Below are 57671 nucleotides of genomic sequence, written 5' to 3'. Positions count from 1 at the left end.
CGGCGTGACCGCGAAGAAGTGCCCGATCCCGGCGCTGCTGGCCGTGGCCGGCCTGCAGAACCACCTGGTGCGCGCCAGCACCCGCACGCGCGTCACGCTCATCGTCGAGACCGGCGAGGCCCGCGAGGTGCACCACTTCGCGACGCTGATCGGCTACGGCGCGAGCGCCGTCAACCCGTGGCTGGCGCTCGACTCGCTCGCGGAACTCCGCGCGCTCGGCCTGGCCGACGCCGGCACGCCCGACGAGTACCTGCGCGAGAAGTACCTCAAGGCCGTCGAGAAGGGCGTGGTCAAGGTGATGTCCAAGATGGGCATCAGCACGGTGGCCAGCTACCGCGGCGCGCAGATCTTCGAGGCCGTCGGCCTGGCCCGGGAGCTGGTCGATCGCTACTTCACCAACACGCCTTCGCGCATCGGCGGCGTCGGCATGAAGGAGATCGCGCGCGAGGCGCTGCTCAACCACGAGCGCGCGTACCGGCCGCAGACCCAGGTCGAGCGCGAGCTCGAGTCGGGCGGCCAGTACCAGTGGCGCCGCGACGGCGAGCTGCACCTGTTCAACCCGGAGACGGTGTTCAAGCTGCAGCACGCGACCCGCACGAAGCGGTACGACATCTTCAAGCAGTACACGCGGGCGGTCGACGACCAGAGTCGCGACCAGGCGACGCTGCGCGGCCTGTTCACGCTGCGCACCGGCGTGCGCCCGGCCGTGCCGCTCGAGGAGGTCGAGCCCGTCGAGTCGATCGTCAGGCGCTTTGCCAGCGGCGCGATGAGCTTCGGCTCGATCAGCGCCGAAGCGCACGAGACCCTGGCGATTGCGATGAACCGCCTCGGCGGCCGCAGCAACAGCGGCGAAGGCGGCGAGGATCCGCATCGCTTCACGCCCGATGCCAACGGCGACAGCCGCCGCAGCGCGATCAAGCAGGTGGCCTCGGGCCGCTTCGGCGTCACCAGCCACTACCTGGTCAACGCCGACGAACTGCAGATCAAGATGGCGCAGGGCGCCAAGCCCGGCGAGGGTGGTCAGCTGCCCGGCAACAAGGTCTACCCGTGGATCGCGAAGGTGCGGCACTCGACGCCGGGCGTGGGCCTCATCAGCCCGCCGCCGCACCACGACATCTACTCGATCGAGGACCTGGCGCAGCTGATCTACGACCTGCGCAACGCCAACCCGCGCGCCCGCATCAGCGTGAAGCTGGTGTCGGAAGTCGGCGTCGGCACCGTCGCGGCGGGCGTCGCCAAGGCCAAGAGCGATCTGGTGCTGATCAGCGGCCACGATGGCGGCACCGGCGCCAGCCCGCTCACGTCCCTGAAGCACGCCGGCGTGCCGTGGGAACTCGGCCTGGCCGAGACGCAGCAGACGCTGGTCGCCAACCGGCTGCGCGACCGCGTCACCGTGCAGGTCGACGGCCAGATGAAGACCGGCCGCGACGTGGTGATCGGGGCGCTGCTCGGCGCCGAGGAGTTCGGCTTCGCCACCGCGCCGCTGGTCGTGATGGGCTGCGTGATGATGCGCGTGTGCCACCTCGACACGTGCCCGGTCGGCATCGCCACCCAGAATCCGACGCTCCGCGCCAAGTTCACGGGCCAGGCCGAGCACGTCGTGAACTTCTTCCATTTCGTCGCCGAGGAAGTGCGCGAGCTGATGGCGCAGCTCGGTTTCCGGACCATCGAGGAGATGGTCGGCCGCGCCGACCTGCTCGACATCCAGCCGGCGGTCGACCACTGGAAGGCCAAGGGCCTCGACCTGTCGCGCATCCTCGACACGACGCACGTGTTCGGGGCCGAGGGCGCCACGCCCCCGGCGCTGCATCGCACCGTCACGCAGCAGGTGGACCTCTCGTCGGTGCTCGACGCGGAGCTGATTCGCCTGGCCGCGCCGGCGCTCGAGCACCGCGACAAGGTCACCCTCGACCTGCCGATCCGCAACGTCGACCGCTCGGTCGGCACGATGCTCGGCAGCGAGGTGAGCCGTCGTTTCGGCGCGCAGGGCCTGGCCCACGACACCATCGACATCGTCTTCCGCGGCTCGGCCGGCCAGAGCTTCGGCGCGTTCCTCCCGGCGGGCATCACGCTGCGCCTCGAGGGCGACGCCAACGACTACGTCGGCAAGGGGCTGTCGGGTGGCCGCGTCATCGTGCGGCCGCCCCACGATGCGCCGTTCGCCGCGGAGAAGAACGTGATCGCCGGCAACGTCGCCCTGTACGGCGCCACGAGCGGGGAGGCGTTCCTCCGTGGCGTGGTCGGCGAGCGCTTCGCGGTCCGGAACAGCGGCGCGACGGCGGTCGTCGAGGGCGTCGGCGACCACGGGTGCGAGTACATGACCGGCGGCCGCGTGCTCGTGCTCGGCCGCACCGGTCGCAACTTCGCGGCAGGCATGAGCGGCGGCGTCGCCTACGTCCTCGACGAGGACGGCGACTTCGCGCAGCGCTGCAACCGCGAGATGGTCCTGCTCGAGGGCATCGACGCCGAGGACGAGCACTTCCTGCGCGAACTGCTGGAGCGACACAAGGCGACCACCGGATCGACGGTCGCCGCGCGCCTGCTCGAGCACTGGCCCGACACGGTGGCGCGCCTGGTGCGCGTGATGCCGACCGAGTACAAGAAGGCGCTCGAGGCGCAACGCGCCGAGTTGCAGGGGGTGGCGGTGTAATGGGCAAGCCGACGGGGTTCCTCGAACTCACGCGCGAGACGCCGACGCGGCGTCCGGTCGACCAGCGGGTCAAGGACTGGGAAGAGGTGTACGAGCCCTTCCCGGTGGCGTCGCTGCGCGCGCAGGCCAGCCGCTGCATGGACTGCGGCATCCCGTTCTGCCACCAGGGCTGCCCGCTCGGCAACCTGATCCCGGACTGGAACGACCTGATCTACCGCGACCGGTGGAAGGAGGCGGCCGCGCGCCTGCACGCCACCAACAACTTCCCCGAGTTCACCGGACGCCTGTGCCCCGCGCCCTGCGAGGCGGCCTGCGTGCTCGGCATCAACGACCTGCCCGTCACCATCAAGCAGGTCGAGGTGTCGATCATCGACCACGCCTTCGAGCAGGGCTGGGTCGTGCCCGAGCCGGCGCCGGTTCGCACCGGCAAGAAGGTGGCGGTGGTCGGCTCCGGTCCCGCCGGCCTGGCCGCCGCGCAGCAACTCGCGCGACAAGGGCATGACGTCGTGCTGTTCGAGCGCGCCGACCGCATCGGCGGCCTGCTCCGCTACGGCATCCCCGATTTCAAGATGCACCGTCGCCTGCTCGATCGGCGGCTGGAGCAGATGCAGGCCGAGGGCGTGGAGTTCCGCACCAGCGCCGACGTCGGCGGCGACATCTCGGGCGAGCAACTGCGCAAGGACTTCGATGCAGTGTGCCTGGCGGTCGGGGCGACCCAACCGCGCGCGCTCACCGTGCCCGGCGCCGACCTGAAGGGCGTCGCCATGGCGATGACCTACCTCGAGCGCCAGAACCGCATCATCGCCGGCGACGACGTCGCAGCGGATCCGTTCCTCGACGCCGCGGGCAAGCGCGTGATCATCCTCGGTGGCGGCGACACCGGCGCCGACTGCCTCGGCACGGCGCATCGGCAGGGCGCCGCGAGCGTCAAGCAGTTCGAGATCGCGGCCCGGCCACCCGACAGCCGCAGCCCCGCCGACCCCTGGCCCCAGTGGCCCAACATCTACCGCGTGTCGGCCGCGCACGAGGAGGGTGGCGAGCGCGACTACGCCATCATGACCACGAAGCTCGAGGGCGAGAACGGCGTGCTGAAGCGCCTGCACGCGGTCCGCGTCGAGATGGTGAAGAAGGACAACGGGCAGATCGCCTTCGAGCCGATTGCCGGCACCGAGTTCACCGAGGACGTCGACCTGGTCTTCCTCGCGATGGGGTTCACCGGCCCGGAGCCGTTGCCCGTCTTCCAGCAACTCGGCGTCGAGTGCGACGCCGCCGGCCGCGTCAAGGCCGATCCGGTCACGCGCCAGACCACCGTGCCCGGCGTATTCGTCGCCGGCGACGCACGCCGCGGCGCGTCACTCATCGTGTGGGCGATTGCCGAGGGACGGCAGGCGGCGGAGCAGATCGGCAAGTACCTCGAGAACCGCTAGAGTTTCAGAATCGCAGGAATTTCAGAATTGCCGGCACCTTCGTTGCTGCCTCGAAGGTTGGCTGTGCCGACGCAATTCTGAAATCCTGAAATCCTGAAATTCCCTGATTGCGCCTGCCCGTCGTTGCGCTACTCGACGGTCACCTCGCCGCGGTTGACGATGCGCAACAGCGCGTCCACCACGGCGGGGTCGAACTGGCGCCCCTTCTGCCGGTTCAGTTCCTCGAGCACTTCCGACAGCGGCCACGACTTCTTGTACGTGCGGGCGTGTGTCAGCGCGTCGAACACGTCGGCGACGGCGACGATGCGGCTGACGAGCGGGATCGCGTCGCCCTGCAGCCCCTGCAGGTACCCCGAGCCGTCCCACTGCTCGTGGTGCGTGCGCGCGATCTCCTCGGCCATCTGCAGCAGCGGATGCGTGCTGCCCGACAGCAGGCGGGCGCCGATCGTCGTGTGCGTCTTGACGACGCCGAACTCGTCGTCGCTGAGCCCGCCGCCCTTGAGCAGGATGCTGTCGGGCACCGCGATCTTGCCGAGGTCGTGCAGCGGCGCGGCGAGGCGGAGCAGTGCCACCTCCTGTTCCTCCATGCCCAGTTCCCGCGCGAGTGCGGCCGACAGCCGGCCGACCCGCTCGGTGTGCTGCATCGTGTCGTCGTCGCGGAAGTCGGCGGCGCGCGACAGGCGGTTGAGGATTTCGAGCTGCGCTTGCTCGAGTTCCTCCGTGCGCTCCTGCACACGCGCCTCGAGCACCTCGTTCTGCGCCTGCAGCGCGAGATAGAGGTAGCGCGCCTCGAGCAGGTTGCGGATGCGCAGCACGATCTCGGTCGCGTCGAACGGCTTGTTGACGAAGTCCTTGGCGCCCATCGAGAGGGCGCGCTTCTTCAGGTGCGTGTCGGCGTCGGCCGTGATGAACACGATCGGCAGGTAGCCATCCGCGGGGAGCAGCGGCGCCAGTTCATCGAGGACGCCGAACCCGTCGAGGCCGGGCATGTGCAGGTCGAGCAGGACCAGGTCGGGCTTGTGTTCCGCGAAGAGCGGCCGGGCGTGCTCCGGCTGCGTCGTCGTGACGACGCGCGAGAACCCGGCGCGGCGGAGGAGCCGGTCGATGATGTTGACGTTCTGGACCTGGTCGTCGACCGCGAGGATGCAGGCCTCGGGCCACGAGAAGTCGGCCATGCGCGAGTCCGATCCTGACCGGTCCCGGCGGCGCTGTCAAAGGCCGCGCGACGAGTCGTCGCGGCGCGCCGCCGCCACCCGCTGGTACAGGTACGACGCGGCCACCAGCAGCGCGCCGACGCCGAGCACGCTGAGCATCTGGTAGACCCTGTCGAGTTCGGCGATGTCCTTGGTCATCACCTTGACCAGCGTGAGGCCGAACAGCGCGATGGCCAGGTAGCGGGCCGGGGCGTAGGCGCGCCAGAATCCGGCGGCCACCAGGCCCACGGCGTAGAGCGCCCACGACACCGAGAGGGCCACCTGCTCGGCCAGTTCGGCGCGTGCCACGTCGGCCGGGCGATCGTCGGTGCTCGCCGCCAGCGCCCGCTGGCCGAACACCAGCACGATCTCGGACGAGATCCAGCCGATCGCCAGCACGTTGGCCCCCACCACGAGGGCGTGGCGCGCCATCGGGCCGCCGAAGTGGTCGGGGGCGTCCTTGGCGCGGGCCGCCAGCCAGGCCATCGCGGCGATCACGACGATGGCGGCGAGCGTGCGCGTGTTGACGATGGGCCAGGTGCCGACGGGCATCGGCGCGACGAGCGCCTCGGCGAGGCGCATCGCGGCCATCACGAAGAGCACCAGTGCGCCTCGATCGAGCCAGGGGCTCCGTGACTGCAGGGCGGCGTAGCCCAGCGCCGCGCCCTCGAGCGCCCAGCCGATGGCGACGACCGGCCCCTCGAACCACTCGCTGATCGCCACGGCGGCCAGCGTGCCCGCCAGGGCGACGAATTGCCAGGACAGCACGGGGATGCGCGACCGCACCACCGCCCAGAGACCGAGGTTCCATGCAGCCAGCACGGTCAGCATCGGGGCGTTCCACCACGCGGCGTGTTCGGCGAAGAACGCGTACAGCGCCAGCGGCAGGAACACGCCCGTGGCGTGGGTGTGCACCAGTTCGGCGACGGGCACCGGCGCTTGCGGGTCATCGTCGCTGAGGTCGCGCCACTGGCCCGCCAGGTGCAGCAGGTACAGGGCGCACGCGGTCACGACACCGCCCGTGTGAAAGCGCGGCGTGACCAGCTCCCCCATCCAGTCGATGAACGGCAGCGCCACCAGCACGAGCAGGACCGTGCGCGCCCAGCGCCATCCGGCGTGGTAGCTCGCCGACAGGCCGGCCACCGTCACCAGCAGCAGGTAGACGAGGAACTGCCCGTGCGCCCGGCCGATCAGCCAGAGGGCGGCCACGTGATACAGCACCGGCGCGGCCAGCAGGATCCACGACACCGGCACGGCGAGGGCGGTCCGGGTCCGCTGCGTCCGCAGCACGGCGATGATTGCCGAGACGAGGACGAGGTGTATCGTGAGGAGCAGCAGGGTGCGCAGGCCTGCCGCGGGGGCGTAGTGCTGCGCTGCCCAGGCGACCGACATCGCCGCGGCGAGCGCGGGGCCCAGCAGCGCGACGCCCGCCCAGGCGTGCCGCCACACCATCAACAGGACACCGGCCAGCAGCAGCGCGTTGTACAGGAACAGCACGACCTGCCGGTCCTGCCCGCCGCCGACGAGCGCTGGCGTCAGGAAGCCGCCCAGCACCGCGAGCGCGCCGAGCATCTCGACCCGGTGCCGGTCGGCGAGCACGACGCCGAGGGCCGTGACGAGCACCATGGCGCCGAACGCCGTGCCCGGTGACACGAGCTCGTAGACGTGCAGGGCTGCATAGATCGCGACGTACAGCACCACGAGGCCGCCGCCACTCAGCGCGTGCCCGAAGAACGCCAGCCCGTTGCGCACGAAGCGCTGGCCGACCGCCACGAGAGCCGCGCCGGCGCCCAGTCCGATCAGCACGCGCAACGGCTCGCTGACCCACCCGTTGTCGAACGCGAACTTGATGAAGTAACTGACCCCCAGGATCAGCGCGCCGATGCCGGCGTACAGCAGCCAGCGGGCGCCGATGCGCTCCTCGAGCCCTTCGGGTGTGGTCGCGGCTGGAGCGATCGTGCTGCCGGGCAGCGCGTGTGCACCCGGGTGCTCGCCTGGCGCCGTACCGCCGTCCGGGGGCGCCGACGTGTCGTGCACACCGCCGGGGAGAGCCGCGGCCTCCTGCCCGGGCATCGGCGAGAGTCCAGCCATCCCGGCAGCGGTCGCCGACTCTCGTGCCGCGGTCGACTCGCGTGGATCCGGGATCACCGCGCCACGCTCGTCGAGCATGGTGCCCGGCGGCAACGGGACCGGCAACGGGACCGGCGGCGGGACCGACAGGCCGTCGGTGGTCGGCGGCGGTGGCGCGGCCATGTCGCGCACCTGCGATGCCCAGGCCGCGCGGGCTGCCTCGTCGGCCTCGTGAGGCGCGGGGGGCGGGCCGGCTGCGCGCAGCGCCTCGACCTCGGCGCGCAGCGCGGCCACCTCGCGGCCGAGCGCTTCGGCGCGTCGCGTCGCCTGCGAGGCTCGCAGGAAGGACAGGACCGGCAGCACGAACGCGACTGCGAGCGACGCACCGAGGAAGACGAGCCCGATCAGGATGTCCACGATGTGCCCGCGAGTATAATCTGGAGGTTACGCGCGCCCGTCGACTCGCCCACGAGCCTGCCCCTTTCACCTGATCGGCGGGACCGGCCGAGGGCAGCCCGGAGGCGCCCTTCAGGAGATTTCCCGTTCATGGCCATCCGTGTCCTGCACGTGGGGCTTGGTCCCATCGGAGTCGGTGTCGTCCGCCAGTGCGCCTCGCGCAAGGGCTTCAAGATCGTCGGCGCGGTCGATCTCGACCCGGCCAAGATCGGCAAGGATCTCGGCGAGGTCGCCGACCTCGGGCGCAGCCTCAAGGTGAAGGTCGAGGGCCGCCTCGGCGCCGCGATCAAGGCCGGCAAGCCCGACGTCGTGGTGCTGTGCACCAGTTCGTCGCTCGCCAAGGTGACCGATCAGGTCGCCGACGTGCTCGCGTACAAGCTGCCGATCGTGTCGACGACCGAGGAACTCGCCTACCCGTGGTTCTCCAACAAGCGCCTCGCCAAGAAGATCGACGCGATGGCGCGCAAGGCGAAGGTGGCCGTCCTCGGGACCGGCGTCAACCCGGGCTTCACGATGGACGCCTTGCCCATCACCCTCACTGGCGTGTGCGAGCGCGTCGACACCATCCGCGTCGAGCGCATCCAGGACGCCTCCATCCGGCGCCTGCCGTTCCAGCAGAAGATCGGCGCGGGGCTCACGCCCGAGCAGTTCGCCGAGAAGGTCCAGGGCGGGTCGGTCCGTCACGTCGGCCTGACCGAGTCGGTGGCGATGATCGCCGACGCCATGGGCTGGAAGCTCGACAGCATCACCGACGTCATCGGCCCCAAGATCGCGCAGAAGCCCACCCGCAGCCAGTTCCTCGAGGTCAAGAAGGGGCAGGTCGCCGGCATCGTGCAGACCGGCACCGGCTACGACAAGGACGGGCAGGCGCTGATCACCCTCCACATGGAGGCCTACCTCGGCGCGCCCGAATCCTACGACGCCGTCATCGTCAAGGGCGTGCCCGACCTGCACATGAAGATCGCGGGGGGCGTCCACGGCGACATCGCCACCGCTTCCATCACCGTGAACTCCATCCCCAAGGTGCTGACCGCGCCGGCCGGCCTGCAGACGATGCGCAGCATGGTCATCCCGTCGTACTTCGGCGGCAAGGTGCGCTAGGCGCCGGCGATCACGACGCTGTCGTCCACCGCGAGGCGCACCAGGAAGGCGCCGAGCAGGAGCAGCGGCGTCGGGTCGGCGAGCGTGGCCCCCGACGGAGCGACGTCGATCGTGATGTCGCTCTGCAACGGGCCCGCGATGGCGAACGTCAGCAGCCGTACCCGATCACCCAGTCGCTCGAAGCCCCAGCAGTCGGCGCCGGCCCCGAACGTACGCCAGGCGACGACCTCGCCACCGGGCACCTCGAGTTCCCCGTCCAGCGACCAGGGCTGGCGCAACAACAACGGTGGCTGCCGGCCATCGGCGGGCAGCACGTGCACGCCCTGGTGCAGCACGCCGCGACGCTGCAGGTGCCACACGCCGCGGCTCGTCAGGCCGCTGGCGCGGCCGTAGCCACTGAATCCCAGCGATCCCACGCAGGTGTCCTGATCGAACAGCCACGCCGTGCGCCGGTGGGCGGGAGTCCAGCGCAGCCGTGCGGGCAAGGGCGCAGGAAGGGCATGCAGCTCCGGGGTCATCACCCCGTGAGGACGAGATCGTCACGGCAGTTGTTCGATCGCGCCGGAAACCTCGCCGGACGTGTCGCGCCCGGGTTGGCGCCCTCCTTGCTACTGTGAGGAGGGCAGGAGAGTCCGATGAGCCGACGTTTCGCAGGGCTGCAAGGTCTGGCGCTCGCCGCGGGCGTTGCCGCGATCACGGTCGCGTGCGCCACCAATCCCGCGACGGGCAAGAAGGAGTTCAACCTCATGAGCGAGGCCCAGGAGGTCGCGCTCGGCAAGGAATCCGATCCCCAGATCCGGCAGGAAATGGGGGTCGTCAACGATCCGGAGTTGCAGCGTTACGTCGACGGCATCGGCCGCCGGCTCGCCAGCGCCACCGAGCGGCCCCAGCTCCCGTGGTCCTTCGCCATCGTCGATGCCCCGGCCGTGAACGCGTTCGCGGTGCCTGGTGGCTTCGTCTACGTCACCCGAGGCATCCTCGGGCACCTCAACAGCGAAGCGGAACTGGCCGGGGTGCTCGGTCACGAGATCGCCCACGTGACCGCACGACATTCGGCCGCGCAGTACAGCAAGCAGACAGCCGGTTCGCTCGGCCTCCTGCTCGGCCAGATCTTCGTCCCCGAGCTTCGCCCCTTCGGACAGGCGGCCGAGGCCGGCCTCGGCCTCCTCTTCCTGAAGTTCGGGCGTGACGACGAGCTGCAGGCCGATGAGTTGGGCGCGGGCTACGCCACCGCGCAGGGGTGGGATCCGCGCGGCGTCGCCAGCATGCTCGAAACGCTCGGCAGGCTGGACGAGGGAAGTGACCGCAAGGGCGTGCCCAACTGGATGTCCACACACCCGATGCCTGCCGATCGCGTCGCTCGGCTCGACGCACGCGTCGCGGCGCTGCGCGCCCAGGCGGGCGGCCGGGAGCTGGCCGTCAATCGCGCGGCATACCTCGATCGCATCGACGGGCTGATGTTCGGTGACAACCCGCGGGAAGGGGTGCTGCGAGGCAACGCCTTCCTCCATCCCGACCTCGGCTTCCGCATGACGTTCCCCGAGGGCTGGCAGGTCCAGAACACCCCGCAGCAGGTCGTGGCGCAGCCACAGGGTGGCGGCGGCTACGTGTTCCTGCAACTGGTCCAGCAGCCGCAGGGCGCGTCGCTGCGTGACGTCGCGGCAGCCGACCTCGGGCAGACCGGGTTGCAGTACCTCGAGGGCGGCGAGACGCGCGTGAACGGCTTGCCGGCCTTCATCGCGACGTTCCGTGGGCAACTGCAGGACCAGGGCGAGGTGGTGCTGCGCGCGGCGTGGATCGCGCACGCGCAGAAGGTGTTCCGCGTGGCCGGCCTCGCCTCGGCGGCCAACGCGCAGGCCATCGCGCGCGCCGTGGACGGGACGGTCCGGTCGTTCGAGCCACTCAGCCGCGGGGAGGCCGAGCGCATCCGGCCGAACGTCATCACCCTCCAGACCGCGCAGGCCGGCGACACCTGGGAGCGACTCGCATCGGGACCGGGTCGGGGCCTCGTGCCGGCCCGCACGCTGGCCGTGATCAACGGGTACACGCTGCAGGAACCGCCACGCGCCGGCGAACGGATCAAGATCGTCGTCGAACAGCGGTGACGAGGTACGGCGTTCGGCGTGCGATCGGTCGTACGCCGCAGTCCTGAACCTACCCGATCCCCGGCAGCCGGATCTTCTGGGTCTGGAAGAGCGTGTGCGGCCCCTGACGCGCGACGACGGCGAGGAGCGTGACGTCGTCGTCGAACTGGCCCTGCGTCCACGCGGCGATGGAAGACAACACGTCGTCGCGCAGGTTGCCGGCATTGGCATGGGGGCGCTCGACGATCTCCAGCAGGCGAGGGACGCCGAATTCCTCGCCCTCCGGGCTGCGACCCTCGGTGACGCCGTCGGTGAAGAGGAGGAGGCGCGCGTCGGTGTCGAGCTGCACGGTGGCGTCGCGATAGGGGTGCGTGCGCAGCAGGCCGAGGCCGGGGTCGCCGAGTGCGAGTTCGTGCACGTGGCCGCCGGAGACGAGCATCGGCGGATTGTGCCCCGCGTTGGCGTAGCGGAGTTCGCCGGTCGAGAGCCGCAGGACCCCGAAGAAGAACGTCACGAACCGGCCCTTGCGCAGGTTGCTGGCCAGCGTCTCGTTGACGCGGGTGCACAGGTCGGCCGGCGTCACGTCCGGCCCGGCCAGCGCCTTCACCGTCGCCTGCAGGTTGGCCATCACCAGCGACGCGGCCAGTCCCTTGCCGGACACGTCGGCCACGCAGATCGCCACCGCATCGGTCGAGAGCCACCACGCATCGTAGTAGTCGCCGCCCACGGTGAGTGCCGGGTGCCAGGCGCCGGCGATCGAGAACGCCTCCGGCTGCGGCAACTGCTGCGGCAGAAGCGCACGCTGGTTGTCGAAGGCTTCCTTCAGCGACGCGTCGTGGAGGCGCGCGTCGATGTCGGCCAGCGCCATCGCGGTCTGTGCCGCTAGCGACGACAACAGTTCCATGTCGCGGTCGTGCCAGGCATCGTCGGATCGCTTGCGGCCCAGGCCGAGCACGATGGGCACCTCGGTGCCGTGGCGCACCGGCAGCAGCACTTCGACGCCGAGGCGAGCCCAGGCGCGCGCCTCTTCCACCACCATCGTGATCTCGCCGAGGACGGTCGGGCCCTCGAGGTCCTGGGCCCGCTGGCCGACCCACGGCAGGGCGGAGTAGGCCTCGCGGGCGGTCGGGTCGGGCGAATGCGCGGCCACGAACTCGCCCTGGTCCTCGCGCCGCCTGAACACGTACGACGGGCCATGCGGGATGGCTTCCTGCAGGGCGAGGACCAGGCGCCGCTCCAGGTCCTCGCGCCGCGCGACGGTGCGCAGGGCCTGGCCGTGGCGCGCCAGCACGCCCACCGGGTCAGGCGTCCGCCGGTAGAAGTGCTTGTCGACGCGTCGCTGCACCCGTCGGCGCAGCGGCTCGACCAGCGACACCGCGATCAGCGTCACGACGATCGTCGTCACCCGATTGGTGTCGGCGGCTTCCGCGACGACGGTGGCCAGCAGCAGCACCACGGCGAAGGTCCCCACGAAGACGCTGGCACTCGTGAGGAGGTAGAAGAACGTCAGGCGGATGATGAACCGGATGTCCATCAGCCCGTAGCGCAGCACGGCCGCCGCGAAGGCGAGCGGAATCACCGAGTAGGCCACCCACGTGGAGATCTCGAAGACCGAGAAGAGCCACGGCGGGGGCGCGCTGCCGGTGGAGAACGACAGGGCGATGGACAGCAGCGACAGCGCCACCGCGATGCCGAGCGCCAGCGCGATGCTGAGCAGGGGCCACCGGATCTGCTGGCGCAGGTCCTCGCTGCTCATCGTCCAGGAGCGCCACATCGTGACACCGCACGCCAGGGGGTAGGCGATGCCGACGAAGATGCTGAAGAGGCCGAGCGTGCCGCCGAGCAGCAGGCCGGCCGTCAGGCCCGCCGCCTCGCGGGAGCGCAGGCCGAGCACGAGCAAGCCGACCAGCAGGGTGGCCATCACGGCCAGGGCGAACGTCGCGCCCAGCCAGTGCGCCTCGTCGGTCAGCAGGGTGCGGATCGACTGCCGGCGCAGTCGCGTCCACCAGAGGCGCAGGGCCAGGCCCCCGGCCAGGGCCGCCACGACGAACCCCGCCGGCATGCGCGCCGGCGCCGGCAGCCAGCGCAGCATCAGCAGCACGACGACCGGCGCGGCGAGGCAGCCGACCAGCGACGGCACCAGGTAGGTCCAGCGAAGCGCCCGCCCCAGGGTGATCGGCGACAGGCGCGGCTGCGGGAACAGCGTCAGGAAATGCAGCAGCGTCGGGTTGATCGCCAGCGCGCACACGTAGGTGATGGCCAGCGAGGTCACGTTGAACCGCGCGAAGGCGTCGGGCAGCGGCAGCACCGTCTCGGGCACCTGGCTCAGGCCCGGCACCGAGAAGTTCAGCATCGACAGGCCGAACGAGCAGCCGAACAGCATGAAGAGCAGCGCGCGAGGGTCGTGGGGCCGCCACTTGAAGACCAGCGACGGGATGCCCAGGAACAGCGTGAAGACCAGCAACAGCCGCACGCCGACGCCGAGCCACTGGCGTCCCCCGGCGAGCACCGGCGCGGCGGTGACGTGGCGTGTCAGTCGGCGCCCCTCCCTGACGATGGTGAAGGCGACGACATCGCCCGGGCGCAAGGCATCGTGGCGGGCCGCCAGGCCGCGCGTATCGGTGGCTGCCAGGCCGTCGATGCGCTCGACCTGGTCGCCGGCGCGGATGTCGGCGGCCGCGGCCGGCCCCCGCGACCGCACGTTGCGCACCACGACCGGGGCGCCCGGATCGACGGGTCGCCAGGGCACCGTCCCGGCGCGGCTCATCTGCAGTCCGAGGGTCGGCAACTCGCGAGTCCGAACCAGGGCGACCACGACCCAGAGGCACACGGCGACCAGGGCGATCAGCACGAGCGTGGCCAGGAGACGACGATGCCGCAGCATCGCCGCGGTCACTGCGTCGTGGGTCACCTCCGCCGGCGCCTGGACCTGAGCGGTCATCTGCTGAGGATTGTACGGGAGAGGCGGGGAAGCGTCGGGAATGCCCGTCGGCGTCGGGACGGGGCGGCCGACCGCACGAGGCGGCGCGCGCCGGCGGCGCGAGGCTGACGCGTTAGTTCATCGTGACCCATCTGCCCGGTCCAGGGTACCGGTCATGGGTCGCCGTGGCCCACTCGCCTCGTCGCAGTGACGGTTTGTATACTGACGCCGACATGCCGCCACCCCGCCGCCGCCCTGCCCGCGCGAGTGCCTCGTCGCCCCGCCTGCGCACGGCCTGGCGCGTGCTCGCGGGGGCGGTCGCCGTCGGCGTGGTGGCCGTGGGCTTTCTCGTCGTGACGGTCCCCGATGTGCGCCCGCTCCTCGGCGCGCCCCCCGTCGACACCGCGTTCATGCGCGCCCGCCAGCGCCAGGCTCACGCCGAGGGCCGTCCGCTCCGCCAGGACTACCGGTTCGTGCCCTACGCGCGCATCGCGCAGACGCTCAAGCGCGCCGTGCTGGTCACCGAGGACAGCGGGTTCTGGGAGCACGAAGGCATCGAGCTCGAGGCGATGAAGGAGTCGCTCGAGGCCAGCATCGCCAAGGGCGCCATCGTGCGTGGCGGCTCGACCATCACGCAGCAGCTGGCCAAGAACCTCTTCCTCTCGGAGTCGAAGGACCCGCTGCGCAAGCTGCGCGAGATCATGATCGCGCACCGCCTCGAGCGGGTGCTCGGCAAGACGCGTATCCTCGAGCTGTACCTCAACGTCGTCGAGTGGGGCGACGACACGTGGGGCGCCGAAGCGGCGAGCCGCCACTACTTCAGGAAGCCTGCCTCGAGCCTGGGCGCCAGTGAAGCGGCACTCCTGGCCGGCGCGCTGATCAATCCCAACATCTACAACCCCGGCCATCCGCCGCGACGGCTGCTGCGTCGGCAGGCGATGATCCTGCGCCGCATGCAGATGCGCGACGCGCCGGTCCCGCCCCCGGTGCAGGAAGTGGTCGCCACTGCGCCGCCTGCCGAGGAGGCGCCGGCGGAGACCACTCCCGCACAGCCCGCGTCAGAGCCTCAGGAAGCTCCCGCGACCGAGGCGCCGGCACCCGAGACGCCGTCCTTACCTTCGTCAGAAGAGCTGCCGCCGCGTCCAGCGACACCTGTCCCTCGTGCTTGACCGCGTGGCGGTTGCGGGTGTCTCATGTTGCGGCTCCCCTTACCGATTCGCTGACAGGGATGTTCCACTTCACCGACGCGCTCTCCGGGCTCATTGCCGACATCGCCCAGCGCGTACCTGCGCTCGCGCACGTACGTCCGGAGCGCACGCTCGTGTTCGCGCGCCGCGGCCGCACCGGCGCCGACGGTCCCAACGCGACCTGCCATTGCCTCACCCTGCCGACGAGCGAGCCGGGTTACTACTTCTGGGCCGACGCCATCACCGGCTCGATCACGCGACGGTCGCCCTGGTTCGTGACGCGCTCCCCCGAGGTGATCGTCAACGGCACCCCCATCGAGTACATGATCTCCGTCGGGCTGCCGAGATTTGCCGATCAGGTCGGCCGCCGCAAGCTCGAACGTTACGTGGGCCTGCCGCCGTGGGTCGTCCGCCTCGACACTGTGGTGCACGAGCTCTATCACATCGCGCCTGACGCCTCCGGGCTGCGACAGCTCGCGCGCGCCGACGGCACGCTCGACCAGCGCACGCACCCGCCGCGGTTCTTCGACGACGTGCGTGACCTCGTGCTCGCCTACCTCGAGACCGCGCCATCACCCGACGTGCTCGAGGTGGTCCGCCACGACTTCGCGACGCTGCAGGCTCGACACGGGAGCGTGGTGGGGACGACGTTCCGCGATGGCACCTACCCGCAGCGATACGTCCACGTGCTCGACGCCCAGCCGGCCGAGCCCGATGTGCTCGTCGAACCGCTGAAGGAGGCGCCCGGCCGGGCCCGCTTCACCGAGGCGGATCTCGTGGTGCGCGACTTCAGCCGCGCGAGGGCGACCACGCCGGTGCGCGCCGCATAGCCGCAATTTGAAATTCGAAATGTGAAATGACCGGCGACGCGGCCTCCGGCCGCTGCCGCGCGACACGCCTCGAAGGGCGGCGGCGTAGCCGCGCCCGCGAGAATTTCCAATTTCCAATCTGGAATTTCAGGTCTCGTCCAGCGCCACGTTCCAGTACAGGTAGTCGCGCCAGCTGTCCGGGGTGTGCCGCAACCCGATGGTGAGCCGCACGGCTGGCGCCTTGGACGGCCGCCGCGGCGCGCGGATCAGCGTCATGCCCGCCTGTTCGGGCGTGCGTCCGCCCTTGCGCCTGTTGCACTGCACACAGGCGGCGACGATGTTGTCCCAGGTCTTGCGTCCACCCTGGGCCACGGGGATGACGTGGTCGAACGTGAGGTCGGCGGCCGAGAAGCGCACGCCGCAGTACTGGCAGGTGCAGGCGTCGCGGGCATAGATGTTCGCGCGCGAGAAGGGCACATCGTCGATGGCCCGCCTGATGCGAATCCGCCGCAGCAGGCGGATGACCGAGGGAAGACGGAAGCTCAGCGAGACGGAGCGCACTTCCCGGTCGTAGCTGGCCACCACCTCCACCTTGCCCTGGCACCAGAGCGTGAGGGCTTTCTGCCAGTCGACGACCTTGAGGGGCTCCCACGTCGCGTTGAGCAGCAGTGTCTGCTCCATAAGCGCCGTAACCCACCCCGGGGGGCCTCCTCGAGCCACCCCTTCCACGTGCCCACGAACTGAAGGTAGTCTGTGCGAGCCCGATCGGGACTGTCAAGCTGCCCGAACGGAGGTAACGTGCACGTGACTAAAGAGTTAGGCGAGACGGGCCGATGAGCTCGTCGATGACCAGTGCCCCGCGGCCCGCCGCCGCCCTCCGTCTCCTCCTGCTGCTGGCGTTGGCGCCGCTCCTGTGGAGCACGGGCTGCGCCTCCCATGGCATGGCGGGCATCCCGGTGGTCGCCCGGCCTGAGCCGACGATGAATGGCGACCAGTTGGTCTCGCAGGCCCGGGCCTACACGGGCGTCGCGTATCGACCAGGCGGCGCGACACCCGACCAGGGCTTCGACTGCAGCGGCTTCGTCCAGTACCTCTACGCACAGGCCGGAATCGAACTGCCGCGGACCGCCGACGAGCAGTTTGCCGCCGGCCGCGACATCGACGGCGACCTGCGTCCCGGTGACCTCGTCTTCTTCCGCACCAGCGGCAGGCGCGTCTCCCACGTCGGCATCGCCACCGGAGACGGCGCGTTCATCCACGCGCCCAACGCGCGCAGCCGCGTCCGCATCGACAGGCTCGACCAGAAGTACTGGGCCTCGCGCTTTGCCGGCGCCCGACGCATCGTCGGCTGACGCTCACGCGCCCCCGCCGGTTCGGTCAGTCCCGACTCCCGACTCCCGACTCCCGACTCCCGACTCCCGACTCCCGACTCCCGACTGGTACGATCGGTCGATGCCCCGCGCCGACATCCATCGCATCGAACCCAGGGCCGTGACGCCGGGCGGGCGGCTCGTCGTCAGCGGCAGCGGCTTCGACGTGCGGCCCGGTCGCGTTCCCGAGGTGACGCTCGGGGGCCAGGCCGCCCGCGTGCTGCGCGCCTCGTCGCGCAGCGTCGCGATCGAAGTGCCTGCCGACACCCCGGGCGGCGAGCAACCCCTCGCGATCGAGGGGCTCGAGGGCAGCACCCCACTCGTCTCGGTGGGGCGGGCGATCACGACCGGCGTCCACCAGGTGGACAGCCCGGCGATCGACGCGGAAGGCCGCGTCTATGCGACGCTGAGCGGCCAGCGCGGCCAGCAAACGCCCGTGTCGGTGTACCGCATCGGGGCCGATGGGGTGCGGGAGGCGTTCGTCTCCGGGCTCGGCAATGCCACCTCGCTCGCCTTCGGGCCCGACGGCCACCTCTACGTCTCGAGCCGGTTCGAGGGCACGGTGTCGCGCATCGCGGCTGACGGCGAGCCGACGAAGTTTGCCGAGAACCTGGGCGTCGCGTTCGGCCTGGCGTTCACGGCCGACGGCGACCTGCTCGTGGGGGATCGATCCGGCACGGTCCACGTCGTGACGCCCGACGGTCGTCATCGGCCGCTGGCCGCCATCCCGCCGAGCGTTGCCGCCTTCCACCTGGCGGTCGATCCCGGTGGCGACGTGATCGTCGCGGCGCCGACGCTGAATTCCTGCGACGCCCTCTATCGGATCACGCCCGATGGCGTCGTCACGCGCTGGCTCGAGGGCTTCGGACGACCCCAGGGCCTGGCCTTCGACCGTCACGGCGTGCTGCACGTCGTCGACGCGCTCGCCGGCGACAGCGGCATCCATCGCATCACCCCCGACGGGGCTCGCTCACTGGTCGTCAGCGGCGCGGGCCTGATCGGCGTGGCCTTCGATCCGACCGACGGCTCGATGGTCGCCTGCTCCGACGACACGATCTATCGCATCTAGTCGGGAATCGGGAATCGGGAATCGGGAGTCGGGAGGCGGGAGGCGGGAATCGGGAGGCGGGAGGCGGGATCGCCGCACCCGAACGCTCACCACAGTTCCCCCTTCCGCTGCTCGGTGCGTGCGACGTTGCTCGCGTAGGTGATGGGTGACGCGTGCCCGGAGGGCGGGAACCCCGGCTGCTGGTACACCGGGTACGCCGTGGTCCGCAGGTGGGCCAGCATGTGATGACCGACGCGCGAGGCGCGCTCGTGCCGCAGCGCGTCGACGTCCACCGGCGCCACGACGATCCGCTCACCCGGCCCCGGCGAGGCTTCCGCGAGGAGCCGCCCGTCGAAGTCGACCACCTGGCTGCCGCCCGGCCAGGAATACGGCGGGTAGTGACGGAGGCTCGCGCCCTGGTTGGCGGCCACCACGTACGCCATGTTCTCGATGGCGCGCGTCCGATTGACCAGCGTCCACCAGTTCATCGGCTCGGTGGCGCCCCACGGATCCATGTAGGCCGACACGCGGATCAGCACCTCGGCGCCGTTGGCCGCCAGCTGGCGTATGGCCTCAGGGAACAGCCAGTCGTAACAGATCGCGCACCCGAGCCTGCCGATCGGCGTGTCGACGACGGGGAACAACTCCTCGTCGTAGCCCGGCAGGTCGTGCGGGCTCGCGTGCACCTCGAACGGGATCCAGGGGTTCACCTTGCGGTAGCGCGACAGGATGCCGTCGGGCCCGATGAGGCAGGTCGTGTTGAACACCACGCCCGGCCACTTCGGGTCCACCTCCAGCATCGAGCCGCTCTGGATGAAGACGTCGTGGCGCCGCGCCCGCTGCTGGAGCCGTTCGGTGTGCTCGTTCGGGATCTCGACGGCGAGGTGCTCGATCAGGGCCTCGAGCCCGGGGTAGGCCGGCGCGCAATGCGCGAACTCCGGGAACACCACCAGCCGCACCGGCAGGAACGGCTGGCTGCCGACCACCGCCGCATCGATCATCTCGACGATGCGGTCGGTGTTGTGGGCCATCTCCGCGCGGGTGCGCGGGCAGGGCAGGTCGGTCTGGCAGGCGGCGACCGCGTACCGCAAGCGCGACGCGCTCACCGCGGCACGCCCGCCAGGCGCGGCACCTGCCGGCCGACGACGCGCGTGTTGTAGTGCGTGAACCAGGCCGGCTCGTCGAGCGGCGAGGCCGGCGCCGGGTAACGCGTCATCGAGTGCGACGGCAGCGGCCAGGCCTGATCGGGGCTCTGCGAGTTGATGTCCATCTCCTTGCTGAACCCGTCGCCGTGCAGGAGGTACGTCCGCGTCCAGCCCGCCCGCTCCGCCGGGAACGCCGCGGCCTCGAAGGCCAGCGCGATCTCGTCTCCGGGACGCGACACCACGAAGCGGTCGTCCACGGCATCGAGCAGCGCCCGCACGTCGCCCTCACGCGTATAGCGCCCGGGCATCTGCTTCCATGGCGAGTGCGGCGTCACCTTCCCGTAATCGAACGTCAACGGCTCGCGCGTCGTCGTCGGCTCGGAGAAGCCGCGCCAGCGGAGGTCGGCCAGCGACGCCCCGGCGCGCGTGATCACGGGCTGCGCGTCGGGCACCCGCGTCGCCACCTCCACCTGATCCCAGTACACCCGCATCGTCGTCGCGATGCGCACCTCGCGACTCGACGACAGGAACCGGTCGGTCAGGTCGACGACGATCGTCTGCGGCCGGCCGACGGGAACGCCGATCTCCTCGACCACCGTGCGCCAGGCGCCAGAGGCGTCCTTCACCTGCAACGACGGCGGGTGCAGCGCGTGCCCGGCCTGGTGCGCGGCGACGTTGTCGCTCGAGAACGCGTAGTCGGTCCAGCCGGTGAGGAGCAACACGGCGCCACGCGCCGGCGTGTTCGCCCCGAGGTCGATCGTCATCGCGTGCGGCTTCGCATAGCCGCGGACGGGCAGCAGCGGCAGGCCGTCCACGAAGGTGTGGTCGACTTTCCCGGCCGCGCCGGTCGCGTCGCGGCCAGCGGCGTCGGTCACGCCGGCGGGAGCCCGCCGGTCGCGGACCACGGCGTACCGCAGCCCCGGCGCAGGCGCCGAGACCATGCCCTCGAGCGGGAAGACGTCGGTGCCTTCGGGGTGGTCGACGGCGAGCAGCGAAAGGTGGTCGATGAAGAGCGTCTCCTCGAGCTCGTTGGTCACGCGCAGTTCGTACCGCCCGTCGCGGGCCTTGAGCTGGTCGCCCCGGATGCGGACGAACTCCTCCGGGTCAGGCGTGTTGAACACGCCCGGCGAGAGCTGGTAGCCCATCTCCCCGCCGCCGAGGAAGTCGGTCACGAACTCGAAGCGATCTCCCGTCCACGTGTAGAGGTACGGGCACGAGGAGGGCTTGCGGTCGAGCTCTATCACCTCGAGCCGGCCCGCCTTCTGCACGTCGGCCGCCAGGGCCTCGGCCTGCACGATGCCAGCCGGCCAGAGCACGCGCACGACGTCGGGCGAGGGCCGCGTGCCGAGCCCGAAGAGCAGGTCGGCCGGCGCGGCTGCCGGCGATGCCGCAGACGCCTCGAGCTTCTGCCACAGGCTGCCGGCCCGCATCTCGATCTTCGAGCCGAGGCCACTCCTGTTGCTCACCTGTCCCTGCAGCGTGACGCGGAAGCCGGGCGCCGCGCCCACGGCCACGAGCAACGTCGCTGCGCCGTGGCGCCACTGCAGAATGTCGAGCGAGCCGGACAGGTCGGCGTCCAGCAGGGCCAGGCCCGCAGCCGCGGCGTCGGCCGTGCCGGTCCTCGTGAGTCCGGTGCGCGTGGACACGTCCTCGAAGGCGCCGCCGCTGGCCTGCCGGACCACGTGGACCCCGTCGGGCAGCAGGGCGACGACGTCGAGGAGGCCGTCGTTGTCGGCGTCGGCCATCTGCGCCGCCGAGGCGCCGGTCGGCAGTGCCGGCAGCGGTCGTGCCGTGAAGCGGTTGTTCGAGGCGCCGACGGCGATGACGCTCGCGCCGGTCTTCGCGCTCAGCGCGATGTCGGGGAAGCCGTCCTTGGTCGCATCGCCGACCGCCATCGCCGCCGCCGGTGGCAGGGCGTCCAGGCCCACCGTCGCCGACACCTCGCGGAAGGTCGCGTCGCGCATGTTGCGCCACAGGCGGAGCCGGCCGTCCTCGCCGAGCACCAGTACGTCGATGTCGCGGCGCAGGTCCACGTCGGTGGGCACGATGGCCGTCGCGACCAGCGGCGCCTGCCCGGGCAGGGCGCTGGCGCTCATGTCCACGAAGGTGCCGTCGCCGTTGTTGCGCCAGGCCGCGAGCGGGGCCGCCGCGCCGTCGCGTGTCGCGCCGCCCAGCACCACGTCGGCGTCGCCATCGTGATCGAGGTCGACGAGCGCCGCCGTGCGCACATCGAGCGTCGTGGCCATCGTCGAGGCCCGGGTCACGTCCTCGAACCCGAATGAGGCGCCGCCCTGGCCGGCCACCTGCCGCCACAGGGCCACGCCGCCTCGCCCGTGGATCAGCACGTCGGCCTTGCCGTCGTTGTCGACGTCGGCAACCACGGCCCCTCGCGCGCCAAGTCCAGGTGTCGCCAGGGTCCCGGTCGAGACGCGGGTCGGTGTCGGGGCGGCGGCAGCCGCGTAGGCCTCGAACCCGTCCTCGTGCACGGCGATCAGGTCGGTGCGACCATCGCGATCGATGTCGGCGGCGGTGATGGCCACCGGCGGGCGAGGGCCCAGGGCCAGCGGACGCGCCGCGTAGGTCAGCGTCGGCGGCGGAGCGGCCAGGTCCGCCTCCGCGCCGGTGGAGAGGATGGCTTCGGCGTACCGGCCCTGTTCCAGGTAGGCGTTCGAGTAGGTCGTGCCGTAGCCCGTCTCGCGCAGGGCCTGGAACCGCCTGGTGGTCTCGGCACCGAGTTCACGCTGGCCGGCGCGCGTCTGGGCGACGGCGAGGTTGTAGAGCGCCGAGACGTTGTAGGGCTCGAGCTCCACGGCGCGCGTGAACACCGGCACCGCGTCGGCGTAGGCCCGCTTCTGCAGCAACAGCTGCCCGACGTTGACCAGCGACGCCACGTCGTCGGGGTCGGCCTCGAGCACGCGCCGGAAGGCCGCGAGCGCCTCGTCCTCGCGGTTCTCCTGCCGCGCGATCAGCCCGAGGACGAAGTCGGCGTGCGGAGGCGCCCCGGCAGACGCCGCCGCGGCGGTGGCGACTTTCAGCGCGGCCGGCAGGTCCGGCTCGTACAGCCGCGCGATCGCGAGGTTGACGCGCGCCGCGACGAGCGTCGGGTCGATGCCGAGCGCCGCCTCGAACTGCGTGGCCGCCTTCGCGTGGTTGAACTGCTCGAGGTACGCCACGCCGAGGTTGTTGGCCTGCCAGGCCTTCTCGCGGACGTCGCGGGCCGGGGGCGTCGGCGCCTGCGCCGTGAGGACCACGCCCAGGGTGACCAGACCGGCGAGAACCGTGAATGTGCGTGTCATGGAATTGGTGGCCGTCGGCCCTGGTTCGTTGCCGTCGGGCTTGCCCGACGGGTCAGTGATGTTTCGCGATGCCGATCCGTAGGCGTCGGCCGTATCCGACGGTCAGAGATGCCGCACCAGACGAGAGCGCCGGACAAGTCCGGCGCCTACGGGCGGGTGAACGGCACCTTCTGCGTGACGCCCTTCGCCTCGGTGACGACGAGCGTCTGGCCGGCGTCCTGCGGGCCGAGGCGATCGACCTGGCCGCTCGGCCAGCGAATCTCGACCTGCTCCACCTTTGACGCCGCGCCGAGCCCGAAGGTGAGCGGCAACTCGCTCTGCGACAGGTAGCTCGACCCGGACTTGACCATCGCGAGCCGCGTCGCCCCGCCCACCGTGACGCGTACCTGCGCGCCGATGGCCGACCGGTTCGAGCGCGTGCCGACCAGCGCCAGCCGCAACGCACGGCCGCCCTTCGAGTCGTTGCGCAGCACCCGCGCCGGCCCGTTGTTGACGGTGATGACGAGATCCTGGTCGCCGTCGTTGTCCATGTCGAGGTGCGCGGCGCCGCGTGCCACGGTGGGCACGGCGAGCGCCGTGCCGGCGGCGACGTTGGAGAAGCGTCCCTTGCCGGCATTGCGGTACAGGTGCGACGCCTGCGCGTAGGTGACCTTCGGCTGCACGCGATTGATGTCGTCGGCGACGTGCCCGTTGGCGGTGAAGATGTCCACCCAGCCGTCGTTGTCGGCGTCGAAGAAGAAGCACGCAAAGGTCAGCGACAGCAGCGATTCGCGCCCGAGGCTCGAGGTCGGCGCGTCGTCGATGAACAGGCCGTTGCCCTCGTTGCGGTAGAGCGACAGCATCTCGTTGGAGAAGTTGCCGATCAGCAGGCCCGGGCGCCCCGAGCCGTCGAAGTCCGCCGCGTCGACGCCCATGCCGGCGCGCGCCACCCCCGCCTCGTTGAAGGCGACGCCGGCCGTCACCGCCTCGTCCACGAAGGTGCCCTTGCCGGTGTTCCGGTAGAGGCGATTCGGTTGCGTGTCGTTGGCGATGAACACGTCGAGCCAGCCGTCGGCGTTGTAGTCGATGAGGCCCACGCCGAGACCCTTGCTCGTCGGGTCGAAGAGGCCGGACTTCCGGGTCACGTCCTCGAACGTCCCGTTGCCGTTGTTGCGGAACAGGAACGGCGTCTCGCCCTTGTAGCTCTCGGGCGTGCAGTACGACTTGGTCTTGCCGTCGAGCGTGCAGTGGATGTCCTTGTCGATCTGCCACTGCACGTAGTTGGCGACGATGAGGTCGAGGCGCCCGTCCTTGTCGTAGTCGAACCAGGCGGCGCTGGTCGAGAACCCCGCCCGCCCGACGCCGGCGCTGGCCGTGACGTCCTCGAACCGGCCGCCCCCGGTGTTGCGATACAGCCGGCTGCCGCCGAGCGCGGTGACCAGCAGGTCCACGTCGCCGTCGTTGTCGTAGTCGGCGGCGGCGCCACCCATCCCGTACATCTCGGCGGCCAGGCCGGAGGCGCGGGTGACGTCGACGAAGCGGCCGCCGGTGTTGCGGTACAGCGCCGGCATCGACCTGAGCGGTGGCCTCCCTGGCCATGCCTTGCCGTTGGCCAAGTACAGGTCCTGGCGCCCGTCGCCGTCGGCGTCGAAGACCACCACGCCTGCCCCCATCGTCTCGGGCAGGTACTTCTTGCCGAAGGCGCCGCTCGCGTGGCGGAACGTGACGCCGACCGGCGCGGTGACGTCCGAGAAGGCGATGGCGCCGGCTGGCGCGGCGGCGGCCGATCTCGGCGCTTGCGCGCGCAGGCCGGTGACGAGGCCGGCGACCACGAGGGCCGCCAGCGGAAGGGTCAGAAAAGGCGAACGCATCATTGCGGGGATGTCTCGGCAGTCTTCAGTCCACCTTCGCGCGTTGCGCTTCGGCGGACAGGTCGGCGGTCGGACGCTCCGGGCGTCGGCGGGGGCGACGACCGCCGGGCAAGCCCGGCGGCTACATCCCTGGAATCAGAGGCTGCTACACCGGCGCCAGGGGCAGGCGTCGGGCTTGCCGGACGCGCCACCGCGACGCCCGTTGCCGCCGTCGCGCGGCTCGTAGGCGTCGGGCTTGCCCGACGCGCAGCCTCGAGCGCCTTCGCCGCGCCGCCGCGCGGCGTGTAGTACTTCGGGTACGGCGCGGCATCGCCGTGCTCGTGCACGCTCTGCCGCTCGTTGTTGTCGTAGGCGTTGATCTGCCGGTAGGGGCCGGTGATCGCCTGCGCGGCCTCGTCGGCCTTGTAGCGCTCGTACAGCTTCCGCTCGCGCGCCGCGAGGTCCGGCTTGCCCATGCCCTGATAGCACAGCATCAGGTTGTAGTGTGCCTGCAGATCCTCGGTGTCGACGTCGAGCGCTGCCTTGAACTCCGCGACGGCGGCCTCGTACTGCCGTTTCAGGAAGTACACGCGCCCGAGCTGGTTGCGCACCACGCGGTCGCGCGGATACTGGCGCGCCGCTTCCTTGAAGTACGCGATGGCCTCGTCGTAGCGGCCCTGCTGCCTGGCCGCCTGTCCGAGGAAGAAGTGGGTCTTGGCCAGCGTCGGGTTCAGCTTCAGCGCCTGCGTGAGCATCTCGGATGCGCCGTCGACGTTGCCCTCGTTGAGGCGGGCGCGCGCCACGTTCACCCAGCCGTCGGCGTAACCCGGCTCGGCCTGCGTCACCTTGAGGAACGCCGCCTCGGCGCCCTTGAGGTCGCCCTGCAGCAGCAGGCCGATGCCGTAGTCGTTCCACCGCTCGCGCACCGCCCTGGTGACGACCGGTGTGTCGGTGGTGGCGTCCTTCGCGCCCACGACCTTCAGCGTCGTCGTCGCCTCGGCCATCACGGTGATGGGGAGGTCGGGGATCGACTTGAGTCCCCCCGACACGTTCGAGGTGTCGCCGTTCAGCAGCCAGCCGCGGTTGTCGTAGTCGCGCGTGGTGAGCGAGGCCGGCTCGTGCGGATCGCGCACGCCCGCGTACGCCCACTGCGTCGTCCAGAACGCGAACTTGCGGTAGTTCACCCGGGCCTTGAGCGTGATCGAGTCGCCGGCGTCGGCCGGCACGTCGAGGCGGTAGTGGATCGTGTCGGCCGCGCCCGGAGGCACGAGGCGCACGTACGCGACCGAGCGCGCCGCCCAGGCGTTGCGCTTGTTGATCGGGTTGCCGGCCGCGTCGAGCATCAGGCTACGGTAGATGTGCGCGCCGGGCTCCACCGGCCCCTTGCCCCCGTCGGCCACCTTGCCGCTGTGCATGATCGTGCGGCCCTTGCTGTCGACCGCCTCGAGCTCGACCCACACCTCGTGGCCGTCGACGGTGCCGCCAGGGAAGAAGTGCCCGACCTTGCGCGTGCGGACCACGACCTCGAGGCGCACCGACTCGCCGCGACGCAGCGCCGGCTGCGCCTTGTCGAGCGGTGCGACGACGGTCATCGGCGCGGTGGTGACGGTGGTGGTGGAGCCGAAATGCATCGACTCCTCGCCGACGGCGAAGGTGCTGCTGAGGCGCGGCTCGCTGCCGGCCACCTGGCGCTCCTCGGTGGCCTGTCCGCCGGGCGTGCGCACCAGGCCGAAGATGTCGATGGTGACCTGGCCGTCCTTCAGGAACGACTGCACGGCCTTCATCTGGTTGGCGTGGCCGTTCACGAAAGGCAGGGCGGTGTTGGCGGCCGCGAACCGGTGGCTCTTGTGCTGGCCGGACTTCGCCGCCGGATCGGTCGAGGCCACCTTCGGCATGTGGCAGTCGCCGCAGCCCTGCGACTTGGCCGGGTAGTAGAAGGCGCGCGCGCCCATGCCGGACACGCCCGAGGCCTGCCAGTTGTCGTAGTCGTTGAAGCCGCGGATCCAGCGGTAGCCGTTCACCGGGACGTCGAGGTGCACCTTGTGGCAGGTGCTGCAGTACTCGGGCGTCTGGTCGGTCATGAACGGCTTGAGGAACGTCTCCCGGTGGGGCTGAGGATCGAGCTCCAGCAGCTTGTCGTGCGCCCAGCGGAGCAGCGGGTTGCTGCTCACGGCCAGGTCGTGCAGCGGCGGGTACTCGATGAGGAAGTGGCCGTTGCCCATCGAGCCGCCGACGTGCGTGATGGCGTGGCACGACGTGCAGCTCAGGCCGTTCTGCGCCTCCGGCGTGTTGATCTGCTGCTTGATCGGCGTGTCGAAGCGTCCGTTGAAGAACACCGCGTGGTCATGGCAGCCGGCGCACCACTTGGACGGGCCGGTGCCGACCGTGTCCTGCATGTACTCGATCGACTTGCGGTACCACTGGTTGTTGAACGACGCGAAGTGGTGCGCCGACTCGTTCCACTCGTCGTAGATCTGCTTGTGGCAGCGGGCGCACTCCTTGCTGGTCATGAAGAAGTTCGACGGGATGATGCCGTCGCGCGTCGTGTTGGCCGGCGAGGGGAAGAACGGGCTGCGGGGGCCAGGCCCCTCCTCCTGCATCGAGGTGGGCACCACGGCCGGATTCTGGATGCGATAGGAGGCGCGCCGGACGGCGCCGTACCGGCTGACCCAGGCGATCGAGCCGACCATCGCCAGCAGGGTGATGGCCACCGCGGCGCGCATCAGGGTGGCCGAGCGGGCCGGCGTGGCGCCCGGCAGGGTGGGCGCGCCGACGCGCCCGGCGCGCGCCAGCAGCCAGAAGAGCACCGGCAGGACGCCGAGCACGGACGCGGCGACGTGCGTGTAGAGCAGGCCCCGGTACGGCCGCGTGGCACCCGTCCAGGCCAGCGCCAGCCCGGTGAGCAGCGCTACCACCAGCGGACCGGCCGCCACGCCCCATCCCTCGGGCACCGCCCGGTGCCTGGCCACGTGGCGCAGGGCGGTGGCGCCGAGGACCGCGCCGCCGATCACGTGGGCCGCCACCTGGGCGTAGTAGAAGGCCGAGGCCGTCGCAAACGCGCCCAGATAGGCGCTGTTGAGAAGGAGGAGGAAGAAGCCGGCGAGCCACCACGCTCGCCACCCAGACGGTATCTGTGCGGTCATCAGGAACCTGGATTGGCCGGAAACGCCGGAACCGCCAGAGTAGCGGCCCTGGCGTTGCGGTCGGGTCACCTGAAAGCACTAGCTGGGCGGTTTTAACGCCTGACGTCTGACGTCAAACGCTAAACGTCAAACGTCAAACGTCAAACGTTAACCACGCCCTTCCCCTCCACCACCTTCTGGTACGCATCGACCTTCACGTTGGTGAGGCGGTCGACGCGGGTGCTCGGGGCGGGCCAGGCGATCTCGACCCAGTCCACCTGGGTGGCGGGCCCGAGGCCGAGGATCTCGCGAGGGTCGTGCGCCGACAGGTAGCTGCCGCCGCCGGTCTTGAACCGTCGGGTGACCTTGCCGCCGACCGACCAGCTGATGCGCGCGCCGATCGCATCGCGGTTGCAGGTCACGCCCTGCAGCGACAGGCCCACCCAGTGATTCCCCTGGCCGGCCCGGTTCTGCAGCAGGAGCGGAGCGGCGCCGTTGTTGTTGATGAGGACGTCGAGGCGACCGTCGTTGTCGAGGTCGCCGACCGCGAGCCCGCGGGCCGGATACTGCGCCGCGAAGGCGTCGCCGGCCTGCTTGCTGACGTCCTTCAGCTTGCCACCCTCGTTGTGGAAGAGCAGCAGCGGCTCCTTGTAGGTCACCTGCGTGGAGTAGTGCTCGATCATGTCGTCCGGGTGGCCGTTGGCGAGCATCAGGTCGAGGTGGCCGTCGTTGTCGTAGTCGAAGAACTTCAGGCCCCAGCCGCTGAGCAGGCGGGTGGACTGGGCGATGCCGTTGGCGTGCGCCACGTCCTGGAACGACTCGTTCCCGCGGTTCTTGTAGAGCGAGAACATCTCCTGGTCGACGTTGGCGACGAACAGGTCTTCCCAGCCGTCCTGGTCGAAGTCGGCCGCGTCCACGCCCATGCCCGACCGCGGCTGGCCGTTGGCCGAGAAGCCGACCTCGGAGGCCAGGCCGATCTCCTCCCACGCGCCCTTGCCGCGGTTCATGAACAGGAAGTTCTGCACCGTATCGTTGGCCACGAACAGGTCGAGCTGCCCGTCCTTGTTGATGTCGGTGGCCACCACGCCGAGGCCCTTGCCGAGCGCGCGGGCGATGTCGGTGCCCCTGGTCACGTCGGTGAACGTGCCGTCGCCGTTGTTGTGGAACAGGAACGAGGCCGACGGCTTGAACACGCGCGGGATGCAGTAGTAGCGCCGCCCGAGCTTGTTGTCGCCGCAGAACACGTTGGTCTTCAGTGAGAACTCGACGAAGCTGCACACGAACAGGTCGAGGCGGCCGTCGTTGTCGTAGTCGAACCACACCGCGCTGGTCGTCCAGCCAGGCACCCGCAGCCCGGCCTTCTCGGTCACGTCGGTGAACGTGCCGTTGCCGTTGTTGCGGTACAGCGTGCAGTTGCCGTAGGCGGTCACGAACAGGTCAGGAAACCCGTCGTTGTCGTAGTCACCCACGGCCACGCCCATGCCGAAGGTGCCGCCGGGCACGCCGGCCTGCTCGGTGACGTCGGTGAACGTGCCGTCGCGGTTGTTCTTGTAGAGGGCGTTGCGCAGCGGCGTCTTCGGCGTGAAGAAGTCGGCCGGGCCGCTGTTGACGAGATAGAGGTCCATCCACCCGTCGCCATCGAAGTCGAAGATGGCGCAGCCCGAGCCGCAGGTCTCGGGCAGGTAGCGGAACTCGGACATCGCGTTGTCGTGCACCCAACTGATGCCGCTGCGTGACGGGGGCACGACCTCGAACAGCGCGCCCTGCTGCGTTCGCGTCGTCGCCGGCCAGGCGGCGGCCAGGCCGGCAGCGCCGGCGGCCCGCAGGAAGGCGCGGCGCGACGAGGATCGCGGGAGCCACGGGTGGGACATATCCCGCGGTTGTACCACGCGTCGCTGGCCCTGTGTCGCGCCGGGACGGGGCGGAGTCACGGATCGGGATCCAATGCGATGGACACGGCACCACGGGCGCCGCCGCGCGCCGCCTCGGGGCGCATTCGGCCGGAGTCTCCACTCGCCACTGGCACATCGGCAGTGGTCAGTCCAAATCTCTTCGATTGTCTCGGAATGGGCCGAATGTTTGCCACAGGCCCGCTTGTGAAGGTCGGCCGCACAGGCAGGTGGTCGTGCCAATCCTCCGGCCAGGCCGCCAGCAAGCCCGGTTCTCGCGGGCTGTCGGGCGTTCGACTCTAACTCCATTCATTTGAATGACTTCTGGTGCTTGACAACCACCCGCCTGATCCAGATACTCCCCTCACTCGAAAGTACTAGTTGTTGATCCATGCGCGGACGAGAAGCCCACTTTTCGCCGCGCGACGATCCCATCAACGAGACGAGATGTCCATGTTCGGAGTGTTCAGCAGGATGAGGTGGGTGGCGGCCGCAACGCTGGCGCTGGCGATGCCGGTGTTGGCGCATGCGCAAGGCGGTTCGACCACGGCGACGGTCCGTGGCACCGTCAGCGACACGCAGGGAGGCGTGTTGCCCGGCGCCACGGTCACGGTCATCGACGAAGGCACCAAGGCGACGCGCAACACGGTCACCGACGATCGTGGCGGTTACCTGTTCAGCGGCTTGTTCCCGGGCACCTACACCGTCAAGGTGGAGTTGCAGGGCTTCAAGACGTACGAGCAGACCAAACTGGTGCTGTCGCCGGCCGACACCCGCGGCGTCGACGTCGCGCTCGAGGTCGGCCAGCTGAACGAGGTCGTCTCGGTGACCTCGTCGCCCGAAATCATCCAGACCGAGACGGGCGCCCGTGAGGGCGTGCTCCGGGCCGAGCAGATCGACAAGCTGTCGATCATCGGCCGCAGCTCGCTCGAGCTGCTCCGCATCCTCCCTGGCGTCGTCGCCCCCGACCAGAGCACGATGCAGAGCGTCGGCTTCGGCTCGGGTGGCAACAACACGCAGGCCTACACGGTCAACGGCGTCCGCAGCTCGAACAACACCGTCAGCCTCGACGGTTCGGCGCTGATCGACATCGGCTCCAACAGCGGCGTGATCGTCACCCTGAACAACGACATGGTTCAGGAAGTGAAGGTCCAGAGCTCCAACTACGCTGCCGAGTACGGCTCGAGCGGCATGAGCGTGAGCGCCGTCACCAAGTCGGGCACGTCCCGCTTCCGCGGCACCCTGTACGACTACATCCGCGACTCGAAGTTCAGCGCCAACGACCGGTCCAACTCGATCGCGGGCACCGAGAAGCCGAAGGACACGTACCAGTACCCCGGCGGCAACGTCGGCGGCCCGATCATCATCCCGGGCTGGGACTACGCGAAGAACCGCGACAAGTTCTTCTTCTTCGTGGGCTACGAGTACCAGAAGCAGAACGTCGACTCCGGCTCGCGGTTCACCACCGTGCCGACCGAGCGCATGAAGCGCGGCGACTTCAGCGAGCTGTATGCCAACACTGGGTCGAACCTCAACATGCCGACCGTCGTGAACATCCCGGGTGGCTTCCCGGGGGCGGGTGAGCCGGCGCCCAACAACAACATCGCGCCCTACATCCACCCGCTCGGCCAGTACCTGGTGAACAACTACCCGAATCCGAACTACTCGGATCCGAACAACCGGTTCAACTACGTGTACTCGGCCCTCGAGCCGCAGAACCGCAACGACCTCAAGATGCGGTTCGACTGGAACATCAACAACAACACCAAGGCCTACGTCCGGTTCGCCCGCGAGTCCGAGCTGAACGACCAGCCGCGCGGCGGCTGGTGGGGCCCGTCGCAGGTCGCCCTGCCGACGCCCAACGTCGCCGACAGCGCCGGCCGCAGCTATTCGTTCAACCTCGTCAACGTCCTCGGCCCGACGACGACCGCCGAGACGCTGGTGAGCTACAGCCGCCTGACGCTCGACAACTACTACCGTGACCCGTCGCGCGTGCGGAAGGACCAGGTGGGGATCAACTTCGAGGGCATGTTCCCGGGGGCGAGCCCCTACCTGCCCCTGCAGACCATCCACAGCTGGGGCGGCAGCCAGGTGGGTGACCTCTGGTCGCCGGTCAACGACGTGTTCGCCTACAACGACGCGCTGCAGATCAGCCACAAGCTGACGAAGATCGTCGGCACCCACGGCCTGAAGTTCGGCGGCAGCGCCACCAAGCTGACCAAGGAACAGAACTTCCAGAACGAGGAGAACGTGCAGCTGATCTACGCCAACTGGGCGAGCGGCAGCACCGGCAACACCGTGGCCGACATGATGATCGGCAAGTTCGCGCAGGCCGAGCAGGGCACGCAGATCCCGGTGGGCAACTTCCGCGCCTGGAACTTCGACGTGTTCGCGCAGGACAGCTGGAAGGTCAAGCCGAACCTGACCCTCGAGTACGGCCTCCGTATGGCGTACATGCCGAACAACATCGAGGTGAACGGCCTCGGCGGCGTGTTCGACCCGGCGTTCTACAACGCCAACGCGGGCACCTTCCTCGACCCCGGCACGTACCAGCAGCTGAACGGCTACCGGTACGCGGCGACGGGCCAGGTGGAGAAGAACCTGGTCGGCAACCGCGCCCCCTACTGGATGCCGCGCGTCAACGTCGCCTGGAACATCGACGGCGACGGCAACAACGTCATCCGCGGCGGCTACGGCATGTTCGTCAACCGCCCGATGGGCAACGTCGAATACGACACCACGCTGCGCATCGCGCCCAACGCGTACCGCACCGGCGTGTCGCCCGGCGACGTGGGCACCGACTTCGCCGGCGGCCAGGGCCTCAACTACGACACGCTGCGCCTGGTGAACGGCTTCGCCCGCGCCGGTGGCGGCGCCATCGGCGTCAACACGCCGAGTGTGGACCCTGACGAGCGCGTGTGGCCGACGACGCACAGCTACTCGATTTCCTATGCCCGGCGCATTCCCTGGGGGCAGGTCATCGAGGCGGCCTACGTGGGCACCAAGGGACGTGACCTCGTGAGCCGCACCGACGGCAACGCGATCCCGCTCGGCGGCATGTCCAGCGGCGGCGTCATCGGCAACGCCGACATGCGCAACCCGCTGCACCGCTCGGCCGCGGCCGTCTCTGTGGTCAACTCGTTCCGCCCGTTCCAGGCCTACTCGGGCGTCACGATCTTCGACTACAACGGCATCACCGACTACAACTCGCTGCAGGTCACCCTCAGCCGCCAGACGAGCAGCAAGTTCTCGTACTTCGGCACCTACACGTTCGCCCGGTCCACCGGGTCGCTCGGCGGCGAGTACTCGACCCTCGACCCGATCGATCCGTCGCGGTCGCAGGGCGTCCTCGAGAGCGACCGCACGCACATCTTCAACTTCTCGTGGAACGCCGTGCTGCCCGATCCCATCCAGGACGGCCCGGCCATCCTCAAGGGCATCCTGAACGGCTGGCAGCTGTCGGGCATCTCCACCGTCGCCAGCGGCATCCCGATCCGCCTCCGCCTCACCGGTGCCATCAACACCGACGGCATGGAGCAGTACTTCTTCGGCACGCCGTCGTTCGTCGGTGACCGCACGGGCGCCTTCGCGCCGGTGTACGTCTCCGACCCGCGCACGGGCAACAGCAGCCTCGGCGACAAGCTCTTCGACATCAACGCCATCCGGCTGCCGAACCCGGCCGCAGGCGAGGTGGGGGACATCAACCCGCCGTACAACCTGCGCTACCCGACGCGCATGAACCACGACCTGACGATCTTCAAGGACTTCCGGTTGCCGAACGAGAACCGCATCCAGTTCCGCGTCGGGTTCTTCAACCTGTTCAACATGGCCTATGCCGGCGTCCGGTCGGACCTCACCAACGACATCGACCTGATGCTCGAGACGCAGTGCAACGTGACGGTCAATGGCGTGCCCAACGGCGCGGGCGGCACGGTCGACAACGTGTGCGACCCCACCGGCGGGTTCCGCTTCACCGACAACACGATCCGCAACTTCGGCAAGATCAACCTGCTGCGCGGCCGCCGCGTGGTGGAGTTCGCGCTGAAGTACTACTTCTAGGGAGCGACCGCTCACAAGAGGGGCCGGGGTGGCATGCCATCCCGGCCCTTTTTCGTTCGGTCGCCGTCGGGAATGCCGCGATGCTGCGATGCCGGAATGTCGGAGGCCGGACCTCACGTCCAGCACCGCCGCTCGCCACGGCACGTGGCCTTCGACTCCCGACTCCCGACTCCCGACTCCCGACTCCCGACTCCCGACTCCCGATTCCCGGTCTAGAATCGATCCACCGTGATCCACCGAAACACATCGCGCGCGCGTGGGCTGTCGCTGGCGCTCGTGCTGCTGGTCGCCGGCGCGCCCGTGGGGGCGCAGACGCGCCCGGCCGGCCCCCAGAGGCCCACGGCCGAGTCGTTGTTCCAGCAGGCGCTCGAACTGCATCAGGCCGGCGACATCCTCGGCGCCATCGCCGCCTACCAGGCGTCGCTGAACCTAAACCCCGACAACCCTGGCGCGCACTCCAACCTCGGGGCCGCCTACGTGCGGCTCGGGCGCTACGACGAGGCGATCAAGGAGTACCGGACGGCCGTCGAGGCCGACCCGAAGAACGTCGCGTTCCAGCTCAATCTGGGGCTCGCCTACTACAAGTCGGCGCAGGTGCCGTCGGCCGCCGAGGCGTTCGCCGAGGTGCTGCGCCTCGACAAGGCCCACCTGAATGCGCGCCTGCTGCTCGGCGACTGTTACCTGCAGATGGGCCGGTTCCAGCAGGCCATCGACGTGCTGGCGCTGTACGAGTCGGACTACGGCGACAACCTCGCCTACGCCTACATCCTCGGCAGCGCGCTGATCGAGACCGACAGGCTCGACGAGGGGCAGCGCCACATCGACCGCATCTTCAGCAAGGGCGAGTCGGCCGAAGCGCACCTGCTGATGGCCACCGCGCACCTCAGGCGCTCGGACAACCCGGCGGCGCTGGCCGAACTCCAGAAGGCGGCGGCGCTCAATCCGAAGCTGCCACTGGTGCACAGCCTGATGGGGCGGGCGCTGCTGCGGACGGGCGACCAGGAGGCCGCGGCCAAGGCGTTCGCCAGCGAACTGGCCAACAACCCGAACGACTTCCAGGCCAACCTCGAGATCGGCGACCTCCGCAAGCGCGAACAGAAGTTCGACGAGGCCGAGCCCTACATCCGCCGCGCCCTCCGCATGCGGCCTCAGGACCCGACCGCCCGCTTCTCGCTGGCCGGTCTGCACGTCTCGCGCGGCGAGACCGAGCAGGCCCGCGGCGTGCTCGAGGGCATCGTCAAGGACTCGCCGTCGTTCACCGAGGCCTACGTGCTGCTCGCGACGGTGTACTACCGCCTGCAGCGACGGGAGGACGGTGACCGCATGCGCGCGGTGATCGAGCGCCTCAACGCCGAGGCCCAGGCCAAGCAGCCGGGCGCCAAGGCTGCCGAGGCGGCCAAGGCCGCCGCCGGGAGCGCGCCGCCCACCCCGGAGCGCCGGCCGTGACCCTCCTTGCCGGGGGCCGCGTCGCCTCGCTCGCGGCGTGCCTCCTCGTCGCGTCCCTGGACGCGTCGGCGCAGACCGCCCCCGCTGCCGCGCCCGGCTCGCGCGTCGGCAAGGCCAGTGCCAGCAAGGCCGCGCCCGCGACGACACGCGCGGCCGGGCCGACGATGGTGAAGGCGAACGCGGCGCGTGAGGACGGCGACCTCGAGGCGGCGATCGACCTCTATCGCCAGGTGGTGAAGGCCGCGCCCCGCCAGATCGAGGCCTGGTGGTATCTCGGCACCTCGCTCTACGAGCTCGAGCGATGGGCCGATGCCCGCGCCGCCTTCGACCGCGTCGTGCGCCTCGACAAGTCGCACGGCGCGGCGCTCGCGTTCCGCGGCCTCTGCACCTTCAGGCAGGGCGCCTATCCCGAGGCGCTCGCCGACCTGATGCAGGCCAAGGCCCTCGGCGTCAGCGGCAACGCCGAGATCGGCTCGGTGGCCCGCTTCCACGCCGGTCTCGCGATGACGCGCCTCGGCCAGTTCGAACTGGCGCTCAACACCATCGGCGAGTTCGCCCTCGAGGGCAACGACTCGCCGCAGGTGATCGAGGCGATGGGCGTGGCCACCCTGCGGATGCCGCTGCTGCCCTCCGAAGTGCCCGCCGAGAAGCGCGAGATGGTGCTGATGGCCGGGCGCGGCAGCTACTTCATGGCGATGCGCCTCGCGCCCGCGGCGCGCACGGCGTTCGAGGAACTGGTGCTCCGGTACCCCGAGACGCCGAACGTCCATTACGCCTTCGCCGTCTTCCTGCTCACCGACGATCCCGACCGTGCGATCCGCGAGTTCGAGCGCGAGCTGACGATCCAGCCGGGGCACGCGACGTCGCACGTCCAACTGGCCGGCGAGTACCTGAAGCGCGGCGACGCGGCCAAGGCGCGGCCGCACGCGGAGAAGGCGCTCGCGCTCGCGCCGACCGACTTCATCGCGCATCGGCTCCTGGGGCAGGTGCAGCTCGAGGCCGGCGAGGTCGATGCGGCGATTGCCTCGCTGGAGCAGAGCCGCACGCTGGAGCCCAACAGCCCCAGCGTGTACTTCTCGCTGGCCAAGGCGTACGCCAGGGCGGGGCGGGAGGCGGATGCGGCGAAAGCGCGCGCGGAGTTCACCCGCCTCGACCGCCTGAGCCGCCTGCAGCGCAACGGCGTGACCGCGGTGGGTGGGATCACGCCCTGAGTGACGTTTCACGCGTCGCGTGTGACGTCTGACGCGGGAACGCCGCAGGCGTCGGCCAAGGCCGACGCCTACACCTGGGAGAGTCGGCGCTCCCTTCACCGGATGTAGCCGTCGCCCTTGGGCGACGGACAGGACTGGCACACGCACATGCACACGCGCACGACTCGAGGGATCGGTGGACTGCTCGTCGCGGTACTGGCCCTCGCGCCGCTCGGCGCGAAGGATCAGGCGCCTCGCAGAGCCAGCGGCGGCGACTCCGCGTCGGTCACCGCGGTGGTCGTCGACCTCGTGGTCCGCGACAAGAAGGGGCTGCCGGTCACCGACCTCACGGCCGACGACTTCGAGGTGCTCGAGGACGGCGTGCCGCAGCAGGTGGGATCGTTCCGTCTGCCGTCGGCCGAGGCGGGCATCCTGCCGGCGACGACGGGAGCCGTCAACGTGGTGGGGACGACGGCGGCGGCAAGGCCATCGGGATCGGCAGGCAGCGCCTCGGTGGTGGCGCTCGTGTTCGATCGGCTCTCGCCCGATTCGCGCCGCCTCACCGCCCTCGCCGCGGACCGGTACGTCGGCAAGGGCGCCGAGAGCCCGCACGTCACCGGCGTGTTCGCCACCGACTGGGGCCTCGAGGTCATCCAGGGCTTCACGCGCGACGGCGCGACCATCCGCGCCGCGCTCGACAAGGTCGGCACGCGCACCGGTTCGCAGCCCTCCGGTTCCCTGGCCGAGTCACGCGCCGACCAGCAGCGCGTGAACCAGTTGCAGAACACCCTGGCGAGCATCGGCACCGGGACGCCACAGGCGGGCGCGGCGCAGGGCGCGGCGGGCGCCGACCTGCAGATGGCGCAGATGCAGCAGCGCATGTCGGAGACCTACACGATGCTCGAGCGCGACCAGGCGGGCTACGGCACGATGAACGCCCTCACGGCCGTGGTGAACTCCCTCAAGCTCGTGCCGGGCCGCAAGAGCGTGCTGTTCTTCTCCGAGGGGCTCGTGATCCCGCCCAACGTGATGCCGCGTTTCCTGGCGCTGATCGACGAGGCCAACCGCGCCAACGTGGCCGTGTACGCGATGGACGCCAAGGGCCTGCGCGCCGAGAGCACGCAGGCCGAGGCCCGCGACGAGATCAACGCCTACGCGGCGGGTCGGCTCGACAACGGCGAGCGCAACATCGGCGCCGGCGGCGCCGCCTCGCGCTACCTGGAGCGCAACGAGGATCGCCTGCGCATGGATCCCTCGTCGGGACTCGGGCAGCTCGCCAACGAGACCGGCGGGTTCCTCATCGCCGGCAGCAACAACTTCGACAAGGGCTTCACGCGTGTGTCGGAGGACATCCGGGCGCACTACGTGCTGACGTATTCGTCGAGCAAGCCGGCGTTCGACGGCAAGTTCCGCAGCATCAGCGTGAAGGTGAAGCGGCCGGGCCTCACCGTGTCGCACCGCAAGGGCTACTACGCGGTGCCGCCGAGCGCCGACGGCTCGCCGGTGCTGGCCTACGAGGCGCCCGGCCTGGCGCTGCTCGAGTCGTCGCCGCTGCCCAACAACTTCCCGATCACGGCGCGCGCGCTGGTGTTCCCGACCGGTGAGTCGCAGGCCACCGTGCCCGTGCTCGTGGGCTTCGACACCAGGCACCTCGATTACAGCAACGGAGCAGAGGGCTTCAGCGCCGAGGCCGTCGTCATCGCCCGACTCCGCGACGCCAACGGGCAGGTGCTCGCCAAGATGAGCGAGCAGTACACCCTGTCCGGGGCCGCGGCGCAGTTGGCCAACTCCCAGGCGGGGCGCGTGGTGTTCTTCCGCAAGCCGGTGATGCCGCCGGGCCTCTACTCCCTCGAGGCGATCGTCTACGACACGCACACGGCGAAGTCGAGCGTGCGGATCAGCAGCCTCGAAGTGCCGGCGCCGACGGCCTCGCCGGTGCGCGTCAGCAGCCTGATGATCGTGCAGCGTGCCGAGAAGGTGCCGCAGGCCGAACGAGACGCCACCAACCCGCTGTACTTCGGCGAGACGCTGCTGTATCCCAACCTCGGCGAGCCGCTGTCGAAGGCTGCGACCAAGGAGGTGGCGTTCGCCTTCACGGTCCAACCGGGCAAGTCGCCGGCGACCGGCGCGACGATGACGCTGGTCAGGAGCGGGCAGGTGATCGGCCAGGCTCCCATCACGCTCGATGCTGCCGGAGCGGACGGCATCATTCGCCAGATCGGCAGGTTGCCCATCGAGGCCCTCGAACCGGGCAGCTACGAGATCCGGATGGCGGTGCAGGCGGGGACGGTCGCGGTCAACCGGTCGGCGCGCTTCACCGTGGCGCCGTGAGGCGGGTGCCGCGGCGCGGGCGCTCGAGCTTCAAGCACTGGCGACCTGCGGTATCGTGAAGGGGCCAGCCTTCCTGCCGGAGTTCCGGAGCGAGCGATGACTTTCCGTCGTGCCGCCGCCGCCCTGTTCACGTGTGCGTGCGTGGCCGCCACGCCACGGGCGCAGCAGCCCTCGCCTGCCCAGGATCCAGAGCCGACCTTCCGCCTCCGCACCGACGCCGTCCTCGTGGACGTCGTCGTGCGTGGCGACGGCCGCCGCCCGGTCACGGGGCTGACCGCCGACGACTTCGAGATCCGCGAGGATGGGGTCGTCCAGTACGTCACCTCGTTCACGGCGCGGGAGTCGCAGGCCGTGCGGGTGATGACGGCCGGCGAGATCGACGCCCCGCCTCCCGGCGCGCGCGTGCGCCCTGACGACTCGATCGGCGACGCGGGCGTGGTGGCCATCGTGTTCGACAGGCTCACGCCGGAGTCGCGATGGCTCGCGCACCGTGCCGCGCGGCAGTTCATCGGCAACGGGCCCGAGGCGCCGGGTGTCATCGGCGTGTTCGGGATCGGCATGTCGCTGCAGCCGGTGGCCAACTTCACGCGCGACTACCGCCGCATCCGCCAGGCCGTGGACGTGCTCGGTCAGAACCAGGCCTTGCCGTTCGGGCAGGACCAGGCCGCCATCCTCGACCTGCAGGCGGGCGGGACCGGCGTGGGTGGCGGCGCCGTGCCGCCGCCGCTCGGGACGACGAGGCCCGGGACGATCGGCGACCTCCAGGCGATGCAGTTGCGGATGATGCTCGGCTTCGAGATGGCCGAGCGCGACTTCCGCAGCAACATCACGCAGGATGCGCTGCTGGCCGTCATCGGCACGATGGCCGACGTCCCCGGGCGCAAGAGCCTGGTGCTGCTGTCGGAGGGACTCGATCAGGGGCCGTCGCTGCGCGGGCGGCTGCAGGACGTAATCAACGCGGCCAACCGCGCCAACGTCGCGATTTACACCATCGATGCGGCCGGCCTACGGACGGTGTCGCCGCTCGAGGAGCCGCGCAACAGACTCCTGGCGATGGCGTCTGGCAACTCGGTGGGAAGCTTGGCCGGCGTCGAGCGCTTCGAGGCGCTGCTGATGTCCACGCCGGCCGCCTCGCTCGGTCGCCTGGCGCGCGACACCGGTGGCGCCTACCTCGAGTCGACCAACGACCTCGCGCGCGTGTTCACGCGCGTGTCCGAGGACATGGCCAACCACTACGTCCTCACGTACGTGTCGTCCAACCCGACCTACGACCGCAAGTACCGGCGCATCAAGGTGAAGGTCCGTCGCCCCGGCGTCACGGTGAGCGCCCGCCATGGCTACTACGCCGTGGCGCCGACCCGCGGCCTGGTCACGCACGCCTGGGAGGCCCCGGCCGTGTCGGCGCTCGAGGCCTCACGCTTGCCGAATGCCTTTCCGGTGCAACTCGAGCGCCTGGTGTTCCCGACGGCCGACTCGGACGTGTCGATCGTGCCGTTGCTCGTGCAGGCCGACGCGCGGCACTTCCGGTACGAGCAGGAGGGGGATCGGTATCGGGCCGAGGCCGTGTTCCTGCTTCGCATCCGCGACATCAACGGCCAGGTGCTCGCCAAGGCGAGCGACCAGTACGTGCTCGAAGGCGCCCTGGCCGACATGCCGGCATCGCAGGCACAGGTGATGCTGTTCCACCGGCAGGTGTCGCTGCCGCCGGGCACGTACGTCGTCGAGGCCGTGGTGCAGGACATGCAGGCCGAGCGTGCCAGCGTGCGCGTGGGGAGCCTCGACGTGCCCCGCCCGATGCCGGGGTTGCCGCGGCTCGGCAGCGTGTTCGTGGTGCAGCACGCGCAGCGGGGCGCGATGACGGGCACGCAGCGACGCAGTCCGTTGCTGCACGACGGCGTGCTGCTGTTTCCGCAGGTCGGGCAGACGGTCTCGCGGGCCCGTGCGGCCGATCTCACGTTTGCGTTCTCGGTGGTGCCGATGGGCGCACCGGTGTCCGGCGTCGACGTGGAGGTGGCCCGCGGCTCGCAGGTGGTCGGCGCGGCGCAACTCGCCCTCGGGCCGCCCGGCGAAGGAGGCCGGATCCAGCAGATCGCCTCACTGCCGGTGGCCGAACTCGCCCCCGGCACCTACGACCTGCGGGTCAGGGTGCCCGTCGCCGGGCACGTGCTCTCGCGCGCGACGCGGTTCACCGTGACCCCGTAGCGTGCTGGCGCCGGGCCGGGCATACCGGTGGGATGGCGGGTGCGGTATCCTCCGGGCAGCGATGGCGTTGTTTCACATGCTGTACCTCAGTCGCTCGACGCGCGACTGGACGATGGCGGAACTGGCGCAGTTGGTGGCGTACTCGCAGCGTCGCAACGAGCAGGACGGCCTCACCGGCCTCCTGCTGTACGGCCGCGGGCACTTTCTCCAGTTGCTCGAGGGACGCCGCCAGCCGCTCCTGCTGACCTACGACCGCATCGCCCGTGACGCGCGCCACACCGACATCGAGCTGTTGCTCGATGGCCCCATCCCTGCCCGGGTGTTCGAGGGGTGGGCGATGGGCCTGCTCAACGTCGATCAGTCCGGCGAGGTGGACCGCGACAGGTTCGATCGGCTGATCGCGGCGTTCGGGCCAAGGCAGGAGCCGCAGGCCGAGAACGCACTGGCGCTGTCGCTGTTGAAGGAATTCCGGGCGCACGCCACCGCGCGTCCGGCCGCCACCAGGCTACCCGACCTGGCCTGAGATGCCGTTTCCCGGTCAGGTCGACCCGCAAGGAGTGCCCGTGTCCTCGTCCTCGTCCGTCCTCTCCCGTCGCTCGATGCTCCAACTGGCGGGCCTGGCTGCCGCCGCGCCCCTCGGGTCGCTGGCCGTCAGCGTGCCGGCTGCCGCGCAGTCGACGGCCCCGAAGCCGCTGCCGCTCAAGATCGGCGTCGCGTCCTACTCGCTGCGCAAGTTCCCGCGCGACAAGGCGATCGCCGCGCTGAAGCAGCTCAACGTCAAGTACGTGACGATCAAGGACGTGCACCTGGCGCGCACCGACTCGCCCGAGCAGATCCGGGCGGCGCGCAAGGAGTTCGAGGACGCCGGCATCACCATCATGGGCGGCGGCACGCTCACGTGGAAGACGGCCGACGAGGCGGCGATGCGCAAGGACTTCGAGTACGCCAAGGCCGCCGGCATGCCGCTGGTGGTGTGCTCGCCGGCGCCGGACACCCTCGACCTGCTCGAGAAGATGGTCAAGGAGTTCGACATCAAGGCGGCCATCCACAACCACGGCACCGAAGACCCGTGGTGGCCCGCCCCGTCGGACGTGCTGAAGAAGATCGACAAGCGCGACCCGCGGATGGGCGTGTGCATGGACATCGGCCACGCGACGCGCGCCGGCGCCGACGTCGTCAAGACCGTGGCGCTGGCCGGGCCACGCCTGCTCGACCTGCACATCAAGGACCTGACCGACGGCACCAACAAGGACAGCCAGGTCGAGGTCGGGCGTGGGATCCTGCCGGTGGTCGGCGTGTTCAAGGAACTGGTCCGGACGAAGTTCGCCGGCCACGTCTCCCTCGAGTACGAGATCAAGGCCGACGACCCGGTGCCGGGGATGCTCGAGTCGCTGTCGTACATGCGAGGGATTGCCGCGGCCCTCGCGTAGGTTCCCGCGCTCTACAGGCAGGGCGCGGTGTCTCACCGCGCCGTTGGCGCGCTTTCCGGCAGGTCGCCCATGTCACCTACACCTCCTCGTCGACGGACCCTGGCGGCCGTACTCGCCGTCCTCCTCACGGGCGTGGTGTGGGCGCAGACGCGCCCCAATCCCGCCGCGCCGGGGCAGGGCGCGCAGCCCCCCCGTTTCGAGACGTCGTCGACCGCCATCGTCGTGGACGTCGTCGTGCGCGACGGCAAGGGCCAGCTGGTCACCGACCTCACGCCCGAGGACTTCGAGCTCTACGAGGACGGCCTGCGGCAGACCGTCGGGTCGTTCTCGATCGCCAACCGCGGCGCCGGCATCGCCGTGGCGGCGCGCAAGCGCGACGGCGTGACGCGCGTCGGTGGGGCATCCGGTGACGCTGCCGCGAATCCGGCTGCGGTCCCCGATGCGGCCGGGCTCACGGCGCTGGTGTTCGACCGCCTGTCGGCCGACAACCGCGCGCTGGCCCAGCGGGCGGCCCTGAGCGGCATCCCGATGACCGCCGACGCGCTGCCCGACGCGATGGGCGTCTTCGCCATCGACCTGCAGGTCAACCTGGTGCAGCCCTTCACGCGTGACCCCGCTGCCGTGCGCGCGGGGCTGCAGCGCATCGGCGGGCTCAATGCCTCGCAGTTCCAGCAGCGGGACCGGCGCATCGTGGAACTGCAGGAGCGACGGCAGGTGCTCGGCCCGGAGCTGACGGCCACCGTGGCCGCCAACCGCGGCAATCCCGGCCCGACCGGCACGCAGGCGATCGGCAGCATCGAGGTGGAACTCGCGCAGAACCGCATGGAGTCGCGGATGCTCGAGATCTTCGACACGCTCGAGCGTGAGCAGCAGGGGTACAGCACCACCAATGCGCTGCTGGCGGTGGTGGCCAGCCTGCAGGACACGCCGGGCCGCAAGACGATCGTCTTCTTCTCCGAGGGCCTGGCCGTCCCGCCGGCCGCCCAGGCGGCGTTCCGGTCGGTGGTCGACACGGCCAACCGCGCCAACGTGACCATCTACACCGTGGACGCGTCCGGGCTGCGCGCCGAGAGCACGGTGGGCGACGTGCGCCGGGAGATGACGGCGGCTGGTGTCGATCGCATCGTGCAGAACGAATCGGGCTCGCTGCCGCTGACCGGCTCGATGCTGCGCATCCTCGAGCGCAACGAGGACATGCTCAGGATGGACCCGCACACCGGCCTGGGCGACCTGGCGCGCGACACCGGCGGCTTCCTGGTGCGCGACACCAACAACCTGCAGTCGGCGTTCAAGCGCATCGACGAGGACATGCGCTTCCACTACGTGCTCACGTACGCGCCGTCGAACCAGCAGTTCGACGGCCAGTTCCGCACGATCGACGTGAAGGTGAAGCGCCCGGCGACGCGCGTCTTCGCGCGTCGCGGCTACTTCGCCGTGCGATCGCTGAGCCCCATGCCGATCCTCGGCTACGAGAGCGTGCCGCTGGCCCTGCTCGACAGGACGCCGCTGCCCAACGCGTTCCCGATCAGCGCCGGCGGCCTGTCGTTCCCCGAGGCCGCCCGGCCCGGCCTGACGCCGATCCTGGTGGCCCTGCGCGTGGACGCCCTCGCCTACGACAAGGACGAGGCGCAGGGCACGTACGCGGCCGAGGCCGTGATCGTCGTGCGCGTCCGCGACACGCGCGGGCGCGTCGCCTACAAGACCAGCCAGCAGTACCTGCTCTCGGGGCGCATCGAGGAACTCGCGTCGGCCAGAAGCGGCGAGATCCTGTTCTACCGCCAGCCGGAGCTCCTGCCCGGCGCCTACAGCGTCGAGGCGATGGTGTACGACGCCCGGTCGCAGCGCAGCAGCGCGCGCATCTCCACCGTGACGGTGCCCTCGCCCGGGGCCGCCCACCCGCGCGTCAGCAGCGTGGTGATCGTGCGGCGCGCCGAGCAGGTGGCGGCGGCCGACCGCGACGAGAAGAACCCGCTCTACGTCGGCGATCTGCTGCTGTACCCCGACGTCGGCGTGCCGGTCCGCACCAGGCAGGATCGCGAACTGGCCTTCTTCTTCACGGCGTATGGCCGGCCGGGCTCGCGCCCCGCGATTCGCCTCGAGCTGCTGTCGCAGGGCCGGGTGGTCAGTGCGCTACCGATGACGCCGACCGCGCTCGACGCGCGCGGGCAGCTGCCGCAACTGCAGCGCATCCCGATCGACGGCTTGCCGCGCGGCGTGTACCAGTTGCGCGTGCTCGTCGAGGACGAGCGCGGCAGCGACAGCAAGACCGCGACGTTCAGCATCGATTGACGTTTGACGTTTGACGTCTGACATTTGACGTTTGACGTCGAGCGCCGGACGCGAAACGCTCGACGCCCGAACACCCAGCCACCACCCGACGTAGCCGTCGACCTTCAGGTCGACGGTCAGGGAACGTCAGGAAGGTGCCCAGTCAGCGCGCCTTGCGATTCCGCCACACGTCCACCACCGAGTCCATCGGCCTGCCGAACGCGAACGAGCCGACCACCAGATCGGGCCGTCCGTCCTTGTCGATGTCGCCGACGTCGAGCGTCGCGTAGGCAGGAGTGCCGACCTTGATCGGGTGGCGGGCCCACGTGCCCGGCGCCGTCTGCTCCAGCCACACCACCGCGGGCAGCGTGGCCTCGGCGGGGCCACCGCCGCCGGCCACCATCGCCGCCGCCGCGATGTCGAGGTCGCCGTCGCCGTCGAGGTCGGCCGCCAGGGCGCGATGCGCGCCGGGCAGCGAGGCAATCGACGTCGCCACATACGGGAAACTGCCCCGGTTCTCGAGCAACGTGATGCCGTGATACGGCTTCAGGATGAAGTCGTCGAACGTGTCGCCGTGCGTGTGCAGCACGTCGAGGTCGCCGTCCTTGTCCATGTCGACCAGCTCGATGCCCGACGACCCCCAGTTCGGGTGGGGCCCCTCGAAGATCGTCTCGGTGCGGAAGGTGCCGTTGCCCGCGTTGACCAGCGCCGCCACCGTCTCGTGCTCCTGCGCGAAGAGCACGACGATGTCGGGCCGGCCGTCGGCGTTGAGGTCGGTGACCGGCACGTGGATGGCGCCGTGGCGGCGATCGAGCTCGGCGATCAGGAACTGCGGGGACTTCCAGTCCTTCGTCTGGTTCTGCAGCAGGAGCAGGCTGCCGGTCTTCCGCCAGCCGAACACGGCGGCCACGAGATCGAGGTCGCCGTCGCCGTCGAAGTCGGCGGCGCGGACGTCGGCGACCCGTCCGAGCTGGCGGGCGAGCGTGATGGGCGTGTAGGCGCCGTCCTTGCCGCGCCGCAGCCACACGATGGCGCCGTTGGTGTGATCGGCGGGCTGGAACGACCCGAGGTCGCCGACCAGCAGGTCCTGCAGGCCGTCCTTGTCGAGGTCGACGCGCTCGATGTGCGACGGATGCGGCACTTCGGCGATCACGCGAAGCGTTGCCCCTTTGGACGTCGGGCCAGCCATCACCAGGCCGGCGCGCATGTCCGACGCGACGATCTCGGCGGCGCCGTCGCCATCGAGATCGAGCAGCCGGACGTTGGCCACGGCGGGCAGCGAGGCCCCGGGCTGTCCCTCGAGGCGCAGGGCCTCGCGGTCGAAGTCCGCCGGTGATGGCCCGGCGGGCCACGGCGTGTGGGCCGGCAGTGCCTCCGGCGCGCCCTGCTCGTAGAAGCGCTGGATGCGGAGCATGTCGGGCGGCAACGGGATCATCGCCGTGGCGGCGCCCATCATCCCGGCCGGCTCCGGGACGCCATCCATGATCAGCTGCATGCGGACCAGCTCGTCGCGCCAGGCGGCGCGCGGCAGGATGTCGGGCGGCGGCATCCTGTGGCACACCGTGCCGCATCGCTGGCGCACTTCGGCCTCGGTGGCGACCGGCAGATCGGGCGGCAGGGCGGCCGGGCCGCCAGTCGTCGCCGTCGCGGCGGGTGAGGCGCTCGGATAGACTGCCGGGGCACCCCCCAGCAGGGCGAGGGCGATCAGCCAGCGCAGCGCCGGTCGTCGCGCTCGGTCCCAGGCCTGCAGGTGCATGTCCGCCAGTCTAGCCTCTCCCATGTCCGACGCCGCGAACCCCGAACCCGCCGCACCACGCCGCCCCGTGGCGTGGCTGGTCGCCGGCGTGCTCCTCGCGGCCCTGATGGTCGTCGGCGCGTCGTGGTACGCCCGGCTCGAGGTCCGCCGGTTGCGCGACGAGCAGGTCGCGCTCACCGAGCGGCATCGCCTCGACACGCTGCAGCTGATCCGCATCGCCAGCAACGTCGCCACCATCGAGGACACGTTGCGCGACATGGTCGACCGCAGCGAGCCGTATCCGCTCTCGGCGTGGCAGCAGACGTTCGCCCGCCTGCGCGTCGACCTCGATCAGGCGCTCACCCGCGAGCGCGACCTCGCGCCCGTCGCGCGACCTGCCGCGCAGGCGCGCCAGCTCGACGAGGCCGCGGCGCGCCTGTGGGCGGCCATCGATCGCGGCTTCGCTGCCGCCCGCGCCTCGCGCGACGACGAGGCGATTGCCATCTTCACCTCCGATGGCACGGCGCGGCAGGCCGAACTGGCGCACCAGGTGTCGCAGTTGCTGATCGCCAACACGCGCGCCGACGACGAGGGGACGGCGCGGGCGCGGGCCGTGTACGACGCGGTCGACCGCCAGATGCTCTGGCTCAGCGTCGGCCTGGTGTTCGCGCTGCTCCTGGCCGGGGGCACGGTGGTCCACGCCGTGCGACGCAGCATCATCGCGCTCCAACAGGTGTCGGCCGAACGCCGGGCACTCTCCTGGCGCATGATCCGCCTCCAGGAGGACGTGCAGTCGGCGCTCGCCCGGGAGCTCCACGACGAGTTCGGGCAGGTGCTGACCGCGCTCGGCTTCGGGCTGTCGCGCACCCGCCGGCGGGTGGAGCAGGGCGCGGCGCCGGCCGCCACGCTTGCCGGCGAGCTGGGCGAACTGCAGGACCTCGCCAAGCAGGTCCTCGACGGCATCCGCCAGCGATCGCGCGCCTTGCACCCGGTGGTCCTCGACGACTTCGGGCTCGAGCACGCGCTGCGGTCGCACGTCGAACTCGTGGCGCGCCAGACCGGACTGCCCATCGTGGTGGAGACGACCGGCGACTTCGCGGGCCTGCCCGGCGAGATGGCGACACACCTCTACCGCATCCTGCAGGAAGCGCTCACCAACGTCGTCCGCCATTCCGGCGCGTCCGAGGTGGCCGTCAGCGCACATCGCGGCGAGCACCATCTCGAACTCACGGTGGAGGACGATGGCCGGGGGCTGGGAGAGGCGGGTTCGAGGCCCGGCCTGGGGCTGACGAGCATGCGCGAGCGCGCCGCGCTCATGGGGGGCACCCTGCTCCTCGGCGCCTCCCCGCTGGGCGGCACGCGGGTGCGCGTGCGGGTGCCCGTACCGATTCCGCCGTCGGCGACGGCATGATCAGGGCGGTCGGAAGATTCCAGGATTTCAGAATGGCAGAATTTCATTACCATCTCGATCACCTGGCCGAGCCTCCTCACGCCATCATGAAATTCTGCAATTCTGCGATTCTGGGAGTCTGCCTGTGATCCGCGTCATCCTCGTCGACGATCATGCCCTCGTGCGCCAGGGGTTCAGGCGGATTCTCGAGGAGGAGCCGGGCTTCACGGTGGTCGGCGAGGCCGGCAATGCCCAGGACGGCGTCGCCCTCGCGCGCCAGGCCAGGCCCGACGTCGTCCTGATGGACATGTCGATGCCCGACGCCAACGGCATCCACGCGGCACGCGAGATCCTTCGCGACAGGCCGGAGACACGCATTCTCGTGCTGAGCATGTACTCGGACGCGCAGTACGTCCGCAGTGCGCTCGACGCCGGCGTCTCGGGGTACATCCTCAAGAGCGCGCTCGAGACCGACCTCACCCGCGCCGTGCGTGCCGTGGCGGGCGGACAGCAGTACCTGAGCCCCGAACTCTCGCACGTGCTGATTCGGGCGCTGCGCGAGAAGCAGGATCAGCAGGGCGAAGACGACGCGTTCGACAAGCTGACGCAGCGGGAAAAGCAGGTCCTGCAGCTGATCGCGCACGGCAAGTCCAACAAGGAGATCGCGTCGCTGCTCAACCTGTCGGTCAACACGGTCGCGGTGCATCGCGCGAACCTGATGAGCACGCTCGGCGTCCACAAGGCCGCGGAACTCGTGCTGTACGCTGTTCGCAAGGGGCTCGTGCTGCCCGAGTAGTAGTCACGGCTGACGGCTCGAGGCTCATGGCTCACGGCTCAAGGGGCGAAGGGTGGAGGCGGAAGACGGAAGTCCGAAGGCCGAAGGCCGCATGACGAAGGCCGATCGCCCCCTGACGAAGGCCGCCGGGCGCGCGTGGGCGCTCGTGTTCGTCTGCGCCCTCGGCGTGTTGCTCACCGCGCAGACGCCCGCGCCGCGCATCACGCTCACCGACGTCACGCAGCAGGCGGGCATCGCGGTCGTGCACCGGAACGGCGCGGCGGGCCGCAAGTTCCTGCCCGAGACGATGGGCGCCGGCGCGGCGTTCCTCGACTACGACAACGACGGCGACCAGGACGTGCTGTTCGTGCACGGGTTGTTCCCCGGGGGCGGCGGCAATCGTTGGGCCACCCTGTACCGGAACGACGGTACGGGGCGCTTTGCCGACGTGTCCATTGCCACGGGGCTGCAACCGCAGGCTCAGGGCTCAGGGCTCAAGGGGCAAACAAAGCAGGCTCAGGGCTCAGGGCTCAAGGCTCAGACAGCGTCGACTGCCGACCGCCGACTGCCGACTGCCGACACGCCCTTACGGTATGGCATGGGCGTGGCTGCCGCCGACATGGACAACGACGGCTGGACCGACGTCGTGCTGACCTCGGTGGGCGGGATCACGCTGCTGCGCAACGAGCGTGGTGAGCGGTTCACCGACGTCACGGCACGTGCGGGGCTGGCGGCGCACCGTGGATTCAGCACCTGCGCGTTGTGGGTCGACGTCGATCGCGACGGCCTGGTCGACCTGCTCGTGTGCAACTACGTGCAGTGGACGCCGCAGACCGACCTCTACTGCAGCGCCGATGGCCGGCAGAAGACCTACTGCACGCCGCAGGCGTACCGCGGCAGCACGTCGTGGCTCTTCCGCAACGCGGGGCAGGGGCGCTTCGTCGACGTCACGGCGAAGGCCGGCCTGTTCGACGTGACGGGCAAGGCGCTCGGCGCCACCGTGCTCGACCACGACAGCGACGGCTGGCCGGACCTGTTCGTCGCCAACGACACGGTGCCCAACCGGCTGTACCGCAACAACCACGACGGCACGTTCGCGGAACTCGGCCTGCAGAGCGGCGTGGCGTTCAGCACCGACGGCCGGGCGCGGGCCGGGATGGGCGTCGATGCCGCCGACGTCGACAACTCCGGCCGGGCGTCGGTGGCCGTCACCAACTTCTCGGGCGAGATGCTGGGACTGTTCGTGCCACAGGAGGCCGGCGTCTACGTCGATGCGGCGCCGCAGAGCGCGGTCGGGCGGGCGACCCGCCAGACCCTGGGCTGGGGCTGCTTCTTCTTCGACGTCAACCTCGACGGGTGGCAGGACCTGCTCGTGGTGAACGGCCAGCTCGACCCGTCGCTGACGCGCTCGCCCGGCGAGGCGTCGCCGCCTCATCTGTTCGTCAACCGCCAGGGCCGCTTCGACGACGTGGCCCGCGCGGCCGGACCGGCGTTCGCGGCGGCACGCATCGGCCGTGGGGCGGCGTTCGCCGACGTGGACGGCGACGGCGATCCGGACGTGGTCGTGACGTCCAACGGCGGGCCCGCGCAGCTGTTCCGCAACGACTCGACTCCACGGGGCGGCGTGGTCGGCCTGCGGCTCCGGGGCACCGCGGCCAATCGCGACGCCGTGGGCACGCGCGTCACCGGCGTGGCCAACGGCCAGCGTGTCAGCCGCGTCGTGCGGACCGGATCGAGCTACCTGTCGCAGTCCGAACTCGTCCTCACCGTCGGGCTGGGAGCCGCCACGGCGCTCGAGCAGGTCGTCGTCGAGTGGCCGGGGCGACCACCCGAACGGCTGGGTCGGCTGGCGGCCGGGAGCCGGTATGACGTGGTGGAGGGGCGGGGTGTGGTGGGCCGGACGGCGTACCGCCGCTGATACAATCGAGGTTTGGGTCCGGTGCCGCCGGCCCAGACCTACTGCCCATGACCTCCGACGAGCGCATCTCGGTGCGCGGCGCGCGCGTCCACAACCTCAAGAACATCGACGTCGATCTGCCGCGCGATCGCCTGGTCGTGATCACCGGGCTTTCGGGGTCGGGCAAGTCGTCGCTCGCCTTCGACACGATCTATGCCGAGGGCCAGCGCCGGTACGTCGAGTCGATGTCGGCGTATGCGCGCCAGTTCCTCGAGCAGATGGAGAAGCCCGACGTCGACCTGATCGACGGGCTGTCGCCGGCGATCTCCATCGAGCAGAAGACGACCGCGTCCAATCCGCGGTCGACGGTGGGCACGGTCACCGAGATCTACGATTACCTGCGGCTGCTGTTTGCCAACCTCGGGCAGCCGCACTGCCCGAAGTGCGGCTTGCCGATCGCCAGCCAGTCGGTGGACCGCATCCTCGACCTCGCGCGCCAGTTCCCCGGCGACGAGCGGATCAACGTGCTCGCGCCCGTGGTGCGCGGCCGCAAGGGCGAGTTCAAGAAGGAACTGGCGGCGTGGCGGCAGCGCGGTTTCACGCGCGTGCGCGTCGACGGCGAGCTGAAGTCGCTCGAGGACGAGATCGTCCTGGACAAGCGCCGCAACCACACGCTCGACGTCGTCGTGGATCGGCTGATCGTCAAGCCCGGCATGGAGCGGCGCCTCGGCGAGTCGATCGAGACGGCGCTGGCGCTGGCCAACGACCTCGTGATCATCAACACGTGGGATGGCGGCGATCGCCTGTACTCACGTCGCCTCGCGTGCGCCGACTGCGGCATCAGCGTGCCCGAGCTGACGCCGCGCGCCTTCTCGTTCAACTCGCCGCACGGCGCGTGCGGGACGTGCCAGGGCCTCGGATCGGTGTACGACTTCGACCCCGGACGCGTGATCCCGGATCCCGGCAAGTCGCTCGCCGAGGGCGCGGTGGAGCCGTGGGCGAAGGGCGACGTGAAGCTGGTGCGCGATGCACTGGCGCGTCTCCACGAGGTGCACGGCATCGATCCAGAGGTGCCGATCCGCAAGCTGTCGAAGAAGGCGCGCGAGATCCTGCTGCTGGGCGCCCCGGGCGCGCAGGCGCCGTCTGGCAAGCGCCGCAAGGCGCCGGCCGATCCCTTCGGCGCCGATTTCGAGGGCCTGCTGCCGAACCTCCGTCGGCGCTACGACGAGGGCACGTGGACCGAACGGGAGGCGCTGGAGCCGTATCGCGCGCTGGCGACGTGCCCGTCGTGCGAGGGCGCCCGCCTCAAGGCGGAGAGCCGCGCGGTGCGCGTCAAGGGCCACACGATCGTCGAGCTCACGTCCCTGCCGGTGAGCGAGTCGTCGAAGGTGTTCGACGGTCTCGAGCTGGCGCCGCGCGAGGAGCTCATCGCCGGACGCATCCTGAAGGAGATCCGTGAGCGGCTGCGGTTCCTCAACGACGTCGGCGTCGGCTACCTCACGCTGGCCCGATCGGCGGTGACCCTCTCGGGTGGCGAGGGCCAGCGCATCCGCCTGGCGACGCAGATCGGGTCGAGCCTGAGCGGCGTGCTGTACGTGCTGGACGAGCCGTCGATCGGGCTGCACCAGCGCGACAACCGTCGGCTGCTGCAGACGCTCGAGCGGCTGCGCGACCTCGGCAACACGGTGCTCGTCGTCGAGCACGACGAGGAGACGATCCGCACGGCCGACTACCTCGTGGACCTCGGCCCGGGGGCCGGCGAGCACGGCGGCGAGCTGCTGTTCCAGGGCACCCCCGCGGAGCTGCTGGCGAGCAGCGACGCGAGCGTCACCGGGATGTACCTGCGCGGCGAGCGCACGATCGTGGCACCCCGCACGCGCCGCGCACCCGGCAAGGCCGCCCTGCGCATCACCGGCGCCCGCGAGCACAACCTGCAGGACCTCGACGTGACGTTCCCGCTCGGGCTGTTCATCGCCGTCACCGGCGTGAGCGGATCGGGCAAGAGCACGCTCGTCAACGAGATCCTCTACAAGACGCTCGCCCGGGAGTTGTATCGCGCCACCGACGCCCCGGGCGCGCACGATCGCATCGACGGGCTGCAACACATCGACAAGGTCATCCAGATCGACCAGTCGCCGATCGGCCGGACGCCGCGCAGCAACCCGGCGACCTACATCGGCCTGTTCACGTTCATGCGCGACCTGTTCGCGATGCTGCCCGAGTCGCGCCAGCGGGGCTACAAGCCCGGTCGCTTCTCGTTCAACGTCAAGGGCGGCCGGTGCGAGGCGTGCCAGGGCGACGGCGTGATGGCCATCGAGATGCACTTCCTGCCCGACGTCTACGTGACGTGCGAGCAGTGCAAGGGCCGCCGCTACAACCGCGAGACGCTCGAGGTGCGCTACCGCGGCAAGTCGATCGCCGACCTCCTCGAGCTGACCGTCGACCAGGCGCTGCCGCTCCTCGAGAGCTTCCCGTCCATCGCCAACAAGCTGCGCACGCTGCAGCAGGTGGGCCTGGGCTACATCGAGCTGGGGCAATCGGCCACGACCCTGAGCGGCGGGGAAGCCCAGCGGGTGAAGCTGGCCAAGGAACTGTCGCGCCGCGGCACCGGCCGGACCTTGTACATCCTCGACGAGCCGACCACGGGGTTGCACTTCGAGGATGTCGCCAAACTGCTCGACGTGCTCCATCAACTGGTGGACCAGGGCAACACCATCGTGGTCATCGAGCACAACCTCGACGTCGTCAGGTCGGCCGACCACGTGATCGACCTGGGACCCGAGGGCGGGAGCGGCGGCGGTCGCGTGGTGGCTCATGGCACGCCCGAGCAGGTGGCGCGGGTGAAAGGCTCCCATACCGGTGCCTTTCTGGCCGAAGCCACGCCGGCCCCTACAGGTCGTGGACGGCGGAACCGAGACGTCAGTGTGGTTGCATAGCCACACTCCATCAGGGATGAGCGTGTCACGAGCGCAACAGTGACCTTGACCGGTGACCGGCTCCAAGCTCGTGTTTAGGTTGCAAATGGCTGTGATGATTGGACTTGCTGGAATGTTGGCGAAACGAGTCGTCGCGGTATCAGTCTTGCTTGTAGAGCGCCCGGCAGCAGTTCGGTGCCCTTTGATCTGAGAGCTGAATGACTTCGCAGCGGACTCTTCGTCGTTCCATCACCTGCGCCGGGATTGGCCTGCACTCGGGCCACCGCGTCACCCTGACGCTCCGGCCGGCGCCTGCCGATTACGGCATCCGTTTCCGTCGCGCCGACCTCGGGGGCCTCGAAATCCCGGCCCGCGTCGAGCACGTCGCCAGCCTCAACTACGCGACCGGCCTTTCGTTCGCGGGCGCCAGCGTCGAGACCGTCGAGCACCTGCTCGCGGCCCTCGTCAGCCAGGGCGTCGACAACGTCGCCATCGAGCTCAACACTCCCGAAGTGCCCATCATGGACGGCAGTTCGGCGCCGTTCGTGTACCTGTTGCAGGAAGCCGGCATCAAGAAGCTGGGCGCGCCTCGTCGCTACCTGAAGGTCCTCCGCCCCATCAGCCTGGCCAAGGGCGACAAGCACATCGCGATCTACCCGGCCGACGACTTCCGCATCAGCTACACCATCAGCTTCGACCACCCGTTGCTGCGCCACCAGAGCCGCTCCATCGTGGTCACCCCGGACTCGTTCGCCGAAGAACTCGCGCCGGCGCGGACCTTCGGCTTCCTGAAGGACCTCGAGATGCTCCGCCAGCAGGGCCTGACCCTCGGCGGCTCCCTCGACAACGCGGTGGTGCTCGGCGAGACCGGCGTGCTCAACAACACGCTCCGCTTCGACGACGAGTTCGTTCGCCACAAGATCCTCGACGCGATCGGCGACCTCGCGCTCGTGGGCGCGCCGATCATCGGCCATGTCGTCGCTCACCGGGGCGGCCATGCCCTGCACACGGCGCTCGGCACCTCGCTCCTCGAACAGCGCGACGCCTGGACGTACGTGGAGGCGCCGCAGGCCGCCACCGACGTCGTGGGCGTGCCCGTGACGGTGGTCAGCTAGGCAGACAGCACCCGGGCGGCCTTGTGGCCGTCAGGACGACGAGGGCGGCTCCGCGGAGCCGCCTTTTTCGTTTTCGGGAGTCGGGAATCGGGAGTCCGGAGTCGGGAATCGGGAGTCGGGAGTCGGGAGTCGGGAGTCCGAACCCGGCACCCGGTCGTGTTAACGCTCCGCGCCCTGCCGACGTCCTTCTTCTGACACGTGTCCCTTCCGCCAACCGCCCGCGAGGCGCCGCGGGCGTCCACCTGGACGCCGGCCGACGATGTGCCGCTGGTCCTCGCGGCACAGGCAGGTGACCTCGTGGCCTTCGACGCCCTGTACCGTCGGCATGCGCGGGTCGTGCACGGCGTGCTGCTCGGGCGCGCCACCCGCGAACAGGTCGACGACCTCGTCCAGGACGTCTTCCTGGCCGCCTGGCGGCAACTGGGCACGCTGCGGGACCCTGCTGCCTTCGCAGGCTGGGTGGTGGCCATCGCGCGCCACCAGCGCATCGACAGCGCGCGCCGACAGGCCCGCAGTCTCGTGCAGGCATCGCCGGCCATCGATGGTCCGGATCGTCTCGACGCGGCGGTCGGCGAGCGAGGTGAGGCGACCGCCATCGCACGGCTGGACGCCGCCCGGGCGCTCGAGGCCATCCGGCAGTTGCCCGACGCCTATCGCGAATCGCTCGTGCTGCGGCTGGTGGAGGGGATGACCGGCCCGGAGATTGCTTCGCGTACCGGCCTCACGCCCGACTCGGTGCGCGTCAACCTGTGCCGGGGGATGAAGTTGCTGCGGCAGGCCCTCGACCCTGCGCCTGCCAGGAGATCGCCGTGAGCACTGACCCGCTGGACGACGAGCAGTACCTCTGGGATGGCACCGGCGTGCCGGACCCGGACGTGCAGCGCCTCGAGGCGCTGCTCGCACCGCTCGCCGCGCGTCCGGAGCCGCTGGCGCTGGCCTTGTCAGCGTCGGGGGCGTCGTGGTCACCGTTGCCGTGGCGGTCCTGCCTGGCAGCCGCCGCGGTGGTGCTGGTGGCCGTCGGCGTGGCGACGCGGATGCCGCGCCCCGACGTCGGAGGCGACCCCTGGCGGGTGGCACGCGTGGAAGGCCTGCCGACACTGGCCGCCGCCCCCCTCGCCCGCCACGCGCGCATCGCCGAGGGGCGCTGGATCGAGACCGGCGCGGGAGCGTCGGCAGTGATGTTCGTGGGCCGCATCGGCAGGCTGGAGGTGGCTCCCGGGTCTCGCCTCCGCGTCACGACGGCGGCGCCCGGCGATCACCGCGCCGAGCTGGTGCGCGGCACGATTCAGGCGCAGATCTGGGCGCCGCCCGGACAGTTCGTGATCGACACGCCGTCGGCCACCACCGTCGACCTCGGCTGCGCCTACACGCTGACCGTGGACGACGCCGGGCGCGGCCTCATCACCGTCGAGGGCGGCTGGGTCGGCTTCGAGCACCAGGGCCGAGAGGCGTTCATCCCCGCTGGCGCCACCGGACGCACCTACCCTGGCCGCGGCCCGGGCATCCCGGCCTACGTCGACGCCCCCGCCGCCCTTCGCGAGGCCGTCGATGCGCTCGACCTGGCCGACGACGTCGTCGCCCAGGCCGGCCCCCTGACGGTCGTGCTCCGGGAGGCGCGTCGCGAGGACGCGCTGACGCTGTGGCACCTGCTGACGCGCGTGGACGCCTCGCTGGTGCCGCAGGTCGTCGACCGCCTGGACACCCTCGTGCCGATGCCTGCCGGCGTGACGCGTGAGGGCGTGCTGGCCGGCAACCGCGCCATGCGCGACGCGTGGTGGGACGCGCTCGGCCTCGGCACCACCTCCTGGTGGCGCACCTGGCGGCAGCAGTGGAACGACGGGAGGTGACGGTTGACGTCTGACGGTTGACGGTTAACGCGAACGCCGATCGTCGAACAGGCCGCCCACCGTACGTGGCCGTCGACCTTGAGGTCGACGGTCAGGACTCCTCGAGGGAGGCAGGCGCGACCGAGGAATGGCGGTCGGTTAACGTTCTCGGCTCGTGCTCGTCCTTCCTGCACGTTCACGCATTCGCAGGAGGAGACCTTCATGACCAGGACCATCGCTTCGTGGCTCGGATCGCTGTCGCTCGTTGCCGCGGTGCTCATCACCACTCCCACGCCGGCGCTGGCCGGGCCGCCGCTCATCTGCCATCCGTTCGACATCGGCACGGCCAGGTCGCTGCCGTTCGGCGACACGAGCGAGGGCTGGCGCGGCTGGAACGCGACGGCGCCGTCGTACGACCGCGCGCGACTGGTCGCCGACACGCTCGCGCTGCTCACGCCGACCACGCCGGTCATCGTGCGCATGGAGACGTTGCGCCGCGCGTCGGCGTATGCGGCCGAATCGCCCGCCCTGGCGTCGGCGTTGCTCGCGGCGCTCGAGGCGCGCGCGCCCAAGGTGGCGCGCACGAAGGCAGAGGGGCTGGCGTTGTTCGACGCGGGCTACCTGGTGGAGACCTACAGGCAGCTCGGCGATCGAGGCGTGGCGATGAAGGTGTCGCTGCAGGGCAAGGACGGCTACGCGATGGTGCGGGCGGCCATGGCGCAGGCACCCGACGATGCCGCCCTGCACTTCGCGGCGGCCCTGATGACGACGGCGCCGGACAAGAAGGCGGCGCACCTGCAGCACCTCGCCAAGGCGCGGCAGGGCGCCCGCGCCGACACGCTGCTCGCGCGCAACCTCACGACGCACGACATGGCGGAATAACGATGGTGTAGGTGCCGGCCCTGGCCGGCAGTCAGGTGCTGGACGGTTCACAGGCCGTCGGCCAAGGCCGACGGCTACACCTGCTGGACGCGAGCTCGCAGCGCCCCGCCCCTACTCGACGCGCAGTTCGCGCAGGGTGACCTCCGAGCCGCACGACTCGAACCAGTCGATACCCTCGCTCACGAGATCCAGCTTGATGTGATACCGGCCGGGGGGCATGGGCGGGATCTCGAGGCGGAGGTCCTGCCACGCACCGGCGTCGATGGTGGCCGGCAACGAGGCGCGCACGAAGTCGCGATCCCGAAGTTCGCGCTGCTCGTCGAGCAGCTGCGCGCCGACCCGCACGAGCCGCCGACCGTAGGTGGCCGTGTGCGGGAACGGGCGCTGGCTCAGGTTGCGCACGCGCAGGTCGAGCGCCAGCGGCGCGCCGGCCGGCTGCACCAGCGTCTCGGCGCGCGATGGCCCCCGCACCTCGATGCGGGCACGCGGCGTGGTGCCGGGAATCGCGCTCCCGAGGTGGTTGTCGTCCCACACCTCGTGCCTGATCCGCTTCCAGTCCTCGGTGCCGGGCGCGAAGCGGCGCGAGTACGCGTGCTCGGGGTGATCGGTGATCT

Annotated in this window: 36 protein-coding genes (2 of these 36 running past the window's edge); 24 read left to right on the top strand and 12 right to left on the bottom strand. The window is 70.4% G+C overall.

Going from position 1 to position 57671, the window contains the following annotated elements; all coding sequences use genetic code 11:
• Nucleotides 1-2650 carry the 3' portion of a glutamate synthase large subunit gene (gene gltB / locus TBR22_RS22400; protein ID WP_239490062.1) on the top strand. It extends 1976 nt beyond the left edge of the window, so the window shows 2650 of its 4626 coding nt (coding positions 1977-4626); its start codon lies beyond the left edge, outside the window; the stop codon is at nucleotides 2648-2650.
• The gene (locus TBR22_RS22395) at nucleotides 2650-4077 is read left to right on the top strand and encodes a glutamate synthase subunit beta (RefSeq protein WP_239490061.1); all 1428 of its coding nucleotides are present in this window, start codon (nucleotides 2650-2652) and stop codon (nucleotides 4075-4077) included. The genes gltB and TBR22_RS22395 overlap by 1 nt, the downstream gene beginning before the upstream one ends.
• Before the next feature lie 128 nt (nucleotides 4078-4205).
• On the opposite strand, the gene TBR22_RS22390 is transcribed toward TBR22_RS22395, so the two are convergent.
• Entirely contained in the window at nucleotides 4206-5252 is a 1047-nt protein-coding gene (locus TBR22_RS22390) for an HD domain-containing phosphohydrolase (RefSeq protein WP_239490060.1), read from the bottom strand.
• Between the two features lie 36 nt (nucleotides 5253-5288).
• On the bottom strand, nucleotides 5289-7757 hold the full coding sequence (locus TBR22_RS22385; RefSeq protein WP_239490059.1) for a DUF2339 domain-containing protein: 2469 nt from the start codon (nucleotides 7755-7757) through the stop codon (nucleotides 5289-5291).
• Between the two features lie 129 nt (nucleotides 7758-7886).
• Between TBR22_RS22385 and TBR22_RS22380 the strand changes: the two genes are divergently transcribed.
• Nucleotides 7887-8897, top strand: a complete 1011-nt coding sequence (locus tag TBR22_RS22380; protein ID WP_239490058.1) for a hypothetical protein — start codon at nucleotides 7887-7889, stop codon at nucleotides 8895-8897.
• On the opposite strand, the gene TBR22_RS22375 is transcribed toward TBR22_RS22380, so the two are convergent.
• Entirely contained in the window at nucleotides 8894-9382 is a 489-nt protein-coding gene (locus TBR22_RS22375; protein WP_239490057.1) for a hypothetical protein, read from the bottom strand. The two genes, TBR22_RS22380 and TBR22_RS22375, sit on opposite strands and share 4 nt — an antisense overlap.
• Nucleotides 9383-9532: 150 nt before the next feature.
• Between TBR22_RS22375 and TBR22_RS22370 the strand changes: the two genes are divergently transcribed.
• The gene (locus TBR22_RS22370) at nucleotides 9533-11002 is read left to right on the top strand and encodes a M48 family metalloprotease (protein ID WP_239490056.1); all 1470 of its coding nucleotides are present in this window, start codon (nucleotides 9533-9535) and stop codon (nucleotides 11000-11002) included.
• Nucleotides 11003-11051: 49 nt separating this feature from the next.
• Here the strand turns inward: TBR22_RS22370 and TBR22_RS22365 are convergent, their stop codons facing one another.
• Nucleotides 11052-13922, bottom strand: a complete 2871-nt coding sequence (locus tag TBR22_RS22365; RefSeq protein WP_239490055.1) for a SpoIIE family protein phosphatase — start codon at nucleotides 13920-13922, stop codon at nucleotides 11052-11054.
• Nucleotides 13923-14134: 212 nt separating this feature from the next.
• On the opposite strand from TBR22_RS22365, the gene mtgA reads away from it, so the two are divergent.
• Entirely contained in the window at nucleotides 14135-15070 is a 936-nt protein-coding gene (gene mtgA, locus TBR22_RS22360; protein ID WP_239490054.1) for a monofunctional biosynthetic peptidoglycan transglycosylase, read from the top strand.
• 59 nt (nucleotides 15071-15129) lie between these two features.
• Complete coding sequence (locus TBR22_RS22355; RefSeq protein WP_239490053.1) at nucleotides 15130-15918, top strand: hypothetical protein; 789 nt, start codon at nucleotides 15130-15132, stop codon at nucleotides 15916-15918.
• Between the two features lie 126 nt (nucleotides 15919-16044).
• Here the strand turns inward: TBR22_RS22355 and TBR22_RS22350 are convergent, their stop codons facing one another.
• Nucleotides 16045-16578: an HNH endonuclease gene (locus TBR22_RS22350; protein ID WP_239490052.1), complete on the bottom strand. Its 534-nt coding sequence runs from the start codon at nucleotides 16576-16578 to the stop codon at nucleotides 16045-16047.
• A gap of 164 nt (nucleotides 16579-16742) precedes the next feature.
• On the opposite strand from TBR22_RS22350, the gene TBR22_RS22345 reads away from it, so the two are divergent.
• Nucleotides 16743-17249 (top strand): C40 family peptidase, encoded by a 507-nt coding sequence (locus tag TBR22_RS22345; protein WP_239490051.1) that lies wholly within the window; start codon nucleotides 16743-16745, stop codon nucleotides 17247-17249.
• Nucleotides 17250-17349: 100 nt separating this feature from the next.
• A complete protein-coding gene (locus tag TBR22_RS22340; protein ID WP_239490050.1) occupies nucleotides 17350-18336 on the top strand; it encodes an IPT/TIG domain-containing protein in 987 nt (328 codons plus the stop codon).
• An 86-nt stretch (nucleotides 18337-18422) separates the two neighbouring features.
• Here the strand turns inward: TBR22_RS22340 and TBR22_RS22335 are convergent, their stop codons facing one another.
• From TBR22_RS22335 to TBR22_RS22315, 5 genes are all read right to left on the bottom strand, one after another.
• Nucleotides 18423-19421: a nitrilase-related carbon-nitrogen hydrolase gene (locus tag TBR22_RS22335; RefSeq protein ID WP_239490049.1), complete on the bottom strand. Its 999-nt coding sequence runs from the start codon at nucleotides 19419-19421 to the stop codon at nucleotides 18423-18425.
• On the bottom strand, nucleotides 19418-22756 hold the full coding sequence (locus tag TBR22_RS22330; RefSeq protein ID WP_239490048.1) for an FG-GAP-like repeat-containing protein: 3339 nt from the start codon (nucleotides 22754-22756) through the stop codon (nucleotides 19418-19420). Before TBR22_RS22330 ends, TBR22_RS22335 begins: the two co-directional genes overlap by 4 nt.
• A 146-nt stretch (nucleotides 22757-22902) precedes the next feature.
• On the bottom strand, nucleotides 22903-24606 hold the full coding sequence (locus TBR22_RS22325) for a CRTAC1 family protein (protein ID WP_239490047.1): 1704 nt from the start codon (nucleotides 24604-24606) through the stop codon (nucleotides 22903-22905).
• Nucleotides 24606-27728, bottom strand: coding sequence for a tetratricopeptide repeat protein (locus TBR22_RS22320; RefSeq protein ID WP_239490046.1), 3123 nt, complete (start codon nucleotides 27726-27728; stop codon nucleotides 24606-24608). The genes TBR22_RS22325 and TBR22_RS22320 overlap by 1 nt, the downstream gene beginning before the upstream one ends.
• A gap of 140 nt (nucleotides 27729-27868) precedes the next feature.
• On the bottom strand, nucleotides 27869-29578 hold the full coding sequence (locus TBR22_RS22315; protein WP_239490045.1) for a CRTAC1 family protein: 1710 nt from the start codon (nucleotides 29576-29578) through the stop codon (nucleotides 27869-27871).
• 465 nt (nucleotides 29579-30043) lie between these two features.
• On the opposite strand from TBR22_RS22315, the gene TBR22_RS22310 reads away from it, so the two are divergent.
• From TBR22_RS22310 to TBR22_RS22275, 8 genes are all read left to right on the top strand, one after another.
• Nucleotides 30044-33655 carry a carboxypeptidase regulatory-like domain-containing protein gene (locus TBR22_RS22310; RefSeq protein ID WP_239490044.1) on the top strand — a complete coding sequence of 1204 codons (3612 nt, stop codon included), beginning with the start codon at nucleotides 30044-30046 and terminating at the stop codon, nucleotides 33653-33655.
• Between the two features lie 228 nt (nucleotides 33656-33883).
• A complete protein-coding gene (locus TBR22_RS22305; protein WP_239490043.1) occupies nucleotides 33884-35101 on the top strand; it encodes a tetratricopeptide repeat protein in 1218 nt (405 codons plus the stop codon).
• Entirely contained in the window at nucleotides 35098-36312 is a 1215-nt protein-coding gene (locus TBR22_RS22300; RefSeq protein WP_239490042.1) for a tetratricopeptide repeat protein, read from the top strand. The genes TBR22_RS22305 and TBR22_RS22300 overlap by 4 nt, the downstream gene beginning before the upstream one ends.
• Before the next feature lie 147 nt (nucleotides 36313-36459).
• A complete protein-coding gene (locus tag TBR22_RS22295; RefSeq protein ID WP_239490041.1) occupies nucleotides 36460-38622 on the top strand; it encodes a VWA domain-containing protein in 2163 nt (720 codons plus the stop codon).
• Between the two features lie 96 nt (nucleotides 38623-38718).
• Nucleotides 38719-40824, top strand: a complete 2106-nt coding sequence (locus tag TBR22_RS22290) for a VWA domain-containing protein (protein ID WP_239490040.1) — start codon at nucleotides 38719-38721, stop codon at nucleotides 40822-40824.
• 61 nt (nucleotides 40825-40885) lie between these two features.
• A complete protein-coding gene (locus TBR22_RS22285) occupies nucleotides 40886-41347 on the top strand; it encodes a BLUF domain-containing protein (RefSeq protein ID WP_239490039.1) in 462 nt (153 codons plus the stop codon).
• A gap of 40 nt (nucleotides 41348-41387) precedes the next feature.
• Complete coding sequence (locus tag TBR22_RS22280; RefSeq protein ID WP_239490038.1) at nucleotides 41388-42254, top strand: sugar phosphate isomerase/epimerase; 867 nt, start codon at nucleotides 41388-41390, stop codon at nucleotides 42252-42254.
• Between the two features lie 69 nt (nucleotides 42255-42323).
• A complete protein-coding gene (locus TBR22_RS22275; RefSeq protein WP_239490037.1) occupies nucleotides 42324-44543 on the top strand; it encodes a VWA domain-containing protein in 2220 nt (739 codons plus the stop codon).
• A 142-nt stretch (nucleotides 44544-44685) separates the two neighbouring features.
• On the opposite strand, the gene TBR22_RS22270 is transcribed toward TBR22_RS22275, so the two are convergent.
• Nucleotides 44686-46278, bottom strand: coding sequence for a VCBS repeat-containing protein (locus TBR22_RS22270; protein ID WP_239490036.1), 1593 nt, complete (start codon nucleotides 46276-46278; stop codon nucleotides 44686-44688).
• 22 nt (nucleotides 46279-46300) lie between these two features.
• Here TBR22_RS22270 and TBR22_RS22265 point away from each other — a divergent pair, with 22 nt between their 5' ends.
• The 8 genes from TBR22_RS22265 (at nucleotide 46301) to TBR22_RS22230 (ending at nucleotide 57057) form a co-directional block, all read left to right on the top strand.
• Nucleotides 46301-47668 (top strand): sensor histidine kinase, encoded by a 1368-nt coding sequence (locus TBR22_RS22265; RefSeq protein WP_239490035.1) that lies wholly within the window; start codon nucleotides 46301-46303, stop codon nucleotides 47666-47668.
• A gap of 124 nt (nucleotides 47669-47792) precedes the next feature.
• Nucleotides 47793-48443 carry a response regulator transcription factor gene (locus tag TBR22_RS22260; protein ID WP_239490034.1) on the top strand — a complete coding sequence of 217 codons (651 nt, stop codon included), beginning with the start codon at nucleotides 47793-47795 and terminating at the stop codon, nucleotides 48441-48443.
• A gap of 91 nt (nucleotides 48444-48534) precedes the next feature.
• A complete protein-coding gene (locus TBR22_RS22255) occupies nucleotides 48535-50340 on the top strand; it encodes a CRTAC1 family protein (RefSeq protein ID WP_239490033.1) in 1806 nt (601 codons plus the stop codon).
• 47 nt (nucleotides 50341-50387) lie between these two features.
• Nucleotides 50388-53255 carry an excinuclease ABC subunit UvrA gene (uvrA, locus tag TBR22_RS22250; protein ID WP_239490032.1) on the top strand — a complete coding sequence of 956 codons (2868 nt, stop codon included), beginning with the start codon at nucleotides 50388-50390 and terminating at the stop codon, nucleotides 53253-53255.
• Between the two features lie 197 nt (nucleotides 53256-53452).
• Nucleotides 53453-54349 carry a UDP-3-O-acyl-N-acetylglucosamine deacetylase gene (gene lpxC / locus TBR22_RS22245; RefSeq protein WP_239490031.1) on the top strand — a complete coding sequence of 299 codons (897 nt, stop codon included), beginning with the start codon at nucleotides 53453-53455 and terminating at the stop codon, nucleotides 54347-54349.
• Nucleotides 54350-54547: 198 nt separating this feature from the next.
• On the top strand, nucleotides 54548-55162 hold the full coding sequence (locus TBR22_RS22240) for an RNA polymerase sigma factor (RefSeq protein WP_239490030.1): 615 nt from the start codon (nucleotides 54548-54550) through the stop codon (nucleotides 55160-55162).
• A complete protein-coding gene (locus TBR22_RS22235; RefSeq protein ID WP_239490029.1) occupies nucleotides 55159-56196 on the top strand; it encodes a hypothetical protein in 1038 nt (345 codons plus the stop codon). Before TBR22_RS22240 ends, TBR22_RS22235 begins: the two co-directional genes overlap by 4 nt.
• Nucleotides 56197-56397: 201 nt before the next feature.
• The gene (locus TBR22_RS22230; protein WP_239490028.1) at nucleotides 56398-57057 is read left to right on the top strand and encodes a hypothetical protein; all 660 of its coding nucleotides are present in this window, start codon (nucleotides 56398-56400) and stop codon (nucleotides 57055-57057) included.
• A 111-nt stretch (nucleotides 57058-57168) separates the two neighbouring features.
• On the opposite strand, the gene TBR22_RS22225 is transcribed toward TBR22_RS22230, so the two are convergent.
• Nucleotides 57169-57671, bottom strand: partial view of a radical SAM protein gene (locus TBR22_RS22225; protein WP_239490027.1) — the 3' end only. Its footprint extends 856 nt past the window's final position; the window shows 503 of its 1359 coding nt (coding positions 857-1359); the start codon falls outside the window, past its right edge; its stop codon occupies nucleotides 57169-57171.

Source organism: Luteitalea sp. TBR-22 (genome assembly GCF_016865485.1).
In the GTDB taxonomy this organism is placed as follows: Bacteria; Acidobacteriota; Vicinamibacteria; order Vicinamibacterales; family Vicinamibacteraceae; genus Luteitalea.
This window is presented reverse-complemented; position numbering and strand designations above follow the sequence as displayed.

What these genes read in the sequence shown, in the direction of transcription:
- TBR22_RS22325 (WP_239490047.1), bottom strand. Translation starts at nt 24,606, where the DNA reads ATGCGTTCGCCTTTTCTGACCCTTCCGCTGGCGGCCCTCGTGGTCGCC.
- TBR22_RS22355 (WP_239490053.1), top strand. Translation starts at nt 15,130, where the DNA reads ATGTTCCACTTCACCGACGCGCTCTCCGGGCTCATTGCCGACATCGCC.
- TBR22_RS22285 (WP_239490039.1), top strand. Translation starts at nt 40,886, where the DNA reads ATGGCGTTGTTTCACATGCTGTACCTCAGTCGCTCGACGCGCGACTGG.
- TBR22_RS22310 (WP_239490044.1), top strand. Translation starts at nt 30,044, where the DNA reads ATGTCCATGTTCGGAGTGTTCAGCAGGATGAGGTGGGTGGCGGCCGCA.
- TBR22_RS22370 (WP_239490056.1), top strand. Translation starts at nt 9,533, where the DNA reads ATGAGCCGACGTTTCGCAGGGCTGCAAGGTCTGGCGCTCGCCGCGGGC.
- TBR22_RS22395 (WP_239490061.1), top strand. Translation starts at nt 2,650, where the DNA reads ATGGGCAAGCCGACGGGGTTCCTCGAACTCACGCGCGAGACGCCGACG.
- TBR22_RS22330 (WP_239490048.1), bottom strand. Translation starts at nt 22,756, where the DNA reads ATGACACGCACATTCACGGTTCTCGCCGGTCTGGTCACCCTGGGCGTG.
- TBR22_RS22350 (WP_239490052.1), bottom strand. Translation starts at nt 16,578, where the DNA reads ATGGAGCAGACACTGCTGCTCAACGCGACGTGGGAGCCCCTCAAGGTC.
- lpxC (WP_239490031.1), top strand. Translation starts at nt 53,453, where the DNA reads ATGACTTCGCAGCGGACTCTTCGTCGTTCCATCACCTGCGCCGGGATT.
- uvrA (WP_239490032.1), top strand. Translation starts at nt 50,388, where the DNA reads ATGACCTCCGACGAGCGCATCTCGGTGCGCGGCGCGCGCGTCCACAAC.
- TBR22_RS22340 (WP_239490050.1), top strand. Translation starts at nt 17,350, where the DNA reads ATGCCCCGCGCCGACATCCATCGCATCGAACCCAGGGCCGTGACGCCG.
- TBR22_RS22265 (WP_239490035.1), top strand. Translation starts at nt 46,301, where the DNA reads ATGTCCGACGCCGCGAACCCCGAACCCGCCGCACCACGCCGCCCCGTG.
- TBR22_RS22365 (WP_239490055.1), bottom strand. Translation starts at nt 13,922, where the DNA reads ATGACCGCTCAGGTCCAGGCGCCGGCGGAGGTGACCCACGACGCAGTG.
- TBR22_RS22275 (WP_239490037.1), top strand. Translation starts at nt 42,324, where the DNA reads ATGTCACCTACACCTCCTCGTCGACGGACCCTGGCGGCCGTACTCGCC.
- TBR22_RS22390 (WP_239490060.1), bottom strand. Translation starts at nt 5,252, where the DNA reads ATGGCCGACTTCTCGTGGCCCGAGGCCTGCATCCTCGCGGTCGACGAC.
- TBR22_RS22320 (WP_239490046.1), bottom strand. Translation starts at nt 27,728, where the DNA reads ATGACCGCACAGATACCGTCTGGGTGGCGAGCGTGGTGGCTCGCCGGC.
- TBR22_RS22270 (WP_239490036.1), bottom strand. Translation starts at nt 46,278, where the DNA reads ATGCACCTGCAGGCCTGGGACCGAGCGCGACGACCGGCGCTGCGCTGG.
- TBR22_RS22345 (WP_239490051.1), top strand. Translation starts at nt 16,743, where the DNA reads ATGACCAGTGCCCCGCGGCCCGCCGCCGCCCTCCGTCTCCTCCTGCTG.
- TBR22_RS22380 (WP_239490058.1), top strand. Translation starts at nt 7,887, where the DNA reads ATGGCCATCCGTGTCCTGCACGTGGGGCTTGGTCCCATCGGAGTCGGT.
- TBR22_RS22255 (WP_239490033.1), top strand. Translation starts at nt 48,535, where the DNA reads ATGACGAAGGCCGATCGCCCCCTGACGAAGGCCGCCGGGCGCGCGTGG.
- mtgA (WP_239490054.1), top strand. Translation starts at nt 14,135, where the DNA reads ATGCCGCCACCCCGCCGCCGCCCTGCCCGCGCGAGTGCCTCGTCGCCC.
- TBR22_RS22295 (WP_239490041.1), top strand. Translation starts at nt 36,460, where the DNA reads ATGCACACGCGCACGACTCGAGGGATCGGTGGACTGCTCGTCGCGGTA.
- TBR22_RS22315 (WP_239490045.1), bottom strand. Translation starts at nt 29,578, where the DNA reads ATGTCCCACCCGTGGCTCCCGCGATCCTCGTCGCGCCGCGCCTTCCTG.
- TBR22_RS22290 (WP_239490040.1), top strand. Translation starts at nt 38,719, where the DNA reads ATGACTTTCCGTCGTGCCGCCGCCGCCCTGTTCACGTGTGCGTGCGTG.
- TBR22_RS22230 (WP_239490028.1), top strand. Translation starts at nt 56,398, where the DNA reads ATGACCAGGACCATCGCTTCGTGGCTCGGATCGCTGTCGCTCGTTGCC.